The sequence below is a fragment of the Micromonospora sp. NPDC003944 genome (assembly GCF_053605225.1).
The window spans coordinates 1-57,671 of the sequence record NZ_JBSGIV010000025.1; the positions used below are offsets into that span (position 1 = coordinate 1).

A 57,671-nucleotide genomic window follows, 5' to 3' on the forward strand; every position below is an offset into this window, starting at 1 on the left:
GCGTGCCCCGCCGGGGGGGGGGGGGGGGGGGGGGGGGGGGCCGGGGGTTTTAGGGGGTGTAGTGCTGGTTGTGGGCTTGGCGGGAGCCGCAGACGTCGGCGCGGGAGCACATGGAGCGTGAGCCGTCCGCGTCCAGGCGTACGGTCACCGCGTCGCGGGGGACGCTGTGGCCGACGACCCGGCCGTCACCCTCCGGGGTGGAGACCCGGCTGCCGACCGCCGGGGCGGTTTCCTGGAAGCGCTGGTAGAGCGGGTGCTCGTACTTGAGGCAGCACATCAGTCGGCCGCACGCGCCGGAGATGCGTAGCGGATTGAGGGGCAGGTCCTGGTCCTTGGCCATCCGGATGGTCACCGGCTCGAAGTCGGTGAGGAACGTGGCGCAGCACAGGTCCCGACCGCAGGAGCCGATGCCGCCCTGCACCCGCGCCGAGTCGCGTGCGGAGAGTTGGCGCAGCTCCACCCGACAGTGCAGGGTCGCGCCCAGGTCACGGACCAGGGAACGGAAGTCCACCCGGTGCGGGGCGGTGAAGTAGACGGTGCTGCGCTCGCCGCCGTTCTCGGCGGAGCCGAGCACGTGGTCGACCGCCACCACCTTCATCGGCAGGCCGTGCGAGCGGATCAGTCGCTTGGCGGCCACCTTCGCCTCGGCCTTGCGCCGACGCAACGCCTCGTCCCGGCGTAGGTCGTCGTCGCCGGCAAGCCCGACCAGGCGGGGGAAGCCGTCAGTGTCCTCGGTCACCCACTGCGCGGCCCACACGCACTCCGCCACCTCGGGCCCGTCGTCGGTGGGCACCAGCACCCGGTCGCCCACCTGGGGACGCAACTCACCCGGGTCGAGGTAGTAGAGCCGCCCGTACCGGTTGAAGCTGACCGCGCAGAGCATGCCCATCCCCCCACCCTACGACGGGTCGCGGCGCAGGGCGCACCAGCCGGCCACGCCTCGGCCGCCATTCATGACCGTCGACTCGACCTATTGCCGTGCGGCCCGTCGTGCCGTTGCTCCTCGCCCGGACGGTTGAATCCGGGGCCGGGCAGGAGACAAGAGGTGCCTCGACGGCGTTGAGTGGAGGCAGACCTGCGGGGGGTGCAGGGGGAAGACCACGGCGTCGCCGTGGGCGCCGACTCAGGTCGGGCGCCCGTGAGCGACGCCGTGGCCTGTCCGGAGAGGCGCACCACCCTCGGAAGGCGGTGATCCGGTCACCAACCGACCCGGGTGGGCTGGTCGAAGTGGGGTCGCCCGTCCATTGGCGGACGCCACGCGGTCTCGGCCAGGCTCGGCGACCACTGACGCAGCAGCGTCTCCGCGCCGTCGTACGCCACACAGAGCACCGCAAGCACCCGTGCGCCGATCTCGGCAGCGTCCGCCACGCCGGGCCCGATTGGCCCGGGACGTGTCGACGCGCCGGGGCCGGTGGCGGCGACCACGGCGACCGCCTCGGCCGAGCGGAGCACGTCGGCCAGCGTGCGGGCCAGCGCGAGACGGCTGCCCTCCACCCAGTCGGCGAGGGCGTCGGCGTAACCGGCGGTGGACTCGAGTCGCCCGACGAGGCTGTCCGGCCCTTCGTCGAGGTGGCGCAGCAGCGCGGCCCGCTGTTGCCCGTACGCCGTGGCTGCCGGACCGGACCAGAGCACCTGGTCGGTGAGCGCGGCGGAGACGTCGTCGTACCCCCGGACGAGCCGGCGCACCGCGTGCCCGGCGCTGGCGAGCGGCACCGGGTGCAGGTCGAGGAAGCTGCGGACCGCGTCGCCCGGCAGCACCTGCATGCGGCGCAGCAGGGGCCAGACCCGGTGCCCCTCGGGGACGCCGGCCGCGATGAGCGTGTCCACCCGGCGGAGCAGGTCGAGGCCGGGCTCGGCGAGGCGGTCCAGTGCGTCCATCACGGTTCTCCGGTGAGCCGGCGGCGGGCCGCCCGGTCGACCTCGGCGTAGCGGTCGGCGGCCTCCCGCACCGCCGTCGCGGCGGCGGCGAGTCGACCGGCGGCGGCCCGGGCCTCCCGGGCCCGGTCGTCGGTGGCGGTGGTCCACTGCCGGTGCAGCGCCCGCCCGATCTCCCCCGGGCGGCCCGGCGCGTCGGCGCCGAACGCGGCCTGGGCGGGATCGCTGGCGGTGACGGTGTGCGAAACGACTGTGAGCGTGGCACTCGCCTCGTCCAGCCGGGCGGAGAGCGCGCGCAGTGTGTCCATCTCAGGCTCCCGCGAGCGGTCGGTAGGCGGCGAACGTCTCGTTGTGCAGCTTTTCCCGGGCCCACTCGGCTGCGTCGGCGGCGGCGGTGACCGCAGCCTGCACGGAACCGGCCACGTCGCGCGGGCTGCGGCTGTGCAGTGGCCCGAGGAACCGCACGTCGGTGATCCGCCCGCCGGCGGTGACCACCACCTCGACCAGGCCGTCCGGTGAGCGGACGGTCACCTCGACGGTCGACACCGCCTGGTCGAACTCGGCCTGGAGGGACTCGATCCGGCGGTAGCGTCGCACCGCCTCCTCGATCCAGGCTTCGTCGATCTCCCCGCGCGGCATCGGCCGACTCCTCCCGGGTGATTCATCACTCAGTGTGCTGTCACCGTCACCACGGCACACGGACCGTACCGCACCACAATCGGGCCTGTCGATGCCTGTGGACAACGGCCGGGAGGTGCGGGTCAGCCCTTCCAGAGGGCGAGCATCATCGCCTCGACCGCGATCCGGGGTTTGACGTTCGCCTCGATCGCCGCACGGCAGGCGAGCACGGCCTCCAACCGGCGCAGCGACCCCTCGGCGTCCCACTTCTGCGCGCCGGCACCGGCAAGCGTGGCCGTGTCGGTGTGCACCGGGGCGACGGGTGCGCGCAGCGCCATGGTGAGCGCGTCCCGGTAGAAGCCCGCCAGGTCGACAAGCGCCCGGTCCAGTGCGTCGCGCTGGGCCCGGGTGGCCCGCGACTTCTGCCGCTTCTCCAGCTCCTTGAGCTGCCCGGCGGCACCCCGGATGGCACCCGCCGCGCCCCGGCCGGTGCCGCCCGCGCCGAGCGCGGTCTCCAACGCTGCCCGCTCGGTGGTGTCGGCCTCGGTGACCGACGCCTCGGCCTCCGCCTCGGCCGCCTCGATCAGCGCGGACGCCGCGTCGAACGCCGCGCCGACACCTGTCAACCGGCGTGGCACCGCGAGCACCGCCTCGCGCCGCTTGCGGGCCTCCGGGTCGCGGGCCAGCCGACGGGCACGACCCACGTGGCCCTGCGCGGCCGCCGCCGCCCACTGCGCCACGTCGGGCGCGATGCCGTCCCGCCGGACCAGCACCTCGGCCACCGCGGCGGCCGGCGGCTGCCGCAGGGGTACGACCCGGCAGCGCGACCGGATGGTCACCGAGATGTCGTCCGGGTGGGTGGATGGCGCGCAGAGCAGGAAGACCGTCCGCGGCGGGGGCTCCTCGACCGCCTTGAGCAGCGCGTTGCCGGCGGCCTCGGTGAGCCGGTCGGCGTCCTCGATGACCACCACCTGCCAGCGCCCACCGGAGGGGGTGGTGGCCGCGCGGAGCACGAGCGCGCGCATCTCGTTGACGCCGATGGAGAGCCCCTCCGGCACCACCAGCCGGACGTCGGCGTGGGTGCCGCCCACCGTGGTGCGGCAGCCGGGGCACTCACCGCAGCCGGTGCCGTGCACGCACTGGAGCGCGGCGGCGAACGCCCGTGCGGCGACCGAACGGCCCGAGCCGGGCGGCCCCGTGAAGATCCACGCGTGGGTCATGCCGGCGGACGGATCCACCGCACCGGCCGCGGCGTCGTCGGTCACGGACTCGTCACCGCTGGCCGGGCCGGCGGCAACCAACGCGGGCGCGCCGGCCCGCAGCACGGCGGCGGCTGCGGCGGCTGCGCGGCGCAGCTCGACCACCGCATCGTCCTGACCGACCAGATCGGCGAAGACGTCCGGCATCAGGTCTTGTGCTCCATCGTCACCAGCTCCGCGTCGGATAACTCAGGCTGCACCGAGGTGTCCGGGCCCTGCGCCGGCCGCGGGTGCACGATGCCGCCCGGCTTGCCGAGCATCTCCTCGACCTGCCGACTCACCAGCGCGGTGATCTCGTCGACCGGCCGGGACGCGTCGAGCACCAGATAGCGCTTCGGATCGGCGGCGGCGAGGTCGAGGAACGCGTACCGGACCCGCTCGTGGAAGGCGATCGACTCGGCTTCCAGTCGGTCGGTGCCGGTGTTGCGCGAGGCCACCCGGGACAGGCCGGTCTTCGGCTCGACGTCCAGTAGCACCACCAGGTCGGGCTTGAGCCCGCCGGTGGCCCAGGAGGAGAGCCAGGAGACCTCGTCGACCGGGAGTGTCCGGCCGGCGCCCTGGTACGCCAGGGACGAGTCGACGTACCTGTCGCTGATCACCACGCCGCCACGGACCAGTGCGGGCCGGACGACGGTGGCCACGTGGTGGGCCCGGTCGGCGGCGTAGAGCAGCGCCTCGGCCCGGGGGGAGGGCGCGTCGTCGCCGGAGGTGTCCAGCACCAGCGACCGGATCCGCCGGCCGACGCCGGTGGCTCCGGGCTCGCGGGTGACCACGACGTCGCGTCCCTGGCCGCGCAGCCGCTCGGAGAGCGCGGTGAGCTGGGTGGACTTCCCCGCGCCCTCGCCGCCCTCGAAGACCACGAAGAGCCCGGCGGAGACGAACGGCTCGGCGGGCATCAGCGGGCGACCCCGGATGGAGCCCCAGAGGTCGGCGAGGACGGGGACGCCCTTCTTGTCATCCATCTGGCCGAACGCGCTGATCCCGGCGAAGATGCCGGCGGCACCGGCGGCGAGCAGCAGCAGTCGGGTGGAGGAGACGGAGATGCCGAGGTCGGCGATCTCCAGCTTGCGCGAGCCGCCGACGCCGACAAGCACGCTGCTCAGCCCGATGGCCAGGATCAGCACCAGTCGGGTGCCGATCTGCACCACCGCGAAGACCCGGCCGCGCACCTCGTCGGCCACCTCCCCGCCCAGCAGCGTGGTGCCGGCCAGGAAGGCCATGCCGGCGCCGGCACCGACAAGCACCGCGCCGACGATCGCCATGGACAGGTGGATGGCGAAGGCGAGGGTCATCACGGCGGCGCTCGCCAGCACGATGCTCATGCCGAACCAGCGACGCCGGGACATCTCCTTGACGACCATCGGACCGAGCCCGATGCCGAGCGCCAGACCGACGAAGATCGCGCCGAAGAGCAGCGAGAACGCGGCATCGCCGGCGCCAAGCGAGTTGGCGAAGAACTTGGCCGTGCCGACCACGATGCCGCCGCCGGCGAACGCGCCGAAGATGCCCAGCACCAGGCCGCGGACGAGCGGGGTCTGGCCGATGTACTTCCAGCCCTCGGAGAACTGCCGGAACATGCTCTGCTCGGAACGCTCCGCCTCGCCGCGCTGCGCCTCGCTGATCTCCTTGATCCCGAACGCCACCACCAACGCGGTGGCGAGCCGGGAGAAGGCGTTGAACCAGAGTGCGAGCTGGGCCGGCTCGGCCCACGACGGCAGATCGCCGCCCACCGCGCCTCTGACACCACGGTCGAGCACGGCGAGACCGATGGCCGCGGCCACCGGGGTGAGGCCGTACGTGGTGATCAACGTGAGCTGGTTGGCCGCCTCCAGGCGGGCCCGTGGGATCAGGTTCGGGACCGCGGCCTCCTTGGCCGGGATCCAGAGCAGGGTGAGCGACTCGATCAGGAAGGTGGCGATCAGCGCCCAGCCGACCACCAGGCCACCGGCGGCGCCGCTGAGGGCGTAGAGCGGAATGGAGGCGAAGAGCACGAAGCGCAGCAGGTCACAGATGACCATCGTCCAGCGCCTGTCGAACCGGTCGGCGAAGACGCCGGCCACCGGGCCGAGCACCAGCGCGGGCAGCAGTCGGATCGCGGTGACCCCGCCGAACGCGGCGCCCTGGGCGGTGCTGCCCTGCACCTGCGAGGCGGCGAAGAGGGCGGTGGCGAGCAGGCCGAGCCAGTCACCGAAGGAGGCGGCGCCGAGCACGATCCAGAGCCGGCGGAACGGCTGGATGCGCAGCACGGACCGGATGGCGGCGTAACCGGACGGATCCGCCTGACCACCGCTGGACGGGTTGGCGCCGTTGCCCGACTTGTCGCTCGAACGCGACACGCCGGGCGACTCGCCGCTGTTCTGGCTTTCGATGGCCGTACCTCCACGTGCCGGCCCATCGCTGGGCACCTCCGGTGCAACACTCTAGACCCGGTGGGGGCCACCCCCGGGCGACATTCTCCTGCTCGCTGAGCCTAGGCCGCCGGAGCCGCCGCCCGCAGCCCGGACGTACGCGAGGGTATTTCGCATTCTCCGTCGGACAGTTAGCGTGCACACGTGGCCATCGAAAGCGACAAACTTCGCGAGCGCCTGGATCGGGCGACTGCCCACCTCGACCCCCCGTACGCGGTGGTCGACCTCACCGCCTTCGACGCCAATACGGCCGCCCTGGCCGAACGCGCCGCTGGCAAGCCGGTTCGCCTCGCCAGCAAGTCGGTCCGCAGCTCCGCGCTGATCAGTCGAGCCCTCGGTCGACCCGGCTGGCAGGGCGTGATGGCGTTCACGGTGCCCGAGGCGATCTGGCTGGTCCGCGCCGGCGTCAGCGACGACGTGCTCGTCGCGTACCCGAGCGCCGACCGGGCCGCCCTCGCCGAGCTGGGCGCCGACCCGACTCTCGCCGCCGCGATCACCCTGATGATCGACAGCGCCGGCCAGCTCGACTTCGTCGACGCCGTCGCGGCCCCCGGGCAGCGCGCCGAGCTACGACTCTGCCTGGACCTGGACGCCTCCTGGCGACCGCTGCGGGGGCGGGTGCACGTCGGCGTCCGCCGCTCACCCGTGCACAGCGCGCGGGCAGCCGGCGCGCTCGCCGCCGCCGTCGCCGGGCGGCCCGGCTTCCGGTTGGTCGGGCTCATGTCGTACGAGGCCCAGATCGCCGGCCTGGGCGACGCGCCGCCGGGGCAGACGCTGCTTGCCGGCGCGATCAGGCTGGCCCAGCGCGGGTCGTACCGCGAGTTGCTGGCCCGCCGTGGTGCGGCGGTCGCCGCCGTACGCGAACACGCCGACCTGGAGTTCGTCAACGGCGGTGGCACCGGCAGTGTGGCCGCGACAAGCGCCGATCCCGCGGTCACCGAGATCACCGCGGGATCGGGCCTGTACGGGCCGACGCTGTTCGACGCGTACCGCGCCTGGCGGCCCACCCCGGCGGCGTTCTTCGCCTGCGCGGTGGTTCGCCGGCCGACGCCGGAGCTGGCGACGGTGCTCGGTGGCGGCTGGATCGCCTCCGGCCCGGCCGCCGACAGTCGACTGCCCCGGCCGTGGCTACCGGCGGGGCTGAAACTGGTCGGCACCGAGGGCGCCGGCGAGGTGCAGACCCCGCTGTCCGGAGCGGCGGCGACCGATCTGCGCGTCGGCGACCGGGTGTGGTTCCGGCACGCCAAGGCGGGTGAGCTGTGTGAACGGGTCAACGAGCTGCACCTGATCGAGGGGGACGCGGTCGTGGCGACAGTCCCCACCTACCGGGGTGAGGGGCGGGCCTTTCTCTGAGACCGAACATCCAGCCGAGGCCCGCGCCCCCTGCCGACTCAGACGGGCTGGACCGCCTCGGCCTGCTTACCGGCGGTGGAGTGGCCGTCGTCCGGGGCGTCGACCTGGCGGTGCAGGTACTCCCGGATCAGCGCCTTCGCCTCCAGCAGCACCCGTTCGTCACCGTCGGACTTCCGGCGGAACGCGAGCTTGATCAGCGCGTCCGCCGCCTCGACCGCGATCTCCAGTACGAAGCGCAGCTTGGGCACGTCGGTGAGCCCGAAACGCTCGGTGAGCACCCGGGCCAACTGGTCGGCGATCACGCCGTTGTTGTCCCGCTGCTCGTCGAGCAGGTGCAGGTCGACCACGTCGCCGAAGTGCAGGGTACGGAAGCCGGGGACGGTGCGGTGCATCGTGATGTACTCGTCGATGCCCGCGTCGACGCCGTCCCACCAGTGGGTCATCTCGTCGGACGCGAACCGCTCGTCGAGGCGCTGGAGGTAGGACTCCATGGTCCGCAGGGTCAACGCCTGCACGATCGCCCGCTTGTCCGGGAAGAACTGGTAGACCGACCCGATCGCCACCTCGGCCCGCTCGGCGAGCAGGGTGGTGGTCAGCCCCTCGTACCCCACCTCGTCGACGAGTTCGGCGCAGGCATCCAACATGCGCTGTACCCGCGCGACACTTCGACCTTGCACCGGTACGCGGCGCAGCGGCCCGGTCGTGGCGGCTGGTGTGGACACTCTGCGCCACCCCCCTTCGACGGATGAACATATCTCCACGTCACGAGTCCGTGACTACCGGTACAACGAGCGGATCGCAATTGCGGTATTTACCAGCTAGAACGTTCCTGATATGAAGTCAGTTCATATTCATGAATGAGGAGCGCGCATGGTCCGCACCGCACCGCTCAGGGCTGGCTGGTCCAACTGGGCCGGGAACCAGCGTGGCAGCGCCAGCGCGATCCTGCGCCCCGGCTCGCCGACCGACGTCGTAGAAGCCGTCCGATCCGCCGCATCCGACGGCGCCCGGCTCCGGGTGACGGGCAGCGGCCACTCGTTCACCGCCGTCGCGCTCGCCGACGACCGTCGGATGGATCTGTCCGACCTGGACACCACGGTAAGCGTCGACGTCGCACGCCGACTGGTCACCGTGCCGGCGGGAATGACCCTGCACACGCTCAACGGACTGCTCGCCCGGCACGGCCTCGCGCTGCCCAACCTGGGCGACATCGACGCGCAGACCGTCGCCGGAGCGATCTCCACCGGCACTCATGGCACCGGCGCCGGCTACGGGTGCCTCTCCACCTTCGTCGAGGCGGTCACCCTGGTCACCGGCACCGGGGAGGTGCTGCGCTGCTCCGCCGACGAGCACCCGGACGTCCTCGCCGCCGCCCGGGTGTCGCTCGGCGCGCTCGGCGTCCTGGTCGAGGTGACCCTGCGCTGCGTGGAGGCCTTCGTGCTACGCGCCCACGAACGCCCGGCCGATCTGGCCGACGTGCTCGGCGAGTTGCCCGCGCTGATCGGCCGACACGACCACGTCGAGTTCTACTGGTTCCCGTACACGTCCCGGGTCCAGGTCAAGGCCAACGACCGGGTACCCGCCAACGACCGGCCACTGCCCCGTTGGCGCGGCTGGTTGGACGACGACTTCCTCTCCAACCGGGTCTTCGCCGGGGCCTGCCGCCTCGGCCGGGCCGTGCCCGCGCTGGCCCCGGGGATCAGCGCGGTCTCCGCCCGCGCCCTCACCGAACGCCAGTACACCGGCCGCTCGGACCGGGTCTTCTGCACCCCGCGCCGGGTCCGCTTCGTGGAGATGGAGTACGGCCTGCCCCGCGAGGCGTTGCCCGAGGCGCTCGCCGCGCTCCGCCGGATCGTGGACGGCCTGCCGTTCAAGGTGCTCTTCCCGGTGGAGGTGCGATTCACCGCCGCCGACGACATCTGGCTGTCGCACGGCTACGGCCGGGACAACGCCTACATCGCCGTGCACCAGTACGTCGGCATGCCGTACGAGCCGTACTTCCGGGCCTTCGAGGAGGTGGCCGCAGGGCTGGGCGGTCGCCCACACTGGGGCAAGCTGCACTACCGCGACGCCGCCTCGCTGGCCACGGCGTACCCCCGCTTCGCGGACTTCCAGGCCGTCCGCGACCGCCTCGACCCCGACCGGGTCTTCACCAACCCCCACCTGACCCACGTCCTCGGGGCCTGACGGCTCCGCTAGAGCCTGAGGTCGTCCAGGTCGACGGCACCGGCCATGGCCTCGGCGCCCCTGTCGTTCAGGTGCATGCCGTCGCCGCTGTCCAGCGCCGGGTGGATGTAATCGAGGGCGGCCGGGTCGGCGACGGCCCCCGCCACGTCGAAGACGGCGTCGAAGGCGTCGGTCGTACGGATCCAGTCGTTCACCTCGCGTCGCGTGGCGAGGCCGGCGGGTGTGCTGATCTCCGGGCCGGCGCCCGCGAACGGGCCGATGGTGGCGGCAACGATCTTCAGCCCGGCGGTGTGGGCACGCCCGGCCAACGTCGTGAAGCCCTCGACGAGGGCGTCGGCGGTGACGGGCGGCTCGCCCAACATGACCGGAAGACCGAGGTCGTTGATACCGAAGTGGACCAGGACGTGGCTCACGGCCGGTATCGAGAGGACGTCCTTGTCGAAGCGGGTCAGCCCGCGTTCGCCGACGGTGTCACGCAGCAGACGGTTGCCGGCGATGCCCTGGTTGACCACCCACCCGCGCTTCAGCCGCCGGTTGAGGAAGTCGACGGACCGTCGGTTCGCGCCGACGGTGGTGCCGACCCCCTCGAACCAGGAGTCTCCGAAGGCCACGGCGACTGCGGTGCCCGGTGGGGTGAGCACGTCGACACCCGAGATGTAGAACCTGGCCTCGACCTGATGGGTCCCCACCAGCACCGGAGACCCGACCTGATCGCCGTCGGCGATGACGGCGACCTCCGCCGGCTTGTGGGAGTGGGTGGCCAGGCCGGTCGGCTCCGGGAGGTAGAGGCTCACCACCAGGCCCGCGCCGGCCGCGACGGGGATGTCGACCGGGTCCGCCACAACCTCGTCACCCGGCGGGACGACGCGATGCTCGGCGCCGCCGAAGGTGAGGGCGACCTGTCGATCGCCGACGGCGACCGTGGCGGCCCCGATGGTCAGCGGGGTGCGGCCGTAGCGGTTCGTCAGCCGTACCCGGAAAGCCTCCCCGCCGCCGGCCAGGTGCAGCACCTGACGAACGGTCTGGTCGGCGAAGCCACGAGGTTCACTGAACTGGAGCGGCTCGTACGGACTGAGCAACCCCGTCCGGAAAGCGGCTGCCCAGGTCATGACTGGTCCAGGTCGGTGGTGGTGCCCTCCTCCATGCTGATCACCGAGTCGATCAGGGAGAAGAACGTCTCGATGCCGGCCCGGTTCGCGCCCCGGCGGCGGGATTCGGCGTAGTCCTCGGACGAGCGCCAGAACACGATGTCCAACCATTCGTCGGACGTCAGCCGGATCAGTCGCGCGCCGAGGTAGCCGGCACGATCGGCCTCGAAGTCGCGCAGCATCGCCGGCCGCGCGGCCAGCAGGGCGTCGGCGCGCTCGGCGGGGACGCGGAAACGGGTGATCTCGACGGTGGTCATGTGCCTCAATCCGTTTGGGTGCTGCGCTCGGAGCCGTTGACGCTCAGATCTTGGACACTTTCCGTTCCGACTGAACGGAAAGTGTCCAAGATCTAGGAGCGCGTGACGATCGGGCGACCGGAAGCGCGGTCACTCCGTGCTGGTGGCGGCCTTGCGCGGGGCGGCTTTCTTCGCCGGAGCCTTCTTCGCCGCCGTCGCCTTGGCCGTCGTGGTCTTCTTCGCGGCCGTGGACTTGCTGGCGGCCGCCGTCTTCTTGGTAGCCGTGGCCTTCTTCGCGGGCGCCTTCTTCGCCGCCGCCTTCTTCCGCGGCGCCGGACCCTTCGCCCGCTTCTCGGCAAGCATCTCGGACGCTTCCTCGAGGCTCAACGCCTCCGGCGTCTGCCCACGCCGCAGCGACGCGTTGACCTCGCCGTCGGTGACGTACGGGCCGAACCGGCCGTCCTTGATCACCAACGGCTTCTCGGTCGCCGGGTCCACGCCCATCTCGCGCAGCGGTGGTGCCGCGGCTCGCCGTCCACGGGTCTTCGGGGCGGCCAGCAGCGCCAGCGCCTCGTCCAGACCGACGGTGAACATCTGGGCCTCGGACTCCAGCGAACGGAACTCCTCGCCCCGCTTCACGTACGGGCCGTAGCGGCCGTTGTTCGCGAAGACCTCGACGCCGTCCGGCGCGACACCGATCAGCCGGGGAAGGCTGAGCAGCTGGAGCGCCTCCTCCAGGCTCAGCGAGTCCGGGGTCTGCGTACGCAGCAGCGACGACTTCCGCTCGCCGCTGGACACGTACGGGCCGAACCGGCCGGACTTGAGCACGATCGGCTCGCCGGTGGCGGGGTCGTCGCCGAGCTTGCGCTCACCGCTGCCGCCGAGGAACAGCTCGTGCACCTTCTCCGGGGTCAGCTCGTCCGGCGCCAGGCCCTCGGGGATCGGCGCCCGGTCGCCCTGGGTGCCGCCGTCCTCGCCCTCGCCCGAAGCCGCGGCCGGTGCGGCCGGAGCCTCGCCCGGCACCGCGCGCTGGAGGTACGGCCCGTACCGGCCGACCCGGACGACGACCTCGCGACCGTCGTCGTCGGTGAAGAGCGGGATGGAGTTGACGCTGCGGGCGTCGATGTCGCTGAGGTTCTCGGTGACCAGCTTCTTGAGCCCGCCGGAACGGGCGATGTCCTGGTCGCCGGCACCGTTGGAGCTGCCGAAGTAGAACGCCGTGAGGAAGTCGACGGCCGCGTGGTCACCGCCGGCGATCTCGTCCAGCTCGTTCTCCATGCTGGCCGTGAAGTCGTAGTCGATCAGGCGGGGGTAGTGCCGCTCCATCAGCCCGATCACCGCGAAGGCCAGGAAGGTCGGGATCATCGCCTGGCCGCGCTTGGTGACGTACCCCCGGTCCTGGATCGTCTGCATGATCGACGCGTAGGTGGACGGGCGGCCGATGCCCAGCTCCTCCAGGGCCTTCACCAGCGACGCCTCGGTGTAGCGCGACGGCGGCTGGGTGTGGTGACCCTGCGCGGCAAGGTCGTCGGCGGTCAGCGGCTGGTCCTTGACCAGGGGCGGCAGCCGACGCTCGGCGTCCTCCGCCTCGGCGTTCTCGTCGTCGCTCGACTCGACGTACGCACGCAGGAAGCCCGGGTCGGTGATGGTCTTGCCGGTCGCGCCGAAGTCGGCTTCCTCCTGAGAGGTGGAGACCGCCCGGATGCGCACGGACACGCTGGAGCCGACCGCGTCGGTCATCTGCGAGGCGATGGTGCGGCGCCAGATCAGCTCGTAGAGCTTGAACTCCTCGGCGGACAGCTCCTTGGCGACCTCGCCCGGGGTGCGGAAGTTGTCCCCCGCCGGGCGGATCGCCTCGTGTGCCTCCTGCGCGTTCTTCACCTTGCCGGTGTACCGGCGCGGCTCCGGCGGGACGCTGCGCTCGCCGTACAGCTCGACGATCTGTCGGCGCGCCGCCGAGATGGCGGTCTCCGACAGGTTGACCGAGTCGGTACGCATATAGGTGATGTAGCCGTTCTCGTACAGGCGCTGCGCGGTGCGCATCGTCTGCTGCGAGGAGAGGCGCAGCTTGCGGGCCGCCTCCTGCTGGAGGGTCGAGGTGATGAACGGCGCGTACGGGCGACGACGGTAGGGCTTCTCCTCCACCCGGGTGACGGTGAACGGCCGCCCGTCCAGCCGGGCCGCGAGACCCCGCGCACCGCTCTCGTCGAGGTGCACGACGCCGGCGCCGGCCCGGACGCGACCGGTGGTCGGCTCGAAGTCCTTACCTGTCGCGATGCGGTCACCGTTCAACGCGATCAGGGTGGCGTTGAAGTTCCGCGGGCCCTCACCGGCGTTGGCCACCGCGAGGGTGGCCAGGATGTCCCAGTACTCGGCGGTGCGGAAGGCCATCCGCTGCCGTTCCCGCTCGACCACGATGCGGGTCGCCACGGACTGCACCCGGCCTGCCGAGAGCCGCGGCATGACCTTCTTCCACAGCACCGGGGAGACCTCGTAGCCGTAGAGACGGTCGAGGATGCGGCGCGCCTCCTGGGCGTCGACCAGATCGCGGTCGATCTCCCTGGGGTTGGCCACCGCTGCCTGGATCGCCGGCTTGGTGATCTCGTGGAAGACCATCCGCTTGACCGGCACCTTGGGCTTGAGCGTCTCGACCAGGTGCCAGGCGATGGCCTCGCCCTCGCGGTCCTCATCTGTCGCCAGGAGGATCTCGTCGACCTCCTTGGCCAGCTTCACCAGCTTGCTGATCTGCTGCTTACGGTCGGCGGAGACGACGTAGAGCGCGTGGAAGCCGTTGTCGACATCCACCCCGAGCCGGGCCCAGGACTCCTTCTTGTACTTGGCCGGCACGTCGGCGGCGTTGCGCGGGAGGTCGCGGACGTGACCGAAGCTGGCCTCCACGACGTACCCCGGGCCGAGGTAGCCCGAGATCGTCTTGGCCTTCGCCGGTGACTCGACGATGACCAGACGGGTGGTTCCAGCGTTGCTCGGCACGTCTCTCCCCGACCTCACTCCTGCTCGTGGCCTGCCGGCGCCCGGACAGCGACCGCTTTCGACCCCACCGCCGCACCGGCGGTCCGGATGTCCAACGTAACGCGCCGCCCGCGTTTCGGGTTTCGCGGGCCGCAAACCGCTTCGGCACTGCCGGACGGCGCCACCGTACACCGTGGGTAGGGCTCGAAGCGGGTCACTGTGACGATGGCGGACCCACGGCTGAGGCGCGACCCGCCCGTTTTCCGCCTGGATCGACCCGCCGGCTGTCCGGCACCGGACACCCGCCCGCCCCACCCCGGGCCGCCGCCCAACCGGGTCGATCAAGGAGTTGTGGTGGGCGTTCTGCCCCCGATCGAGCAGAACATCCCCCAGCACAACTCCATGATCGAGGCACCGAGGGGCGGGGTCAGGTCGGCCAGGCGTTCGTCGGCGCGGCGCGCGGCGGTGCGCCGACCAGCTCGGCGAGGCGGCCCAGCCGGCGGCGGCCGGTGATCCGGTACGCGGGACCGCCGTCAGCCGGGCCGAGCAGCGTCCCGGCCAGTCCGGCTGCGGCGAGCGCGACGCCTATCGGCTCCCAGCACTCCTGGTCGTCGGCGCCCAGCCGCAGCAGGAAGCAGTCGGGAGGCTCCGGCGTCCCGGCGGCGGCGAGCCACAGCCGCAGCCGCCGGCCGGTCAGGTGGAAGGCGGCCGGCGGGCGTTTCGTCGAACCGTGCAGCCAGGCGGCCGCGAGCGGCTTCAAGACCCGGGTGTACGACGTACGAACGGCGTGTCGCTCGTCCCCGGCCGGTTCCCAGCTCGCCGCCAGCCCGCGCGACGCCAGTTCGGCGACGAGCACGTGCACCCGCCAGGCCGCGTCGACCTGCACCGAGAGGCGGGCGGTGCCGCCCATCCGCACGACCTCGCCCGGCCCGGCGAGCAGGCCGGCCAGGTCGGCGACGCTCGGTTCGGCCGCGTCCGCGCCGAAGAAGACAAGTTGCCGGCCCGCGTCGTCACGCTGGGTCGGGCCGCTGCGGGGGGAGGCGTTCTGCGGCGCGCCGCCGCGGCGTCGCCCGGGAGTGGGCGTGTCGGATTCGGGCGCGGGGAACAGCGCCGGGGGTGGCTGTGCCTCCCCGGTGTCACCGAGCCCGCTCAGCGACACTCCGGCACCTCGTCGAATGCCTGTTTCAACTCCTCGGAGTTGAGCTTGCTGGTGTCCAGCGCGCTGGCGTCGTACTCCGTGTTCAGGGTCGCCACGGCGGCCCGCACACCGTCGTAGAAGACGGTCGGCTCGCCGGTGCCCAGGCCGTCGATGGTGTCCCGGGCGCGGCCGTACGCGTCCCGCATCTTCCCCAGTGAGCTGCGGAAACCCGCGGAGATGGCCTCGCCGTTGTCGGTCTCCGGGATGCCCGCCTTCTCGACCTTGCGGCGCGCGGCCTCACTGGCCTGCTCCGCCCCGTCGAAGAGCCGCACCAGGTTCTCCTTGGCCTGCGCCGGCGTGGTCTGCGCGGTCATCTGCTCGTCAGTGCTGCTGGTCAGCTTGTTGATCTCGGAACGCCACGGGGTGAGCGCGCCGCAGACCGAGGCCGCCCAGGCCCGCGGGCTCGGGCCCCCGCCGCAGCCGGCCAGGACGACGATCGTGGCCAGGACCACCGTGAGCTTTCCGGCGGCAGACGCCCGGCACGTACGCATGCGTTGCAGCGTACGGCCTTTGGCCAGGTGTGGCACCGGGCCGGACGGCCGGGGTCCCCGGTCGACGCGCTACGTCGACCGGGGACCCCGGGCCGTTCGTGGATCAGGCGTTGACCGTCTCCGGGCGGTGGTCGGCGCTGCCCGCGCCGGTGCTGCCGTCGACGTCCGAGTCGGACATCGCGATGCCCTTGCGCTTGCTGAACAGCACCGACGCCACGATGATCAGCGTCGCGACCAGCGCGATGCCGACCCGCAGGCCGACGTTGCGGTCGTCGCCGACGCTCCAGGCCACCACGGCGGGCGCGATCAGCAGCGAGACCAGGTTCATCACCTTGATCAGCGGGTTGATCGCCGGGCCGGCGGTGTCCTTGAACGGGTCGCCGACGGTGTCGCCGATGACCGTGGCGGAGTGCGACTCGGAACCCTTGCCGCCGTACGCGCCGTCCTCGACGAGCTTCTTGGCGTTGTCCCAGGCCCCACCGGAGTTGGACAGGAACACCGCCATCAGGGTGCCGGCCCCGATCGCACCGGCCAGGTACGCCGCGAGCGCGCCCGGCCCCAGGCCGAAACCGACAGCGATCGGCGCCAGGATGGCGAGCAGGCCGGGGGTCATCAGCTCGCGCTGCGCGTCCCGGGTGCAGATGTCGACGACCTTGCCGTACTCCGGGCGCTGGGTGCCGTCCATGATGCCGGGCAGGTCACGGAACTGCCGGCGGACCTCCATCACCACGGCACCGGCCGAGCGGGACACCGCGTTGATGGCCAGCCCGGAGAAGAGGAAGACCACCGCCGCACCGATGATCAGGCCGACCAGGTTGCGCGGGTTGGCCACGTTCAGCGAGTTGAGGATCTCGGTGCCGACATCCTGCACTCCCGCGCTGGCGTACGCCGTGCTGAGCGTGTCGGTGTACGAGCCGAACAGCGCGGTCGCGGCGAGCACCGCCGTGGCGATCGCGATGCCCTTGGTGATCGCCTTGGTGGTGTTACCGACCGCGTCCAGCTCGGTGAGCGTGCGCGCGCCCTGCTCGTCGATGTCGCCGGACATCTCGGCGATGCCCTGGGCGTTGTCGGAGATCGGCCCGAAGGTGTCCATCGCGACGATGACGCCGACAGTGGTGAGTAGGCCGGTGCCGGCAAGCGCCACCGCGAACAGCGACAGCGTGATGGAGCTGCCGCCGAGGAGGAAGGCGCCGAAGACGCCGGCACCGATCAGCAGCGCGGAGTAGACCGCCGACTCCAGCCCGATGCTGATGCCGGCCAGGATCACGGTCGCCGCACCGGTCTGCGAGCTCTTGCCGATGTCCTGCACCGGCCGCCGGTTGGTCTCGGTGAAGTAGCCGGTCAACGCCTGGATCGCGGCGGCCAACACGATGCCGATCACGACGGCGCCGATCGCCACGATCCGGGGGTCACGGTCGGTGAAGCCGAGGCCACCGTCCAGCTCGGCGAAGGTGGCCGGCAGGTACGCGTAGGCGGCGATCGCCACCAGCACCGCGGAGAGCACCGCCGAGAGGTAGAACGCCCGGTTGATCGCGGTCAGGCCGTTGCGGTCGGACGTGCGCAGCCGGGTGATGAAGACGCCGACGATCGCGATCAGCACACCGATGGTGGAGATGATCAGCGGGAAGACCAGGCCCTCCTGGCCGAACGCGGCCCGGCCGAGGATCAGCGCGGCGACAAGCGTGACCGCGTACGACTCGAACAGGTCGGCGGCCATACCGGCGCAGTCACCGACGTTGTCGCCCACGTTGTCGGCGATGGTGGCGGCGTTGCGCGGGTCGTCCTCGGGGATGCCCTGCTCGACCTTGCCGACCAGGTCGGCGCCGACGTCGGCGGCCTTGGTGAAGATGCCGCCGCCGACCCGCATGAACATCGCGAGCAGCGCGGCACCGAAGCCGAAGCCCTCCAGCACTGTGGGCGCGTCACCCCGGTAGAGGAGGACGACGAGCGCCGCACCGAAGAGGCCGAGGCCGACGGTGAAGAAGCCGACGACACCGCCCGTCCGGAAGGCGATCTTCATGGCCGCCTCGCGGCCGCCTGCTCGCTCCCTCGCGGCGGCGGCTACCCGCAGGTTGGCTCGGGTCGCCAGCCACATGCCGGCGCCGCCGATGAACGCGCTGAAGAGGGCGCCCACCACGAAGAAGAGTGAGCGGCCGATCTTCACCGCCAGCTCGCTGCCGTCGGTGTCGTGCACCGGAAGCAGGAAGAGCAGCACGACGGCGACGACAACGAAGATCGCCAGGGTGCGGAACTGTCGGAGCAGGTAGGCCGAGGCGCCCTCCTGGACCGCCCCCGAGATCTCCTGCATTTTCTCGGTGCCCTTACCAGCGGCCAGCACCGTTTTCGTCAGGGCGGCAGCGAAACCGAGCGCCACCAGCGCGACAACCGCGGCGATGGCGACATAGGTGACATTGCTTCCGGTAAGGGAAAGCCCGCCGCCGTCGGCGGCCAAGGTCCCGGACATCTGTGTCCTCCTGTTACCGAACAATCGCGCCGGTGAGTGGAGACGCACTGACCGACGCCTGGATGCGGACTCGCAAGCGCGCGCCAACCCACCAGCGGACCAGCGATGACCACCCATACCCGCTGGCTGCGGGATGGGTCACTTGCTGACAACCCGGGTACTGTAGCCCTCCGCAGTGTTGGAGGTCACACCAAGGTGGCACCGTGTCGCGATGATCTTCGTCGCTGTGTTATGAAACGAAATCTGATATAGGGCCCGATCCATGCAAAGAAGGCCGCATCCCCAGCAGGGGACGCGGCCTACGCAGCGGAAGTGGTCAGCGGCCGACCGGCCACACCATCCGCACCTCGGTGCCGATGCCCTCGTCGACCGGGCGCACCTGAAGGTCCTCGACGAAGCCGGCGAGCAGCGCGAAGCCGACGCCGGTGGTCAGCGCCTCATCGGTGAGCGCCTCGTTTGCCAGCTCGTCCGGCGGCAGGGCGGTCAGACCGATGCCCGCCTCGATCGGCGCCCGGTCCACCACCCGCACCGCGTACGAGCCACCGTCGGACATCTCGACAAGCACCGGGTCGGCCAGACCGTACTGCCTGTGCAGGGCCACCGCACGCGTGCACGCCTCACCGATGGCCAGGCGCACCTCGTCCAGCAGGTCCTCCCGGACCCCGGCCCGCCGGGCGACGGCGACGCCGACCAGGCGGGCGGTGCGCACGTGCACCGGGGCGGGCGAGAACGAGAGCTTGACTGTCGCCATCACGCGCCGGCGCCCGCCGAGTCGGCGCTGATCGCCGCGTCGACCGTCGGGTGCAGCGGGAACACCTGGTCCAGTGCGGTGATCCGGAAGATCTTGAGCAGCGGCTCCTTGTCGCAGACCAGGGCGAACGAACCACCGGCCGAGCGGAGCCGCTTGAGCGCGCCGACGAGCACGCCCAGCCCGGTGGAGTCGAGGAAGTCCACCCGACCGAGGTCGACCACCACGTGCCGAGCCCCACCGTCGATCAGTTCGAGGAGTCGTTCGCGGAGCCGGGGCGCGGTGTAGACGTCCACCTCACCACCGACCTCGAGCACCGTGTGCTCGCCCACGGTGCGGGTCGCCAGCGACAGCTCCATCGGTCCTCCTCGCCAGAGCCGTAAACTCTCGTGGGCATCTAACCACTACCGCCGGGGCGGCCTGCGGACACCAGCGGAGGCTTTCCCTTACCCCGGTGTCCGACTTTTCATCTCCGAACACCAGTGCGAGAGTGCAGGGCGTGACCTCCAACGACTTCAGCTCCGCGCGGCTCACCCCGCGCCACGACCTGGAGTCGTCGTCCGCGGCCACCGTATCCGCTGGTCCTGGGCCAGCACCCGCCGACCTGCTGCGCCGGCTCCGCGCCCGGGGCGCCGCCGACCCGGTCACCCACGTCGAGCGGGTGCCGGCCCGCGCCGGGGTGCCCGCGCCGTGGCCGTCGTGGGCACCGACGGAGTTGCGCGCGGCGTTCACCCGACGCGGCGTGGTCGCGCCCTGGCAGCACCAGGCCGAGGCGGCCACCCTGGCGTACGAGGGCCAGCACGTGATCGTCGCCACCGGCACCGCGTCCGGCAAGTCACTCGCGTACCAGCTGCCGGCCCTGGCCACCCTGCTCGCCGACCCCCGGGCCACGGTGCTCTACCTGGCACCGACCAAGGCACTCGCCGCCGACCAGCTGCGCGCCGTCGCCGCGCTGGAACTGGAGGGGGTACGTCCCGCCTGCTACGACGGGGACACTCCGCGCACCGAGCGGGAGTGGATCCGCCGGCACTCCCGGTTCGTGCTGACCAACCCCGACATGCTGCACCACGGCATCCTGCCCGGCCACGCCCAGTGGTCCGGCTTCCTGCGCCGCCTCACGTACGTGGTGATCGACGAGTGCCACACCTACCGGGGGGTGTTCGGCTCGCACGTCGCCCACGTGCTGCGTCGACTGCGCCGGCAGTGCGCCCGGTTCGGGGCCACCCCGGTGTTCGTGCTCGCCTCGGCGACCTCCGGCGACCCGGCCACCGCAGCCGGGCGGCTCACCGGCCTGCCGGTGACGGCGGTCACCGAGGACGCGTCGCCGCGCGGCGGGGTGACCTTCGCGCTCTGGGAGCCGCCGCTGCTGCCACCCGGCTCCGGCGCCGCTCCCCCCGACTCTTCCTCGGTGCCCGCCCAGGCGGCCGGCGACCACGACGACCTCCGGCAGGTCCGCCGGTCGGCGCTGCGCGAGACCGCGGACCTGCTCGCCGACACGGTCGCCGAGGGGGTACGCACCCTCGCGTTCGTCCGCTCCCGCAAGGGCGCCGAGGTCGTGGCCGCCAACGCGCGCCGGTCGCTGGACGACGCGGTGCCGGGGCTCGGCGACCGGGTGGCCGCCTACCGGGGCGGCTACCTGCGGGAGGAGCGACGCGAACTGGAGCGGGCCCTGCTGCACGGCGACCTGCTCGGCCTGGCCTCCACCAACGCGCTGGAGCTGGGCGTGGACCTGGTCGGGCTGGACGCGGTGCTGATCTGCGGCTACCCGGGCACCCGGGCGTCGCTGTGGCAGCAGGCGGGCCGCGCCGGGCGTTCCGGGCAGGAAGCCCTCGCAGTCCTGGTAGCCCGGGACGACCCGCTGGACACCTATCTGGTGCACCACCCGGAGGCGATCTTCGGTGCGCCGGTGGAGGCGACGGTGCTCGACCCGGCCAACCCGTACGTGCTGGCGCCGCAGCTCGCCTGCGCGGCCGTGGAGGCACCACTCACGCCCGCCGACCTGGCGCTCTTCGGCGAAGGGGCGAAGGAGGCGATCGACGAGCTGGTCGCGGCGGGGGCGCTGCGGCAACGGCCCACCGGCTGGTACTGGCGACACCGGGAGCGCCCCGAGGTGGACCTGCGCGGCGAGGGCGGCGCCCCGGTCGCCGTGGTGGAGTCGTCGACCGGCCGGCTGCTCGGCACGGTCGACGGCGGCTCCGCACACTTCCTGCTGCACCCCGGCGCGGTCTACCTGCACCAGGGCGTCTCGTACGTGGTCGACCAACTCGACCTCGCCGACGGGTGCGCGCTTGTGCATACCGAGGAGCCGGACTGGTCCACCCACGCCCGCGACGTCACCGACCTCTCCGTGGTCTCGGTGCGCTCCTACGTGGATGCCGGGCCGGTCGGCATGTTCCTCGGTGAGGTGGACGTGACAAGCCAGGTGGTGTCGTACCAACGGCGGCGGATCGCCACCGGCGAGGTGATCGACACCCGGCCGCTCGACCTGCCCACCCGCGAGCTGCGGACGGTGGCGGTCTGGTTCACCCTGTCACCGCAGTCGTTGGCTCTCGCCGGGGTCCAGTCGGCCGACGTGCCGGGTGCGCTGCACGCGGCCGAACACGCCGCGATCGGCCTGCTGCCGCTGATGGCCACCTGCGACCGATGGGACATCGGTGGGCTCTCCACGGCGCTGCACCCGGACACCGAGGCGCCGACGGTCTTCGTCTACGACGGGCATCCGGGTGGCGCCGGTTTCGCCGAACGGGCGTACGGAACGGCGGCGGCATGGCTGCGGGCCACCCGGGACGCGATCGCGGAGTGCGGCTGCGAGACGGGCTGCCCGTCCTGCGTCCAGTCACCGAAATGCGGGAACGGCAACAACCCACTGTCGAAGCCGGACGCCATCCGGGTGCTCGACGTGGTGCTGACGAACCTGCCGGACTGAGCGGCTTGCATGAACCGGCACGGCTCGGGGCACAATGATATGGGAGCGCTTCCATCGATGCCCATGTTGCCGACCGCCCCCGTGCCCGAGGAGAAGCCGTGGCCGACACGATCGCCGAAACCGTCGACCTGCTTTACACCATCGACCAGGACAATCTCACCCTCGACCAGCAGATCGCGCTGGGGTCGGCACTTGCCGCCCTGGCTCAGGCGGAACGGCTGGAACAGATCAACGAGCGACTGCGCGGCATCCACCAGGTTCTCAACACCTGGGCGCTGCGAGCCGCCACCTCCGCCGACAGTCGCTGACGTCTCCCGGGGTGATCCCTGCAAGGGCACCAGTGATCACTCCGCGCTGGGTAGTCGTCCGACGGGCCCGACGACTACCCAGCATCAACAGTCATGGACAGCAGGGGGCGCGACGATTGTCGGGCTGTGCGAGACTCCGGCGCACCAACCCGGAGGAGTTCGCATGCAGCTCGACAACTTGCAGGGCCAGCACCAGTTCCACATCCGCCAGCGACTGCGCATGATGGTCAACCAGTACGAGGTCCGGGCGGTGTCCCCGGACGGCACCGAGGGTGAGCTGCTGGCGTTCGCGCAGCAGAAGCGGCTCGCCTTCAAGGAGCAGGTGACCATCTACACAGACGACTCGAAGCAGCAGCCCCTGCTCGGCTTCAAGGCCCGCCAGCGCATCGACCTCGGCGCCACGTACGACGTCACCGACGCCGCCGGCAACCCGATCGGCCTGTTCCGCAAGGACTTCGCCCAGTCGCTGCTGCGATCCACCTGGCACGTCGAGCAGGCCGGCCTGCCGCAGGTCACCGGCCAGGAGCGGAGCATGCCGGTGGCACTGCTGCGTCGATTCGTCGACTCGTTGTCCTGGCTGCCGTACCACTTCGACTTCACCGCGGGCGGCCAGCCGGTCTTCACCGTGGTCAAGAAGTGGGGCCTGCGCGACAAGTACATCGTCGAGGTGCAGAACCCGCAGATCGACCGCCGCCTGGTCATCGCGATGGCCGTCGCCCTCGACGCGCTCCAGGCCCGCTGACGCACCCTGCTTCACCCCCGTGGCCGCCGGCCGGGGCGTGGGATCCTGCTGCTCGCGCCCCGGCCGGGGCGTCGGTTCCTGCTGCTCGCGCCCCGGCCGAGGCAGGCTGACTGCGCCGCTCGGCACGGGGTCGAGGGGCGGCTGAGGCCGGCCCGGCCCCTCCTCGCCCTAGGATTTCTGCCATGGCCTATGGGCTCGCCAACCTCTCCGCGCGACAGTTGACCCTGCTGGATCAATGGCTCCCCGGCGCCACGGTCGAGCGGGACCACAGCTGGGGTCTGGTGCAGACGACAGTGCTGGAGATGACGTTCGCCGGGGCACGTCTCATCATCAAAGCTGGCGGCAACGATGACCACTATGTCGAACGCGAGCTCAACGCCCACCTCAACTGGGTGAGCCCCTGGACCAGGCTGGGCCGGGCGCCGATCTTGGAGCATGGCGACGCGGCGGCGAAGATTCTGGTGACGAAATACCTGCCTGGTGAGCTGGTGCTCGGCAGCAACCACGCCGACGCTCCCGCGACCTACCGGCAGGCCGGCGAACTCCTGGCACTTCTGCACGCGCAGACCAGCTTCCCGGACGATGACTACGAGAGGCGGGAGAACGCGAAATCGCTCTCCTGGCTCAGCGGAGCGCACCGCATCGCGTCGCACACGGTGAACCGGCTGTGCGCCGAGATAACCAGTTGGCCCACACCGGCGGCGCTGCTCGTGCCGACCCACGGAGACTGGCAGCCCCGCAACTGGCTCGTCCACAACGGCACTGTCAGCATCATCGATTTCGGCCGCGCGGCGATGCGCCCCTCCTACACGAACTTCACCCGGATGTCGGCCCTGGACTTCCGCCGCGACTCTCGGCTTGAGAGCGCGTTCCTCGACGGCTACGGGGCCGACCCGCGCCAGACGTCCGCCTGGTTCCGCACCCGAGTCCGCGAGGCCGTCGGCACCGCGGCCTGGGCCTACCGAGTGGGCGACGAGGCATTCGAGGCCCAGGGTCACCGGATGATCGCCGAGGCTCTCGCTGCTCCGTAGCGCCCACCGGGCCGACCCCTTAGCCACGCACCGGCCCGGCGCGGGCTGTCGACGCGGCGGTCCGGGTCAGACCGGGCAGCGGCGAGACCGTCACCTCGGCGGTCACGAGCAGGTCCAGCCCGTCGAGGCGGCAACCGTTCAGCCGGGCACCGTTGCGGACGGCGATGTCCGCAGCGAACGCGCAAGCCACCGCCTCACCGTCGAGTGCCTTGACGGCCCCGGCCAACGCCCCCAGATCGGCGGCCACCGCCGCCCGCTGAGCCGCCATCGCAGCCCCGGCGACAGCAGCCCCGAACGTGCCCACAAGCACGAACACCAATCCCACTGCCAGCAGGATGACGGTCGCCCCACCTCGTTCAGCGTCCTGCCGGCGGCCGTCCGGGTAGGCGGCGTCAAATCCGTTGCCGTTGCGGGGCGACCTGACGACGTCGGCCTCCCAGGAGCCGCCCCGGGCTTCGTCGGCCGCCCAGGTAGCGCGGTCGCCGAGCGCTCGGGCTCCGTCGGCCGGCCAGGTGTCGCGGTCGCCGAGCGCTCGGGCTCCGTCGGCCTCCCGGGTGCTGCCGTTGCCGAGCACTGACACGTCGCGGGCCTCAGGTCCCGGCGTCACGGCAGCCCCTCCCCGGCGCGGGGTTCGAGTGCCGCGACGGCGGTGGCGGCCACTGTGATTCGCGGCAGTCGGCCGCCGAGCGTACGCACGGGCGCCCGTACCGTCGCCTGCACGCGGCCCTCACTGATCGACACCGACACGTCCGCGCCCGGCGGCACCGCGCCCTCGCCGTCGCTTTGGTCCACCTCGTCTCGAGCGGCGGCCAGCGCCGCCTCCCGGGCCGCGTGCAGACAACCCGCCCTGGTACTGACGGCGTTGACCGCGGTCAGGCCGGCAAGCAGGAGGAGAAGCAGCGCCGGCAGGCCGGCCGCCAACTCGGCGGTGAAGGACCCCCGGTCTGCGCCGACGCGGAATTCCCCCTCACCACAGAAGGCCCGGAGGGATGTCTGCTCGTCGCCGGATACCCCGCCGATGAGGCGGAACCTCCGGCTGCCGACGAACGTACGTCCGGCGACCGCAGGCCTCGGAGCGCGGTCGGCCTGCCGGCGCCCGATCACTTCAGTGCCCGGTCGATGACGGCGGTCAGGGCCGACTGGACGTTGCCGGAGGTCAGGACCTTCAACAGGATCCCGGCGAAGGCGACTGCGGCGAGCGTGCCCACGGCGTACTCGGCCGTGTTCATTCCGGCATCGCCGCGCAGGCGAGCGATGAGTTTGCGCATTACTGTTTCCCTTCTCGATGGGTCAGAGCACATCGCCGAGAACGGCGACGATCACCGGCACGAGGCCGGCGAGAATGAACGCCGGCAGGAAGCAGAGCCCCAGCGGCAGGACGATGAGCACACCCGCCCGGCGGGCCGACGCCTCAGCAGCGGTGGCCCGGTCGGCGCGCAGGTCGTCGGCGAGCCGGGTCAGCGCGCCGGCCAGGGCGGCACCGCTGTTGGCCGAACGCAACGCCGCCGCCGTCAGGCGCTCGGCGCCGGGCACCCCGTCCAGCCCGGACCAGGCCTCCGCTGGGCCACCACCGAGCAGCAGCGTGCGACCAACCCGGGCCAGGCGACTGGCGAGCGGCCCGTCCAGGGCCTCGGCGACGGCCAACACCGAGCGATCCACCGGAGCGCCCGCCCGCATCGCCGCAGCCAGGAGGTCCGCGGCGAGAGGCAGTTCGGCGGCCTCCTGCTGCCGCCGTCTGCGCGTAGCGGGCGGCTCGATCTTCCGCAGCAGGACATCGAGCAGCAATGCGGCGGGAAGAGCGCCGAGCAGACCGAGCCAGCCCTCGACGACGATGGCCACGGCGAGCCCAGCCAGGACCGCCACGAGCCGGATCATGTCCGGCCGCCGCCTGGTCGGACGGGGCTGGTTCGGTGAGCTGGGCTGGCTCGGTGAGCTGGGCCGACCGGCTGAGCCCGGTTGGCGCGCTGAGCTGGGCTGGCCTGGTGCCTCAGGTTGGCCCGCTGAGCTGGGTTGGACCGTTGCCGTGGGTTGGCCCGTCGGGTTGGGCTGACCCCCGGGGTTTCGGGCCCTCATCCGGGCCGGCCCGGTGTCGCGCCCAGCCGTTCCGCCCAGAGGAGGCCCACGACCTGTAGGGCGACCGCAGCAATCGCGCAGGCGCCACCGACCGTGTGGTGCAGGAGCACCGCCATGGGGTCGACGCCGATGCCGTACCCGAGCCCGATCCCGCCGATCGGCAGAGCCGCCAGGAGCCAGGCCGTGGCCCGGGCGCCTGCCGCCTGCGCCGCCGCCGCGGCGAAACCTCTGTCGGTCGCCCGGGCGTCCGCCTCGATCCGCTCGACGAGCTCCGCCAGCGGCGCGCCGGTCCGGTCGGCCAACCGCACCGCCGCCGAGGTCAGCTGACGTAGCCGATCCGCCCCGTCACCGTCGACGGCCGCGACCTCGATCGCGTGTGGAACGGGCAGGCCCGCGCGGAGGTCGGCCGCGAGGCCGCTGAGCTGGTCCAGTGCACGTCGTCGGTCCCGTTCGGCGCTCCGGTTCACCCGCCAACGAAACACGCCGCGCACGGCCAACGTGCCGTACCCCGCCATCGCCACCGCAGCCACCGGGCCGGCGACCACGGCACCCACACCGCCGCCGAGCAGACCGACCAGTGGCAACACCCGGGTCGTCGATCGCGAGATGCGCACCGACGGCGGCGGTGCACCCGGCGTTCCGTCGGTCCGGCCAACGCTTCGGTGGTCCGGGCAGTCGGTTACCGCCCAGCCGTCGGCCACCGCCACACCGGACACGGCACTGCGACCGCCCACGCCCAGGCCACCGTGCCCGTCAGCGGCCGCTGTGGCGCGGGCGTCGCTCCAGCCGTCCGCGTCCACACCGCTGGCGCCGCGCATGATCGCGGCCGCCGATGCGGCAGGGTGTCGTTCCGCATCGGGCAGGGCGGTGGCCTCCTCCGACGGCCCGGTGCCGGTCGGGCGGCGGGGATCCCGACGCATCGGCGGGCGGGTCGGGCCCTGCGGACGTGTGAAGCCGCCCGCCGTTCCCGGCCACCTCGGGCTGCGGGTGACATCCCGGCTGGACCAGCCGAGTGCCGTCCGCCGCCCACTCGAAGCCGCAGTGGCACCCAGCTCATCCGTGATACCGACCGGATGGCCCGGGGGCGGGACAGCGCCGGTTTCGTCGACCGGCCCGTTCGGTGTACGACCGAGTTCCCTGATCCACTGCACCAGGGCGTCGTCCGGATCGACCTCGCCGCGCCGCCGCCCCGGTGCCAGCACGCGACGCCGACGGGCCCGAATGCTCTGCACAGGCCACGCCACCAGGGCAGCGGCGAACAGGAGCAGCGCCGCCACCAGCATCGTCGCGCCGGTCATGCCGGGCCCGCCGATCCGGGCCACGGCTCGCTGAGAATGGGCGGCACCGCCACCCCCCGCTCCCGCAGCAGCGCCCCGAGAGCACGGGCAGCGAGCCCAAGCCCGCTGCCGCGCACCCAGGCGGGCACCACTGTCACGAGCCGCTCGGGCCCCTCGGGCAGCAGCAGGCAGACCGACTCCAGGACGCGACCCCGGTCACCACGGCGCACCTGGAACAGCACCTGCAACGCGGCGGCCACCTGGGCGTGCAGCGCGGCGCGCGGCAAACCACCCAGCAGGCCGAGCGCCTCCAACCGGGCCGGCACGTCCGACGGGGTGTTGGCGTGCAGCGTGCCGGCGCCCCCGTCGTGGCCGGTGTTGAGCGCGGCCAGCAAATCGACCACCTCACCGCCCCGGCACTCCCCGACCACCAGTCGGTCCGGGCGCATCCGCAACGCCTGTCGGACCAGGTCCGCCAGACTGACCACACCGGTGCCCTCGACATTGGCGGTACGCGCCTGAAGTCCCACCACGTGCGGATGCCCTGGACGCAGTTCGGCGGCGTCCTCGACCAGCACGATCCGTTCGGTGGCCGGCACCATCCCCAGCAGGGTGTTGAGCAGAGTCGTCTTGCCCGACCCGGTGCCCCCGGTCACCAGATACGCCAGCCGGGCTGCGACCACGGCGGCGAGCAGAGGCGCGAGCGGTCGCGGCACCGTCCCCTGACGCACCAACTCGTCGAGGGTGAACGGCCGGTGTCGGAAGGTCCGCAGGGACAGGTAGGGGCCTTCGGTCGCCACCGGCGGCAACACGGCGTGCAGCCGGGTGCCGTCGGGAAGCCGGGCGTCCGCGTACGGGGAACCGTCGTCGAGTCGCCTCCCAGCGCTTGCGATCAACCGCTGCGCCAGCCGGCGGACGTCCTCCACCGAGCCCACCGGGACGGCGACCTGGTGCAGCCCCGAGCCACGGTCGACCCAGACCCGTGTGCCGTTGACGAGGACGTCGGTGACCTCCGGGTCAGCGAGCAGCGGCGCCAACGGCCCGGCGCCGACGAGGTCGTCACGGACCCGGTCGGCGATCCGCAGCATGGCGGTGTCACCGAGCACTGCGGCGGTGGGCTCGGCGCGTACCGCGGAGACGATCGCCGCGGCGGTGACCGGGGTGGTGGCGGCGGCGATCCGCTGTCGTACGCGGGCGGCGAGCGTGCCGTCCTCCGACTCGGCGCTCATGCCGCACCCGTAGCCGGCACGCCGGTGAGGTCGGTGACGATCTGTTGGCAGAGCGCGGCCAGTGGGCCCTTACCGCCGGCGGCCGGCGCTTCGCCGCGCTCCAGCCCGCGGCAGAGCCCCGGCTCGGGGCGCAGCGTGCCGGCCAGGGGGAGGCCCAGCGCGCGTGCCACCTCGGTCGCCCGCAACCGCCCCGGAGCAGGCCCGCGCACCACCACCGAGAGCGCGGCGCAGTGCGGGGCGACAGCGGCCACCACCCGGGTCGCCGCCGCGGTGGCACGCAACTCCGCAGGCACGACGACGAGCGCCTGGTCGGCGGCTTGCAGAGCCACCACGGCCGCGTCGTCCAACTGCCGGGGCAGATCGATCACCACGAAGTCGCGACCACGCCGGGCCGCGTCGACTGTCGCCGCCATCGCCGTCGCCGGCAACGCCAGCATCTCGCCGCGATCCCATGAGAGCACCACGAGATCACCCCGGCTGGGCAGGGCCTGCACCAGCGCTGGGGCGTCCACCCGCCCGTCGGCGCTGGTCAGCGACGGCCAGCGCAGGCCTTCCAGTTGCTCCCAGCCCAGCACAAGGTCGAGACCACCACCGAGCGGGTCGGCGTCGACCAAAAGGGTGCGCAGCCGGGCGCGGGCGGCGGTCACCGCGAGACCACCGGCGAGCACGCTCGCGCCGGCCCCGCCCCGACCGCCAAGGACCGCGACGACCCGGGCGCCGGCTCCGGTCGGACGGTCCGGGTCGTGCTCGGCGAAGCGATCGACCAACCACGGCTCAGCGGCCGGCAGTGCGGCGACGTGCTCGGCCCCGATCAGCTCGGCGACCTGCCAGCCGGGGTCGAGCTGACCAGCCCGGCCGACCAACACCAGCCGCGGCCGCTGCGGCAACCGGGCCCGCAGACACGCCTGCGCCTGATCGGCGCCGAGCAGCACCAGCGGTGCGGGAAGCCAACGGGTGCGGGCAGCCGCAGGGTCGCGGGCAAGCTCGACCTCCGTGCCGCCGACGGCGGCGAGCCGGAGCACATCGTCGAGCAGATCGTCGTCGCCGGTGACGACCAGCGGGAGCCGGCGGATCGGCGGAACCGTGGTACGGGGTGGCATCGCGGCCTCCAGCGGTCGGGCTCGGGTATGCCGCCGACCCTGCTCGAAATCCGCCTCGCGAGCCGCTCCGATGTCCTCGTCTGTGGACAATCCGGTGGCCTGTGGAAAACTCCCGCCGACGCAGTTGATCTGCTACGCACGTGGGCAACGCCGCAGCTACCGCCGCTGCGGGCACACGACAGGGCCACCCCCTGACGGAGCGGCCACACAAGTCGACGGTCAGCCGACCCGGTCGGTCCAGGCGGTATCGAGGATCACCTTGTACGCGCTGATCCGTATGGGCGACAGGGTCAGCCGCTCATGGGCGAGCAGCTCGCCCGTCTTCGGATCGAAGATCAGCAGAGACTGCGCGTCGTGCTCGCGGTCGTCGAAGGTGATGGCGACTCCATGTCGGCCGGCGCGGTCCGTGACCTGCCCCCGCCAGCGGAAGCCGGGCACCTCGGCGAGGACCCGCAAGACCGCCGCCCGGGTCGCACGGGTCACGACGTACCGCCCGTAGAGGGTGCTCACCTCTTTACTCGCCACGCCCGCGCCGTATTGGACCTTCAGCAGCTCGCGCAGCTCGGACGGGACGTCCGACGGCTGGCTGAGTTCCCTCGGCGGTAGCGGAACGACGTTCGGTGCGGGCGTGCCGGTGGCTGCCGGTCGCGCGATGCTTTCGCGCTGCCAGTAGTCCCGAGACTCCTGGTCGGGGTACTGCGGCTCAAGTTCCGTGTCGATCTGGTTGCCGGTCCCGTCGGTGGCCTGCCAAATCTGCGTCTCGTGAGCGAAGGCCACGTGGTGGCGGCCGTCGTCGGACGTCACCACCGGGTCACCCCACACCTTCGCGTGGTGATACATGTACCGCCCACGCTGGTGGTCGTACCCCGCATCTTTGATCTTGTCGGCCAGCATGCGTAGCTGCGGGCCGGCGGCCGGCGGGTCCGCGTCGAACTGGTACGTGACCGGCACGAGCACCAACCCCGCCTCCGCGGCCGGTTCGCCAGGAGTGCCCGGTGCGGCCCCGCCGAACGGCTGGAACACCGCCACGGCGCCGACCGCGACCGCAAGGGTGCCGGCCGCCAGAACCAGCCGGCGGGTGGGGCCTACGCGACGACGCCCGGCCACCGTTCCGGTAGCGCTGGCGCGCTCGATCAGCTCGCGGGCCGGGACCGACGGTGGCCCGACCTCGACGCTCCGGGCTGGGTCGGCCGGGCCGAGAAGAGTACGGGTTCGCTCTGCTCCGAACATCACAGATCCTCTCGAATGGTCGCCAACAACGGGCTGCGCCGGGTCGGCACGGGGCGGTCCGACATCGCTTCGGCAAGACGGCGGCGGGCGCGATGCAGGCGCACCGCGGCGGTCGCCCCGGTGCAACCCAGGACACCGGCCGCCTCGGACACCGTCAGCTCCTCCCAGCCGACCAACCGGAGGATTTCCTGGTCGAGGTCGTTGAGGGTGGCCAGAGCGGCCCGGATGTCGGCGACTCCGACGGTTGTGTCGGCACCCGACGATCCGGCCAATCGCTCAAGGTCGACACCGGTGATCGAGAGGAGGTCCGGGACCCTGCGCCGTGACCGCCACTGGTTCGCCAGGAGGCGCCGGGCCACCCCGTAGAGCCAGGGCAGGCTGCGCTCCGGAACGTCGGCGCGGCGACGCCAGGCGACAACGAAGACCTCCTGGGCAAGCTCCACGGACAGGTCCCGGTCAGCGAGCCGGCGCAGGCCGTATCGGACCATGTGCTCGTACTCGGCGGCGTAGAGCCTGGTGAACCAGTCCTCGTCCCGCTTGTTCGGTGGACCCACCCGAACCCCCATTGCCTCGACGACACTCACAGTGGCTTGTGTCGCTGCGGGGAACAGGATTACCGCGTGGCCGAGGGCGACCGCAGCCAAACGGGAACGAACGCTGCGGTCAGTCGTCGATCGCCTGGTAGACGGTGGTCCAGAAGTCGTGCCACATCGGCAGCCGCTGGTCGCCCGCGTGTGCACGCTGCATGAGCAGGATCGTCGTCAGGTCTTCGGCGGGGTCGTTGTACCAGGCGGTGCCATAGAAGCCGGGCCATCCGTAGCTGCCGACCGAGGGACCGAGGTGGGTGCGGCGGGTCCGGACCGACATGCCCAGACCCCAGCTGATGGCGTCGAAGTATCCGGGCCAGAAACCAGAGACAGCTTTCTGCGCCGGGGTCAGGTGGTCGCTCGTCATCAGCGCCACCGCCGGCCGCGACAGCACCCGTTCGCCACGGTAAGCGCCGCCCGCGAGCAGCGCCGAGCCAAAGGCGAGGTAGTCGTTTGCCGTCGAGACGAGCCCGCCGCCACCGGACTCGAACATCCGCGGTCGGCTGAACCGCCCGTCGGGGGCATCCTCGACGATCGGCTCGCCGGTGGCGGCGTTGTCCTGCTCGTACGCGGTCGCCAACCGGTAGATGCTCTCGCCGCCCACGCTGAAGGCGGTGTCGGTCATTCCGAGCGGCTCGCAGACCCGATCGCGGACGGCGTCCCCGAAGGACTTGCTGGTGGCGCGCGCGATGAGCACGCCCAACACGTTGGCGGCGGTGTCGTACATCCAGTGCTCGCCTGGCTGGTGGACGAGGGGAAGCGCTCCGAGTTGGCGGATCCACTCGTCCGGCGACGGATATTCGAGTGCGTCAAGCGCGTCGGCGATCGGGACGGTTCCCGGCTCGGCGGGGACCATTCCGGTGCCGAGGGTGCCGGCCAGGATGTCCCGCAGCGTTATCGGGCGTGACGCCGGGACGGTGTCGTCAAGTGGACCGTGCGGGTCGACAAGAACTGTCATGCCCGCCAACTCCGGGAGGAGATCGTCGACCGGGTCGTCGAGGCGAAGCGTGCAGTCCTCGACGAGAGTCATCGCGCACACGGCCACGATCGGCTTCGTCATCGAGCCCAGCCGAAAGATCGTGTCGCCCGCCATCGGCGTCTGTGACCCGGGGCCCTCGAACGCGAGCTGGCCCGTCGCCTCGATGTGCACCTCGCCGTGGCGGGCGAGAACGGCCACCATGCCCGGGACGAAGCCGGACTCGACGTGGTGCTCGAGCAAGCCCTGCACCCGGGCCAGCCGCTTCGACGAGAGGCCCCCAGCAGCCACCTGTCCCTCCTCTGCCGTCCCGTTTGGCAAATTACACGGCACGCGGAATCCAGGGGGCCCACGGATTGGACGGCGGGGACTCCGAGCAGGTTTCTGGCCTGCCGGCAACGCCGACCCAAGGAGTCGTAGCCGCCACGGCTGTCGGGGGGACATGGCTCCACGACTCGCGGCACGCCTGCGCCACCTGGCTGGTCGCCGACGGCGTCTCGACCAACGCCATGCGGCCGGCAGTGACGGGCCACCGGCAGACATCCACGAAGCTCAACCAAACGACCATGCCGCCCGCGCCCCGGAGGCGGTCGGCGGCTCCCCGGCTTCTCTGCTCTACCTGCGACCGCGGAACGCCGTCTCTGGGCGGTCTGGACGGGCCGGAGGACGACTTGTGAGCTGTGGTGGAGCGTTTCCAGCAGAAAGGGACGACCCCCGTCGGGGGGAGACGGGGGTCGTCGAAGGTTCGGCTCCGGGGGGGTCGAGCCGAACCACTCAGCGGTCACGGGGGGTGCAACCGCTGAGGGTCTGCCTGTTTCGAAGATGTGAATGCTCGTCGTACGGACAAGTCTGCCTGAGCGCGCCCGTCACGTCGAGTGGTGCCGCCTCCACTCACTGCGAAATTCTCCTCGCAGAGTGTGAGCGTGATCACGCGGAGCGGAGGTGGTGGTGCCAGCCCGCAGGTCTGAGGGGTTGCATGACCCCGGGCACCCGCCGACGATAGACCATCCGGCTAGACTTTCGCGCCGTGGGCCGAAGTGCCGCTTTCTTCGATCTGGACAAGACCGTCATCGCCAAGTCGAGCGCCCTGGCGTTCGGTCGGCCGTTCTATCGGGACGGGCTGATCACCCGGCGTGACGTGGTCAAGTCGGCGTACGCGCAGCTGATGTTCCGGCTGGGCGGCACCGACGAGCAGACCATGGCCCGAACACGGGACTACCTGGCCGCGCTCTGCAAGGGCTGGCAGGTGGAACAGGTCCGCCAGATCGTCGCGGAGACGCTGCACGAGCTGATCAACCCCTACGTGTACGCCGAAGCCGCCGCCCTGATCGAGGAGCACCAGGCCGCCGGGCGGGACGTGGTGCTGGTGTCGGCGTCCGGCGAGGAGATGGTCCGACCGATCGGCGAGCTGCTCGGGGTGACCGACGTGATCGCCACCCGGATGACGGTGCGGGACGGCCGGTACAGCGGCGAGGTCGAGTTCTACGCGGCCGGCCCGAGCAAGGTCGAGGCGGTCACCGAGTTGGCTGCCGTCCGGGACTACGACCTGGCCGACTCGTACGCCTACTCCGACTCGTACAGCGATCGCCCGCTGCTGGAGTGCGTCGGCCACCCGAGTGTGGTCAACCCGGACCGGCAGTTGCGCAAGCTGGCCTCGGAGAACGCGTGGCCGGTGCTGGAGTTCCGGCACCCGATCCCGCTGGGCCGGCGGCTGCGGGAACGCCCCGCGGTCCCGGTGGCGGCGGCGGCCCTGGGGGTCGGGGTGGGTGTGGCCATCGGCATCGCCTGGTACGGCCGGCACCGCCGCACCCGAGCCGCCACCACCGCCTGACCCCCGCCCCACCCGTTACCTTTTTGATCGTCCCCAGCCGGGGACTCTCGGTCGCCCGGCCCGGTATGACTTCCTGCCCCTGTCGTTCGGATGATCCGGGGGGTGTTGTCGCCGGGTCGGGTGGCGTCGGCGGACCGCTGATAGGGACACGGCCACCCGTGTTGGGGTAGGTCTCTTCGTAACGTGGCTGCCGGCAGTCCGACGCCCTGACTGCGGCCGAGGCCACGATGCGATGCGTGGAGGCGGGTCTGGTGCGCGACGGGTATGGCGTCTTCCTGGGCTTGGACGTCGGTAAGGGTGATCACCACGCGGTCGGGTTGGCTCCGGACGGCAAGCGGCTGCACGACGCGCCGTTGCCGAATACCGAGGTCCGGCTGCGGCAGTTGTTCGACAAACTCGCCCGCCATGGCCGGGTTCTGGTGGTAGTCGACCAGCCGGCCTCGATCGGCGCCTTGCCGGTCGCGGTGGCTCGGGCATGTGGGCATCAGGTGGCCTACCTGCCCGGCCTGGCCATGCGACGCATCGCGGACCTGCACCCCGCCAACGCGAAGACCGATGCCCGTGATGCCTATGTCATCGCTGACGCGGCCCGCGCCCTGCCGCACACGCTGCGGCGGGTCGACACCGGCGACGAGGCTCTGGCCGAGCTGGAGGTCCTGGTCGGCTTCGACGACGACCTCGCCGGCGAAGCCACCCGGGTGTCCAACCGGATTCGGGGCCTGCTGACGCAGATCCATCCCGCCTTAGAACGGGTGCTGGGCCCGAAGGTGCACCACAGAGCTGTGTTGGAACTGCTGTCGCGCTGCGGCGGTCCGATCGGGCTGCGCAAGTCCGGCCGCCGCAAGTTGCTCTCCATCGCCGCGGTGCACGCGCCCCGCATGGGTGAACGCCTGGTGGAGCAGATCATCACCGCCCTCGACGAGCAGACCGTCACGGTCCCGGGCACTCAGGCTGCGGAGACGATCCTGCCTCGCCTCGCCGACAGCCTCCGCGATGTCCTGCGCCAACGCGACCAGGTCGCCACACAGGTTGAGAGGATGCTGGATGCTCACCCTCTTGCCCCGGTCCTGACCTCGATGCCCGGCGTCGGTGTCAGGACCGCAGCCCGGATCCTGCTCGAAGTCGGTGACGGCACCGCCTTCGCCACCCCCGGCCACCTCGCCGCCTACGCCGGCCTGGCACCCGTGACCCGACGATCCGGCAGCAGCATCCGCGGCGAATACCCACCCCGCGGCGGCAACAAGAACCTCAAACGCGCGTTCTACCTCGCCGCGTTCGCGTCCCTAGCCGACCCCGTCAGCAGGGCCTACTACGACCGCAAACGCGCCGAAGGCAAACGCCACAACGCCGCCCTCATCTGCCTCGCCCGACGCCGCTGCGACGTCCTGTTCGCCATGCTCCGCGACAAGATCCCCTACCAACCCCGCCCAGTCACGCCGATCTCCGCTTGACGAAACCCATAGGGACACCCCCCCCCCACGCGAACTCCACTCGCCCTCCGGGTCGATCATGGAGTTGTGGTGGCCGTATTCGACCCGTTGGCACCTTCTGTGAGGCACCACAACTCCTTGATCGACGCGCGAGGCGGGTCGGGGGCGGGGCGCGACGCGCGGGGCGGGGCGGTCCGGGGCGGGTTGCTGCGGGGCGGCGGGACTTGTCAGGTGGCGGCGAGGATCTCGTCTCCGATGGCGGTGAGCTGGTCCGCGCCGACCTCGACGGCGGCCATGTAGTGGCGTAGCCAGGAGCGCAGCCCATCCGGGGTGCCGGTGGCGAAGGCGCCGGCAGCGCCGACGTACTCGGGCTCCCGTTCGCGGTGCCCGACGTCGACGGCGAGCAGGCCACGTGGGTCGAGGCCGCTGGCGAGCAGCACCAACCGGGCGGCGCCCCGGGCCACCACGCCGGACGGCCCGGCGAACGGGCGCAGGTTCAGCAACTCCCCGTGTACGACAGCGGCGAGCACCAGCGGGGAGACCTTCGTGCCGCCGGCTAGGAGGCCGGCAAGCCCGTCCAGCCGGGTGGCGACCACCGGGTCGGCGACCGGGCGACCCAGCTCGGCTTCCGACACGAGGTCTCGGGCGGCGAGCACGTGCAGTTTCGCGAGCGCCTGGCGGGGTGCCTTGGGCCAGAGCTCGCTCAGGCCCGGCAGCGCTCCGGCGACCCGCAGCGCCCCCTGGAGCGCCGGGTCGGTGACCGTGCCGGCCCGGACCGCCTCCCGTTCGTGGACGGCCCCCTCGAGAGCCGCGCTTGCCACCGCGGAGCGCAGGCTGACCTCGGCGGCGACCTGTCCACCGTGCCGACGCAGCGCCCGGTGCCCGAGCGCCTGGTCGAACCTCTCTCGGGCCTGCTCGACGGCGGCGGTGATGTCGGCGAGCGCGAGCAGGGGCGCGAGCGGGTCGGTGGTCACCCCGCCACGCTAACGACCCGTCCCGGCGCGGCGGGCCGCACCCGCCGGCAACGCGACCGGGACCACCCGCCCGGTGCGACGCCTCACCCCGACTCAGCCCTTTCGCCTGGAACGCGCGCAACGCCCGGCCGCCCAGTCAGGCTGGGACCCGTTCTGGACATGGTCATCACGCGTTCCATGAAGTCGGGCTGTCCGCCCGGCCTGAACACCGCGTCTCTAAGGAACCCGTGTTGATCCAGCAGCCCGCCGGACACGGGACGCCGGCCCGGGACGGGCCGTCGGGCGCGCGACGGGGGCCGCTCGGCGCGACGGAGTGGGCAGCCGTGGCCGGTCGAGGGCCCCGCGACTACCCTCGTGCCATCGAGACGCAGGTCACCCCGAGGATGAGGAGTCACGGCATGAGCGAGGCATTGGCCAATCTGCTGAACGAGACGCGCCAGTTCCCCCCGCCGGCCGAACTCGCCGCGCACGCCAACGTCACCATCGACGCGTACGCCGAGGCTGAGGCCGACCGGCTGGCCTTCTGGGCGAAGCAGGCCGATCGGCTGGCCTGGTCGAAGAAGTGGGACGAGGTGCTCGACTGGTCGAACCCGCCGTTCGCGAAGTGGTTCGTGGGTGGGCAGCTCAACGTCGCGTACAACTGCCTGGACCGGCACGTCGAGGCGGGCCGGGGCGACAAGGTGGCGATCCACTGGGAGGGCGAGCCGGGCGACACCCGCACCATCACGTACGCCGACCTGCACGCGCTTACCTGCCAGGCGGCGAACGCGCTGACCGACCTGGGGGTGACCGCCGGCGACCGGGTGGCCATCTACCTGCCGATGATCCCGGAGGCGGCAGTGGCGATGCTTGCGTGCGCCCGGATCGGCGCCGCGCACAGCGTGGTCTTCGGTGGCTTCTCCGCGGACTCGCTGAGCAACCGGATCCAGGACGCCAGCGCCAAGGTGGTGATCACCGCGGACGGTGGCTACCGCCGTGGCAAGCCGTCGGCGTTGAAGCCCACTGTGGACGAGGCGGTGGCCAGCTCCCCGTCGGTGGAGCACGTGCTCGTGGTTCGCCGCACCGGCGAGGACGTGGCGTGGTCGGAGAAGGACCACTGGTGGCACGAGACGGTGGAGACCGCGTCGGCCGAGCACACCGCGCAGCCGTTCGATGCCGAGCACCCGCTCTTCATCCTCTACACCAGCGGCACCACGGCCCGACCGAAGGGCATCCTGCACACCACCGGCGGTTACCTCACCCAGGCGTCGTACACGACGCACGCGGTGTTCGACCTGAAGCCGGAGACCGACGTCTACTGGTGCACGGCCGACATCGGCTGGGTCACCGGGCACTCCTACATCGTCTACGGCCCGCTCTCCAACGGCGCCACCCAGGTGATGTACGAGGGCACCCCGGACACGCCGCACAAGGGCCGGTTCTGGGAGATCGTCGACAAGTACGGGGTGAGCATCCTGTACACCGCTCCCACCCTGATCCGGACGATGATGAAGTGGGGCGACGACATTCCGGCCGGCTTCGACCTGTCGTCGCTGCGCCTGCTCGGCAGCGTCGGTGAGCCGATCAACCCGGAGGCGTGGATCTGGTACCGGCAGCACATCGGCCGGGGCGAGCTGCCGGTGGTGGACACCTGGTGGCAGACCGAGACGGGCGCGATCATGATCTCGCCGTTGCCGGGGGTGACCGCGGCCAAGCCGGGTTCGGCGATGACGCCACTGCCGGGCGTCGTGGCCGACGTGGTGGACGACCAGGGCCAGTCGGTGCCGAACGGTGGAGGCGGCTATCTGGTGCTGCGTGAGCCGTGGCCGTCGATGCTGCGCACCATCTGGGGTGACGACGACCGTTTCATCGAGACCTACTGGTCGCGTTTCCAGGGCATGTACTTCGCCGGTGACGGCGCGAAGAAGGACGACGACGGGCACATCTGGCTGCTCGGCCGGGTGGACGACGTGATGCTGGTGTCCGGGCACAACATCTCGACGACCGAGGTGGAGTCGGCGCTGGTGTCGCACCCGTCGGTGGCCGAGGCGGCGGTCGTCGGCGCGACGGACCCGACCACCGGGCAGGCGATCGTCGCGTTCGCAATCCCCCGGGGCAGCACGGACATCAGCGGCGACGCGGGTGAGCAGCTCATCGCCGACCTGCGCAACCACGTGGCGAAGACGCTCGGTCCGATCGCCAAGCCGCGGCAGATCATGCTGGTGCCGGAGCTGCCCAAGACCCGCTCCGGCAAGATCATGCGCCGGTTGCTGCGGGACGTGGCGGAGAATCGGTCGCTCGGCGACGTGACCACGTTGCAGGACTCGTCGGTGATGGACCTGATCTCCTCGGGGATGAGCGGCGCGAAGTCGGACGAGGACTGACGGTAGGCGTACCCATTGGAGGGTGGCGGTCCACGCGGACCGCCACCCTCCGTCATGTCTTACGGGTGCGGTGCGCGGCGTCCCACTGGTGTCACATCGGTCGGTCGGAGGAGTCGGGAGAAGCTGAACGGGCACAGGCGGCGTCCACCACTGTCCTTTCGGCCGGTTGTGCTTTAGGTTCACGCAGGTTGGCAGAGTTCGACAGACATCGTTTCGATGGTCGGCCACGCCAACGTCCTCCTCTCCATGCCCGAGAAACGGAGCGGCATGAACCACAAACCGCAGTCCAGGGCGCGGCGACGGCTACTCGTCGCGCTGCCCGCCATCGCCCTCGCGGCCACATCACTGACCGTGAGTGGCAGTGCGGCAGCCCAGCCGTCGTCCGGCACCCCCCAGGCGGTGATCGGCGCCGACGAGCACTACATCAACTACGCCGAGCCCGAGGTACAGCCGGACACCACCGGCCGTGAGGTGAAGGGCAAGGGTGGCGTCTACACCCCTGCCGCCGAGTCCGCGCGCGCCTTCGACCGGAAGCACGCCCGGGGCAACCCGGTGACCGCTCGGCAGTTGGCCAAGGACGAGGCCAAGTCGCTGAAGACGGGCCAGAACCCCCGCAAGTTCAAGAAGGCGCCGACCACCCAGACGGCGAAGCTGCTGACGCTGCTTGTCGAGTTCAACGACAAGGCCAACGACGACTTCACGAACGTGATGGTCCCGAAGACGGTGTTCGAGGACCGCACCTGCGTGCCGGGCACGGTGCAGAACGGCCCGAAGCACAACAAGATCCCGGACCCGTCGCGGCTGCCCCACGAGGACAACAACTCGATGTGGGTGCCGGACTTCTCGCCGTCGCACTACAACAAGATGCTCTACAGCAAGAAGGGCATCACCGAGCGGGTCCGCACGGACCTGAAGGGCCCGGACGGCAAGAAGGGCATCGACCTGTCCGGTCGCACCATGCACAACATGTACCTGGAGATGTCCAAGAACGCGTACACGGTGGACGGGCAGGCCAGCCCGTGGATCACCGTGCCGCACTCGGAGGGCTGGTACGCGGCGAACCGCTGCTTCCAGGACGAGACCGGCGCGTGGGTTCCCGGCCGTGAGCAGTCGATGAACGGCCACCCGGACAACCCGGCCGGCGCGGGCCGCCTGGCGACCGACGCGATCGACGCGCTCGTCGCGAAGGACCCGAACTTCCCGTGGGCCGACTACGACATCGAGGACCAGGCCGACCGCGACGGTGACGGCAACGTCTTCGAGCCGGACGGCGTGATCGACCACCTCGTGCTTGTGCACGCCGGTCAGGGCAAGTCCCGTGGCGGCGGCGCCGAGGGTGTGTACGCCGTGTGGGCGCACTCCTCCACGGTCGCCGGTGGCTACACCATCCCGGGCACCAACCTCAAGGCGTCGAACTACATCGTGCAGCCGGAGGACGCCGGTGTCGGCGTCTTCGCCCACGAGTTCGGCCACGACCTGGGCCTGCCGGACCTCTACGACACGTCCGGCAACGCCGACTCCGACGTGGACTTCTGGGACCTGATGGCCTCGGGCTCGCACTCGGGTGAGATCTTCCAGGCGCTGCCGACGCACATGGGCATCTGGGACAAGTGGGTGCTCGGCTGGGCCGACCCGCTGACCATCCGCCCCGGGTCGAACCCGCGTGAGGTGAAGCTCGGCCAGACGTCGCGTACCCCGATCGACTCCGAGGACGGCATCAAGGTCGACCTGCCGGACAAGGTGACGACGCTAGCCACCCCGCACAGCGGCACCAAGATGTGGCACAGCAACAACGACCAGGAGTGGGCCGACGTCAAGCTGAGCCGCTCGGTCGACGTGCCGGCGGCCGCCGACTCGAAGTTCTGGATGTGGAACAACTACATCATCGAGGAGGACTGGGACTACGGCTTCGTCGAGCTCTCCACCGACGGCGGCACGACCTGGACCGAGCAGAAGGTGTACGACGAGGGCGGCACGGTGGTCACCACGCCGGACGGCTACCCGGACCCGAACGGCCGGATGAACGACTTCGGCGGCAAGAAGTACGGCCTGACCGGCAGCACCGACGGCTGGCGGCACGACTACGTCGACCTGTCGGCGTACGCCGGGACGACGGTCCAGGTGCGGCTGCGTCTGGCCACCGACGAGGCGTTCGAGGAGCGCAACTGGTTCGTCGACGACTTCTCGGTCACCGGCGGCGGCGCCACCACCTGGAGTGACGACGTGGAGGGCGGCGCCAACGGCTGGACGGCCACCGGCGGCACCTTCGTCGACACCACCGGCGGGGGCTGGAAGGTCTCCAGCGGCACCGAGGTGCACGCCCAGTACTACCTGGCGGAGTGGCGCAACTTCGACGGCTTCGACAAGGGCCTCAAGTACGCCTACGACACCATCTACTCGCACGAGGCGTGGAAGGTCGACCGGATCTCCTACAACGCCCCGGGCATGCTGGTCTGGTACCGGGACACCGCGCTCGGCGACGTCAACCACGTCACCGGGCAGATGACCGCGCTGCCCAGCTACGGCGCGAAGGGCGGGCTGCTCATCGTCGACTCGCACTTCGACCCGCTGCGCCGCACCGGCGAGGCGGCGGTGAAGGACCCGTCGGTGACGGACAACCTGCCCAGCCGCCCGCAGTCGTCGAACGCGGCGTTCACGCTGAACCGGACGTACCCGTTCACGGAGTGCCTGGAGGCCGCGGACGAGCCGTACAGCGCGTACTGCACGAAGTTCAAGGGGCTGCCGCCGGTGAAGGCGTTCACCGACGCCAAGGGCTGGTACCCGGGCATCGAGATGCGCGACGGCGCTGCCTACGCACGGGACAACGACGCGTCGGTGGTTCTGCCGTCGCGCAACAACGCCCCGTACACCACCCGGGTCACCCACCCGGACGGCAGCCCGGCGCCGGAGTTCTACGGCGTGACCCTTGGCGGTGGCGCGATCGTGCTGGGCACCGGCAACCCGGGCGACGCCGGCGTGAACTACGGCGTCTCGCTCACCATCAAGAAGGCGGCCGCCGACAACTCGTCCGCCCAGATCTACGTGACGCCGGCCAAGAAGTAACGGTTTCGCGGTTCGACAACTGAAACGGTGGGGCCGGTGGCGGAGACGCTGCCGGCCCCACTGTCGTACATCGATCAAACTGATCGAAATGGGTCGCTGTATACGGGAGGCGGCCAATCATCGCTGGTCAGCATGGCTGATGAAGCGCCGGTATGTGACGGTGAAAAGCATTCCCAACAAAATCTTGCAACAAATCGACGCGTTCGTCTTCCCACCCGTCCCGCCAGTAACTATGTTCACCAATGGTCCCACTCGTGGGATCGATCTCCCACCGGCCCGTACCCCCGTTGGGCCGGTTCCCTCACACCGGAGGTACCACGTGCGCAAAGTCGCAGTGGGTCTGCTCGGGCTCTCACTGACGGCGACAGGCCTGGCGTTCGGCCCGTCCGCCTCGGCCGCCCCGCAGCCCAAACTGCCGGCAGCAGCTCCGGCCGCTGCCGAACCACAGGCGCTGAAGGACGAACTCCCCGACAAGCTCGAGGACAAGCGCCGCGAGCTGCGTGAGCAGGGTCTCGCCGACGTGCTGAGCGGGCGCAGCAAGCCGATCGAGCGCAACGGCAGCACCGTCGTCAAGGTCGGCCAGGTCGGCAAGACGGCCACCAACGCCAAGGCGCGCTCCGTCGGCGCTCAGGCGACGAAGGACCAGTACGTCGAGCTCAAGCGTGAGCGGACCGACAAGATCTTCGTGATCCTGGCCGAGTTCGGGGACGAGCGGCACCCGTCCTACCCGGACAAGGACATGAACCCGGACATCGCCGGACCGTCGACGTTCCAGGGTCCACTGCACAACAAGATCCCCGAGCCCAACCGGGCCGTGGACAACTCCACCATCTGGCAGCCGGACTTCAGCCCGGAGCACTTCCGCCAGCTCTACTTCGGCACCAACCCGGGCGACGAGTCGCTCAAGCAGTACTACGAGGCGCAGTCCTCGGGTCGCTACACCGTCGAGGGTGAGGTGACCGACTGGGTCAAGGTCCGGTACAACGAGGCCCGCTACGGTCGCTCCGACGACCCGAAGGCCGACGACGACCCGACCGGCGACCCGGCTGTCTGCGCCGACAACGTCTGCCCGAACACCTGGAACCTGATCCGCGACGCCGCCAACCAGTGGGTGGCAGACCAGAAGGCCAAGGGGCGGACGGACGCGCAGATCGCGACCGAGATGAAGTCCTTCGACCAGTGGGACCGCTTCGACTACGACGGTGACGGCGACTTCAACGAGTCGGACGGCTACATCGACCACTTCCAGATCGTCCACTCCGGCGGCGACCAGGCCGACGGTGACCCGCAGCAGGGTGAGGACGCCATCTGGAGCCACCGCTGGTCGGCGTTCAACAGCTCGCCCGTGGGCCCGCCGAACTTCCCGATCGGTGGCACCCAGATCGGCAACACCGGCGTCTGGATCCGCGACTACACGATCCAGCCGGAGAACGGTGGCCGCAGCGTCTTCTACCACGAGTACGGCCACGACCTCGGCCTGCCGGACGACTACGGCCCCGCGGACAACAACAACGAGCACTGGACCCTGATGGCCCAGAGCCGGCTCGGCGCCAAGAACGACGTCGGCATCGGCGACCGGGGCGGCGACCTCGGCGCGTGGAACAAGCTCCAGCTCGGTTGGCTCGACTACGAGGTGATCGTGGCGGGGCAGAAGCGCTCGCTGGAGCTCGGCCCGCAGGAGTACAACTCCGAGAAGGCACAGGCCGCCGTTGTCGTACTTCCCCAGCGGGAGTACACGTTCAACTACGGCGCACCGTTCGAGGGCTCCAAGCAGTACTTCTCCGGTAACGAGGACGACCTCGACAGCAAGATGACGAGGACGTTCGACCTGACCGGCAAGTCCACGGCGGCGCTGTCGCTCAAGGGCAAGTACAGCATCGAGGAGACCTACGACTACCTCTACTTCGAGGCGTCGACGGACGGCGGTCAGACCTGGGCCGACCTGGACGGCACGGTCAACGGTCAGCCGATCGGCGTCGACGGCGCCGGCCGCCCGGCCCTCGACGGCAGCAGCAACGGCGCGTGGGCCGACATCAACATCCCGCTCACCTCGGTCGCCGGCAAGGTGGCGCAGGTCCGCCTGCACTACGTCACCGACGGTGGTGTCTCCGAGGGCGGCTTCTTCGGTGACGCGATCACCGTGACCGCCGACGGTCAGACCGTGTTCAGCGACGGCGCCGAGACCGACGCCGGTTGGACGCTTTCGAAGTTCGAGGTGGTCGGGGCGACCTACACCCGACTGTTCGACAACTTCTACATCGCCGGCAACCGGTCGTACGTCTCGTACGACAAGTACCTGAAGACCGGCCCGTACTTCTTCGGCTACGCGAACACCCGCCCGGACTGGGTGGACCACTACGCGTACCAGGAGGGCCTGCTCATCTCGTACTGGAACACCCGGTTCTCCGACAACAACACCGCCCCGGTGTCCGCGTCCAACCCGGGTGGTCACCCGGGTGAGGGTCGCAACCTGTACATCGACGCGCACCCGCGCCCGATCTACAACCTGACCGGCGCGCCGTGGCGGGCCCGCATCCAGGTGTACGACGCCCCGTTCAGCCTGAACAAGGCGGACTCGTTCACCCTGCACCTCAACAGCCAGCCGCAGTACATCCGTGGCCAGGCCGCTGAGCCGCTGTTCGACGACACCAAGAAGTACTTCTACGAGGAGCTGCCGAACCACGGCGTCAAGCTCCCCGCGACCGGTGTCAAGATCAAGGTTCTGGAGCAGGACGGCACCTCGATGAAGATCCGGATCAGCTGACCACTGATCCCGTACCAACAAGCGACGCCCGGGCAGGTCACCTGCCCGGGCGTCGCCCTTTGTGGGACACCCGCCCGGATGGCCACGATCGGCTGGTCGAGCCGACTCCCCCGGTCGCCGTCCGGGACAACCCGGGGCTTTCCCCTGTTCACCGCGACCACCAGGGTCGCCTGCGGCCACCGGGTCCTAGGCTGTCTGCCATGACCGACCAGCGCGGCGGGGCCGTCGACGAGTCCTGTGTCCTCACCGAGGGGCCGTGGACGCACCGCTTCGTCGGCGCCAACGGCAGCCGGTTCCACGTGGTCGAGGCCGGCACCGGGCCGATGGTGCTGTTCCTGCACGGCTTCCCGGAACACTGGTGGGCCTGGCACCAGATGCTGCCTGCGGTGGCCGACGCCGGCTTCCGGGCGGTCGCCGTCGACCTGCGCGGCTACGGCGCCAGCGACAAACCACCCCGGGGGTACGACGGCTACACCCTCGCCGCCGACATCGCCGGGCTGATCCGCGCGCTCGGTGAACGATCCGCGACGATCGTCGGCAGCGGCCTCGGTGGCATGGTGGCCTGGACGGTGGCGTCCTTCCACCCATCCCTCGTCCGCCGGCTCGTGGTGCTGGGGGCACCGCACCCGCTGCGACTGCGCGCCGCCATCTTCGCCGACCCGCGCGGGCAGTTCACCGCCTCCACCCCGGCGCTGAAGTTCCAGCTACCCCGCTACGAGCACGTGCTGACCCGCGACGGCGCAGCAGCCGTCGGCGAGATCATGCGCCGCTGGGGCGGCCCGCACTGGGTGGCCGGGTCGGACTTCGAGGCGTACGCCGAGCGGTGCCGGGAGGCGATGTGCATTCCGCAGGCCGCGTTCTGCGCGCTCGAGGGTTACCGCTGGGCGTTCCGCTCGCTGCTGCGACTGCACGGTTACCGGTTCGTCCGCCTGATGCAGAAGCCGCTGTCCACCCCGACCCTGCAACTGCACGGCGCCCTGGACGGCGCTTCCCTGCCCCGCACCGCGCTGGGCTCCGGTCGGTACGTCGTCGCCCCGTACGAGTGGCGACTGCTCGACGGGGTGGGGCACTTCCCGCACCTGGAGGCACCGGATCTGGTGCTCGGTGAGATCCTGCGGTGGGCGAAGACCTGACCGGTCAGACCCGCTGCTCGCGCAGGTCGGTGACCTCGGCGGCCGGTGCCCAACCCTGGTAGACGCCGAAGTCGAAGACCTCCAGCCGCATCGCCTCGGCCACCGGCCAACGACCGCCGGTGTATTCCACCCGCAGCCAGGCGTCATGCTCGCCGAGCACGATGAACGGCTGACCCTGCCAGGTGCAGGTCGTCCGCACGTACGCCAGATCCTCGATCTCGCTCGCCGGCAGCACCCGGACGTAGCGGCCCGCGCGGACCTCCTCGAAGCCCTCAGCCGGCTCGGGCTGGTAGAGGCGGATGTCGTCGCCGTCCGGGCTGGCCTGGTATTCCCGGCCCTGCCAGCGGGCCACGTAACCGTCGCGCATCACGCCTCCCCGACCCGTCGCCAGGTGACCGAGTCGGTGTCCAGTTCGGCGACCACCCGCTCGCTGCCGTCCGCGCCGATCCGCCAGAGTTGGGCACCGTGCGGCAGGCGGGCGCTGTCCACCTTGAACTCCGCCACCACGTCGCTGCTCTCGCCCGGGGCGAAGCCGTTGCCCCGGAACGGCGGGCGTTCGATGACCCAGCCCTCCATGGCCCGCATCGCCGGCTCGTTCTGCCCGCCGTACGGGATGCGGTAGAGGCTGGGCCGGTGCGCCGGCCAGCGCAGCACGTAGATCTCCTCGGCGTCCGGGGCGAACGGTGAGCCGGGGTAGCTGAGGCCGAGCGCCTCGTGCAGCTGAGTCGGTGTGGTCAGGTGGGACAGCTCACCGGCGCGGTGCACGAACCCGGACACCCGGTCGTAGCCGCGATCCAGGTAGTACGCGAGCTGGCTCGGCGCGATCGCCTTCTGCATGACCGTGGGTCGGGTCGGGTCGACCGCTGCGGGAGCGTACCGGGGACGGGCGGTGGGCTCGGCCACGGCCGGCGCCTCCTCCTGGTCCACCTCCAGGTCGTCCCCGAGCCCCACCTCGGCAGCCCAGTTGGCCAGCGCGACGATCTGCTCGCCGGGCAACTTGGCGCCGACCGGCGTGCCCGGGTTGACGGCGAACGACCAGTCCTCGTCGGGCCAGCGCCGGATCAGTTGGGCGAACTTCACCCGGACCGTGTCGACGTCACCCTCGACATGGTCGGCGAGGCGCTCGGACGACGTGTAGACCACCACGTACGTCTCGCCGTCGAGCTGCCCGGTGCGCCAGACGAAGCCGGGGTCTCCCGGGCGGCTTCCCCGTACCGAGTCCGGTGCCGCCGGCAGCAGCACCCGGGCCAGCAGGAGGGTGGACAGGAACGTGTCGGTGCTGCCGGAGCCGGCGGCGCTGAGCAGGTCCTCCTCGACCGTGTTGGCCGGCTCGAACTCGACCGGCACCGGCTGGTCGGCCGACGGCTCCGGACCGTCGCTCCCGAACAGGCTCTCGCCGCCGCCCTCGGTGTCGGCCCGGCCCGTACCGACCGGGCCGCCCGACGAACCACCGCTGTCGGCGCTGACCGGGGCGTCGACGCGCGACTCAGCTAGGCCAGCGCCGGTCTCTGCCGGCAGCACGGGAGTCGGGATGGACGGGCTCGGGGTGGGTTGACCGGGGTTGAACGACGTGGGCGCCGACGGGCTGGGACCGAAGGACGACGGACCGAACAGGCCCGGGTCGGAGGGCGCCGAGCCGAACGGCGGCGGGGCGGTCACGGCCGGGCTGGGGCTGGGGCTGGGGGACGATGAGCCGAACAGGCTCGGACCGGAAGGCGTCGAGCCGAACGGTGGCGGGCCGGTCTCGGCCGGGCTGGGCCGGCGGGCCGCCTCGGGCGGTGTGCTGCTCTCGACCGGGTCGGTGAGGTCGCGGGACTCGATGATGGTGCCCTCGATGACGATGGGCGTGAAGCCCCGGCGGGGCGCGGGCGGCCCGGAGACCGGCTCCGCGACGGACGCCGGCAGATCCTCCGCCGGCGCGAACCGGCCCGGCCGGTCCTGGGGGATCGCCTGCGTCTCCTCTGCCGACGGACCGGGCCGCCCCGCGGCACGGGTCGGTGGAGGCTCACCGGTCATCCGGAACGCGCGGGTGGGCTCCTCGGCGAGCGGGTTGTGCCGGCGCGGAGGCAGCGGCTGGGTGATCTCCTCGCCGGATGGCGGTGCGCCCATCCCGCGGGACGCGCCGAGACCGCCCTCCGGCCGGGACGCGCCGTGGCGGCCCTCGGGCCGACGCATCGGCTGGGTGGCTGCCGGATCCGCCGCCATCGGAAAGGCTCGCGTGGCGGTCTCGTCGGCTGGCGCGTCGGCCGGACGTCGGCGGGGGAAGGGCTGGCTGCCTCGGCCGAACCGGGTCGGCGGGGCCGCCCGGTCACCCGGACGGCCCCCGCTCGGGGCGGAGTCCCGGGCCGGGGTGGGGTCGAAGAAGGAACGCCGAGGTGCCGCCTGAGGGCCACCGTTGCCGTTACCCACGGCGGGGCCGTCGCCGTCGCCCGGCCGGGTCGCTGCCGGCCACCCCACGCTCGGCCCAGGCCGGTCGGTGGTGGGGCCGGCGGAACCCAACGGGGTGAAACGGGACGGCCGTCCGGCGCGGGGCGGGACTCCGCTGCCTGCCGTGGGTCGGGGCGGCTCGGCGGGGTGCCGCTGACCGGCGGCGGGCGGCTCCTCCTCGCCCGATCGGCGAGGCGGCTCGGCGGCGGGGACGGGTGGCCGGGGTGCCGGGCCCGGCACCGGGGGGCCACCCACCCGGGGCGCCCTTCGGGGCGGGATCGGCGCAGCCGGGCCGGAGTCGGGCCCGGACGAGAACGCCCCCGCCGCCGGCGACGACCCAGCGGCTGGTGCGGCGTCCCGGGGTGGCGTGCCGGGCCGGGTGCGGGCCAACGTCTCGGCCCGTTCCAGGCGAGCGCGTGCACCCATGGCCCGGCCGGGCAGTCGCACGTCGCCTCGGGACAGCTGCGACACGAACCAGGCCGGTAGGTAACCCTCGACCGGCAGACCCGGATTGACGGCGAGCCACCACTCATGGTTGGGCCAGCTGGCCGCGAGGTCGGCGAAGGGGATGCGGCGGTTGCTGCCGGCGTGGTCGCCGAGGCAGGCCCGCAGTGCGGTGGCGGAGGTGAAGGCCAGGACGTGGGTCCGGCCGCCGGTGGTCCAGGTGCCCCAACCGGCGGGTGGCTGGCCGGGCTGCGTCGGCGCGGAGACCGGCAGCAGCACATCGGTGCGGGACAGGAGCCGGAAGTAGAGCTCCTGGTCGTTGGCGCGCAGCGCATCGCGCATCGCCACCTCGGCCTCCGTGGCCGGCTCCCATTCGGTCACGGCCACCTCTCCTTCCGAGAACAGGCCACAGGTATCGCGTACAACCTACAAGGTGGTACCAAGATCACAATGGCTGGCCGGCGGCGGCCCGCCGAGGCGCGCAGGAGGCGATAACATCCCGTTCCGGAGCCGACACGATACGGAGGGTGTCGATGTCCCGATCGTTCCCGCGCCCGGTCCTCGCAGGTCTGGCCGTCAGCCTGCTGACCGTACCGGCCCTTCCGACCGTCGCCGCCACCGCCGGGCTCCGGGCGGCCCCGACGTGCGCCACCCCACTCGCCCCCGTCCGGCCGGTCGCGGCCACGCCCTGGCCACAGCAGCGGTACGACCCGGCGCGGCTCGCGCCGCTTGCCACCGGCCTCGGAGTGACGGTCGCGGTGGTCGACTCCGGCGTGGACCGGGTGCACCCGCAGCTGGTCGGGCGGGTGCTGACCGGCGCCGACCTGCTCGACCCCGGCGGGGACGGTGGTCGGGACTGCGCCGGGCACGGCACCGGTGTGGCGAGTATCATCGCGGCGGCACCCCGCCCCGACGTCGCCTTCCGTGGCCTGGCACCGGGCGCCCGCATCCTGCCGGTGCGGGTGAGTGAGCAGCAGGTGGTCCAGGGGCGGGAGTCGGGGCGTACGGTCAGCGCCGACGAGTTCGCCCGGGCCATCCGGTGGGCCGTCGACAACGACGCCGACGTGGTGAACCTGTCCGTGGTGCTGTACGCGGACGACCCGGAGGTCCGCTCGGCCGTGCGGTACGCGGTCGACCGGGACGTGGTGCTGGTGGCCGCCGCCGGCAACCTGCACGACAGCGGGAACCCCCGACCGTTCCCGGCCGGCTACGACGGGGTGCTCGGCGTGGGTGCGATCGGCGCGGACGGTGGGCGGGCGACGTTCTCGCAGACCGGCTCGTACGTCGATCTGGTGGCGCCGGGCAGCGACGTGCTGACCGCCGCACCCGGTGCCGGCCACCATCGGGTCGAAGGCACCAGTTACGCGGCGCCGTTCGTGGCCGCCACCGCCGCGTTGTTGCGGGAGTATCGGCCCGAACTGACCGCCGCCCAGGTGGCCGAGCGGATCATCGTCACCGCCGATCCAGCACCCGGCGTGGGCCGGGGCGGCGGGTACGGCGCCGGGGTGTTGAACCCCTACCGGGCGGTCACCGAGACCAGTGGCGGGCGTGCGGCCGGCGCTCGGCCGGTCGCCGGGCTCGCCGACGATCGGGCCGACCCGGCGCAGCTCGCCCGGGAGGCCCGCCGGGCCGCCGCCCGGGACCGGGCTCTGCTTGTCGGCGCGGCGGTCGGCATGACGGCGGTCACCGTGGCGTTGCTCGCCCTGGTGGTGCCCCGGGGCGTCCGTCGCCGTTGGCGCCCGGCCGGCCCGACCTGAGCCCGCCCGCACGCGGCCGTGACCTCCGGCCCGGTGCGGGCGGGGCGCTGACCCGGACACGGTCAGCGCTCCCGGCCCACATCGCTCACTGGAACAGCCCGGTGTTCTTCTTCTCGGTGTCCAGGTAGTCGGTGGCGGAGTCGTTCACCGCCAACCTGATGTCACGCAGCATGCCCTGCAGGTCCTGCGAGGCCGAGCGCCACCGCGCCTGCCGCTGCTCGTAGGCCTGCCGCGCCTCGCCCGTCCAGCTCGCCACAAGCGGAGCGGCGTCGCGTTCGAGTTGGCCGAGCTGCGAGTCGAGGGTGTTCAACGCCTTCTGGATGTCAGCGCCGGCCTGCTGCAGCGCGGCGAAGTTGACGACCAGCACACCATGGTCCATCGGATTCCCTCCCCAGCGGGATCAGAGCGGCAACTGGATGCCGCCGCGGTTGGTGCCGGCCACCCGGCTGGCCACCTCGTCGTCGGACGCGTCGTACTGCCGACCGGCGGTGCGGATCGCGCCTGCCGTTTCGCGCAGCGCGCGGTGCAGGGCCGCCTGGTCCTGTGACCACTGCTGCTTGACCTGCTCGAAGGACCGGCCACCAGCGCCACGCCATGCCTGCTGCAACACCTCCAGCTCGGCCAGCAGGCCGGTCAGCATGGACTGCAACGACTGGTCCACCTGCTCGAACTTCGCTGCGGTCTGCTGCATCACCGCTGCTTCTGCCTTGGTTTGGGACACCCGGACGTCACCTCGTCTCTCGGATCGCACCTGGCCGTCGACACGCCCACGCTCGGCGGCGCGTCGTCGCTTGGCCCGGTCGTCGAGCACTGAGACACGGGTCAGCGAAGGACTTCGTGGCTGACGGTAGCGACCTCGTAGCGGTTCTGCTACCCCACGGGCTTCCCCTGTGGACAACCGGGAGGGCCATCGGTCGCTTACGATGTGCCGCAACCACGTCGCGGCGCGTGACGGGCCGCCGGAGGGCGGACCGGCCGCCCGACCCGGTCCCCACTGGTCGAGGAGGCACGGTGCCGGCGATCACCACCGGAGGGCCGCACCCACCGGCGCCGGTCGGGTCCGAGGCAGGCACCTCCGCATCGGCGACCGGGCCGGGTCGACCCACCGACCGTGGCCCGGGGTCGTCCGCTCAGCGCGTTCCCCGTCAGCGGTCCCGGGTGCAGCGCTGGGTGGCACCCGCCCGCCGCGCCTTCGGCGGAGCGCGAGCCGGGCAACTCGTCACCGTGCAGGTCGCTGCGGCGCTCGTCCTCGTCGCCGTCGGCCGGTCCGCACCGCTCGTCGCGGTGGCCGTACTGCTGGCCGTGCTGCTGGTGGCGGCCGCCTGGGTGCCGGTTCGGGGCCGCTGGCTCTTCGAGTGGCTGGCCACCGCGACCGGGCACCTCACCCGCCGCCGGGCCCTGACCGGGCCGGCCGGAGCGGCCGAACTGCTCGACCTTGTCGCCCCGGGCACCGTCGTCCGCTCGACCGAGCTGACCGGGGGGCCCGCGGCCGTTCTCGAGGACACCACGGGCATGGTCGCGCTGCTGGAGCTCGGCGACCCCGGCGACCTGCTCGGCGACGCGTCCCAGGCGATCCCCACCCCGGCCGCGTTGTTCCCCCCGGCCGGTCCGGATCTGCCTCCGCTCGTGCTGCAACTGCTGCTCGCCGGCGCACCGGCGCCCGTGCCGAGCGCCGGCGGCACGGTCGGCACGTCGTACCGGCAGCTCACCGACGGACGCCTCGCCGGGCGCGAACGGGCGGTGGTGGCGGTCCGGGTCCTGCGGGTGAACGGCTGGTCCGAGGAGGACCTGCGCCGCGTCCTGGCCGGCACGGTCCGTCGGATCGTCCGCCGGCTCGGGCCGTTGGCCGCGCGACCGCTCGGGGTGCCCGCCGCGCTACGCGTCCTGGGCGAGTTGGCCCACCAGGACGGCGAACAGGTTCGGGAGACCTGGCCGGCGATCCGGTCCGGCACCCTGGTGCAGGCCACCTTCCGACTTGTCCGGTGGCCCGACGCGGGTGCCACGTCGGCACGCCGACTGGTGCCTCGCCTGCTCACGCTGCCGGCGACGGCCACCACGGTGTCGATCTGCTCAGGCCCGTCGCCGACAACTGCGGTGTCGTCGGGTCCGTCGCCGACCACCGGCGTGCCGACGGAGCTGACCGTACGCTTGGCGGCCGGGACGCCGACCGAGCTGGCGGCTGCCGCCGAGGCGCTGGTCCGCCTGGTGACCGACCTGGGCGGCGAGTTGCGCCGGCTCGACGGCGCCCACCTGGGCGGGCTGGCCGCCACGTTGCCGTTGGCGCTGACAGCGCCCGGCGCGCAGCCCCGCCCACCGACCCCCGGGGCGCAACCCGGCGCTGCCGTGGACGGCTGGGAGCTGTCCCTGGGCGACGCGGGCCTGATGGTCGGCACCAACCGGCACGGTCGCGCCGTCACCGTCCGGCTGTTCCGCCCGGAGGGCACCCGTGTGCTGCTTGTCGGTGGGGTGCGCGCGGCCCAGTTGGTGGCCCTGCGCGCGCTGGCGCTCGGCGCCCTGGTGGTGGTGCAGACCGCGCGGCCCCGCGCCTGGGAGCCGTTCGTCCGGGGGGTCGGCGCGCCGGGCGGCACGATCCCGTTGCTCCCGCCCGGTCGGGCCGTCGCCGACGGGGTGGGCACCGCGCTGCGTCCGCTGCTGCTGGTCGTCGACGCCGGGCCGGTGGCGGCCGCGCCGGGCCCGCCCTGGAGGGCCACCCTCGTGGTACGAGACGTGCTGACTCCGGCCGACGTGGACGCGTTGAGCCGCGCCGACCTGGCGTTACTGCAGCCGCTGACCGCCGCCGAGTCCACCCTGGCCGGAGCCGCGCTGGGGCTCGGCGGTTCGGCGGAGTGGCTGACCCGGATCCGGGAGGACATGGTGGCAGTGGTCAACCGCCGGGCGCTGCGGTGGGCGCTGCTCTCCCCCACTCCGATCGAGGCGCAACTGATCGGGTCGCCTACGCGCGCCTGAGTCGTCAGGTTGGCCTGTTGCCGGGTTACGCCGGTGCGTGGTCCGTGGCACGATCCCCGCCATGGGTTTTCTGAAAGGTCTGCTGATTCGGCTGGCCAGCACAGCTCTGGCTTTCTGGCTGGCCACGCTCCTCATCCCGGGCATCTCCCTGGATTCGAACTCGGCCACCGAGACGGTGACCACGCTGCTTCTGGTGGCGGTGATCTTCGGCGTGGTCAACGCGGTTCTCCAGCCGATCATCAAGACCGTCGGCTGCGGCTTCTACCTGCTGACCCTGGGTCTCATCGCCCTGGTGGTGAACGGTCTGCTGTTCCTGCTCACCAGTTGGATCGCCGACCAGGCCGGGCTGCCGTTCTCGGTGGACGGTTTCTGGCCGGCCGCCGTGCTCGGCGCCCTCTTCGTGAGCATCGTGACCTGGATCCTCGGCGCTGTCCTCGACCGGGACTGACCGGCGACCAGCAGGCACCGACCCGGTCCAGCCCGGGCGCTCCGACCTCGGCCGGAGCCCCGGGCTGGGCCGGTGACCAGAGTTCGGGAATCGGCAGGCCTGAGCGCCCGTCCCCCCGGTTAACGTCGCGTCATGTTCTCGCTGACGAACGATGACGGCCACCTGCTCAGCACCGATCCGGCGCGGATCGACCTGGACCTCGTACACCACTGGTTGTCCACCGACGCGTACTGGGCGCTCGGACGGGACCGGGAGACCACCGAGCAGGCCTTCGCGGGCTCGCTGCCGTTCGGCATCTACCGCCCCGAGGACGGCCGCCAGGTGGCGGTGGCCCGGGTCGTCACGGACCGCGCCACCTTCGCCTGGCTCTGCGACGTGTACGTGGACCGCGCCGCCCGTGGCCGGGGGCTGGGCGGGTGGCTGGCCGGCGCGGTCCGCGACCACCTGGCCGAGTTGGGCGTACGCCGGATCCTGCTCTGCACCAACGACGCCCACGAGGTGTACGCGCGGGTGGGCTTCAGCTCGCTGGACGCGCCGCAGCGGTGGATGCAGCTGGACCGGCGGCCTCCGGTGACCCCGATCACCGGAAAGGAACAAAGCAGCGCTACGCCCCTTACGGTGGAGGCGTGACGCCACTTCGCCTGGGATACCTCTACGGCTTCGGCGCGTACCTGCTCTGGGGTTTCTTTCCGCTCTACCTGAAGCTGCTGCGACCCGCCGGCCCGCTGGAGATCCTGGCCCACCGGATCGTCTGGTCGGTGGTCTTCGTGGCCCTGCTGCTGGCGGCGCTGCGCAACATCGGCTTCCTGCGGTCGCTGCTGCGCCGCCCCTGGGCGGTGGCCGGGATCGTCGCCGCCGCCGCGCTGATCGCGGTCAACTGGGGCACCTACATCTACGGGGTCAACTCCGGCCGGGTGGTGGAGACCGCGCTCGGCTACTTCATCAACCCGCTGGTCGTGGTGCTGCTCGGGGTGACGGTGCTGCGGGAGCGGCTGCGCCCGGCGCAGTGGGTGGCGCTGGGGATCGGCGCGTCGGCGGTGTTGGTGCTCACCGTGGACTACGGCCGGCTGCCCTGGCTGGCGTTGACCCTGGCGTTCAGCTTCGCCGGCTACGGCCTGGTCAAGAAGCGGCTCGGACTGCCGGCGGCCGAGGGGCTCTTCGTCGAGTCGGCGGTGCTGGCGTTGCCGGCTCTCGGTTACCTCGCCTGGCTGACGGCGAAAGCCGACCTGACCTTCGGGCACGTCTCGGCCGGGCACACCGCGCTGCTCGTGCTGGCCGGTGCGGCCACGGCGATTCCGCTGCTGCTGTTCGCCGGGGCGGCCAACCGACTGCCGCTGAGCGGCCTCGGCATGATCCAATATCTGGCGCCGATCCTTCAGCTCGGCTGCGGTGTGCTGATCTTCCACGAGCCGATGCCGCCGGCGCGACTGGCCGGCTTCGCTCTGGTCTGGCTGGCGCTTGTCGTCTTCACCGCCGACGCCGTCCGCACCTCCCGCCACACCCGCCGCCAACCCGCACCTGCGGTCGATCATGGAGTTGTGGTGCCCGCCCAGCATTAGTTCGGGCGATTTGTCACCCAGCACAACTCCATGATCGACGCCGACGGGCCGGCCGGCCGGGGCGGGTTACGGGACCGCGTAGGTTAGTAGGGGGGTGCCGTCGGCTTTTTGGAGTTCCACGCTTACCAGCTCGGCGTCGGTGAAGCGTGTGGCGCCGGTGAAGCTGAGGTCGTCACCGGGAGCCGCCAGCCAGGAGCCGATCTGCTCGGTGGCACCGTTCGGGCCGCGCGCCACAAGCCGGAACGGGTACGCCTTGCCGTAACTCGTCCGCGCGTCGTACCCGCAGCGCATGGTCACCTCGGTGCCCCACTTGGTGCCGGTGAGCCCGAGGTCGGCGTGGACCGGCCCGGCGGTGGCCACCGGTCGCATGGCGACCATCGACACCCGCGGAGCCGGCGTGCCCTGCGCGACGGGGGGCCCGGAGGGGCTGACCGGTCGGGGCAGCGCCACAGCGGTGCCCACACCCACGAGCAGCGCCAACCCCGCGGCGGCAAGTGTGGTCAGTGCGTACCGTCGCCGATCCGCGGCGCGTTCCCGGCGACGGCGCTTGCGGGCCTCGTCGAGCAGCGCGGGCACCCGGGGTGGGGCCGGCGGCGGCATGATCTGCTCCAGCCCCGCCGGGTCGAGACGCCCGAGCAGACCGGGCAGCACCGCGATCTCGGCCACCGCCTCCCGGCACGAGGCGCAGCCGCCGAGGTGCCGCTCGTACGCTGCCCGCTCGGCGGGTGCCAGGGCACCCAGCACGTACGCGCCATCGTCGTACGCGAACTCGCACCGGGTCATCCCGTCACCCCCATCTCGGCCAGGACCAACCGTAGAGACCGCAGCGCGTAGTGGGTGCGGGACTTCACGGTCCCTGGCGGTACGCCCAGGCGGGACGCCGCCTCGGCCACCGACCGCCCCTGGTAGAAGCACTCGACCAGCACCTCCCGGTGGGTCGGGCTGAGTCGGTTCAGCGCCTCGGCGACGGTCCACGCCTCCACCGCGCGCTCGGCCTCGTCGATCACCTCGGGCGGCTCCGGCAGGTCGTCGGTGAACACCTCGCCGACCCGGGTGGACCGCCGCCGCCAGGCGTCGATGGCCAGGTTGCGGGCGGTGGTGAACAGCCAGGACCGCACCGATCCGCGCCGCGGGTCGAGTGACTCCGGATGTCGCCAGGCCCGCAGCAGCGTCTCCTGCACCAGGTCCTCGGCCCGTTGCCGGTCCCCGTTGACCAGCCGCAGGGCGTGGGCGTACAGCGCCTCCGCGTGCTCGTCGTGCAGCGCGCGCAGCAGTTGGGCGTCGTGGTCGCTGATGGCGGTCTCCTCGCTTCCGGCGCGCGTCCGGCGGTGCGTCCGCTCGGGAATACGTGCCGTCACGCCGAACGGTTCAGACCGAGGTCAGACGGCTGCCGCCCGGAGAGGTGTTCATGCCCGGTTCACATCGTGGCCGACGAGCGCTCACCACGTCCTCCTAGCGTCCGGCGGGTACGCCGCCTGTCGTGCCACCGACTTCCCTGGAGGCCTCTCCCATGAGCGACCGTCCCCGGCTGCTCCCCCTGTTGAACGGCGCCCGCCATGGCACCCGCGACGCCATGACCTGTCTCTACCGGTGCGGAAACGCCTGTGACCACCCGGTACCGAACACCTCCGACAACGCGTACTTCGGTGATGTGGTGAACGCCGAGGTGTCGCGGCGTGGCGTGGTCCGGGCCGGCGCGGTCGGCGCGCTGGTGCTCGGCTTCGGCGGCACGGCGGCCGGTGCGCTCGCCGGTGCGGCCCCGGCCATGGCGGCCCCCGCCACCCCGGACGTCCCGGAGGCCTTCGGTTTCGGCCGTCCCAGCACCGGAGTCGGCAGTGGTGCACTGACCTTCAAGCCGATCCCACCGAACAAGCTGGACACCCTGGTCGTGCCGAACGGCTACGACCACGCCGTGGTGATCAAGTGGGGTGACCCGGTGCTGCCGGGCGCTCCGGAGTTCGACCTGCACCACCAGACCGCCGCCGCGCAGTCCAAGCAGTTCGGTTACAACAACGACTTCGTGGGCGTGCTGCCGCTGGACAAGCAGGGCAAGCGGGCGCTGCTCGTGGTCAACCAC

Annotated in this window: 50 protein-coding genes (1 of these 50 running past the window's edge); 18 read left to right on the plus strand and 32 right to left on the minus strand. The window is 71.7% G+C overall.

The window, feature by feature from the left end; translation table 11 throughout:
• Window positions 1-49 precede the first annotated feature (49 nt).
• The 6 genes from ACWER9_RS14720 to tmk all read right to left on the minus strand — a co-directional run bounded on the left by ACWER9_RS14720 (window position 50) and on the right by tmk (window position 5,998).
• Complete coding sequence (locus tag ACWER9_RS14720) at window positions 50-889, minus strand: PSP1 domain-containing protein (RefSeq protein WP_452302331.1); 840 nt, start codon at window positions 887-889, stop codon at window positions 50-52.
• 308 nt (window positions 890-1,197) lie between these two features.
• A complete protein-coding gene (locus ACWER9_RS14725) occupies window positions 1,198-1,878 on the minus strand; it encodes a hypothetical protein (protein ID WP_452302332.1) in 681 nt (226 codons plus the stop codon).
• On the minus strand, window positions 1,878-2,183 hold the full coding sequence (locus ACWER9_RS14730; RefSeq protein ID WP_357358000.1) for a type VII secretion target: 306 nt from the start codon (window positions 2,181-2,183) through the stop codon (window positions 1,878-1,880). Before ACWER9_RS14730 ends, ACWER9_RS14725 begins: the two co-directional genes overlap by 1 nt.
• A 1-nt stretch (window position 2,184) precedes the next feature.
• The gene (locus tag ACWER9_RS14735; RefSeq protein WP_053659404.1) at window positions 2,185-2,514 is read right to left on the minus strand and encodes a YbaB/EbfC family nucleoid-associated protein; all 330 of its coding nucleotides are present in this window, start codon (window positions 2,512-2,514) and stop codon (window positions 2,185-2,187) included.
• A gap of 122 nt (window positions 2,515-2,636) precedes the next feature.
• Window positions 2,637-3,899 carry a DNA polymerase III subunit delta' gene (locus ACWER9_RS14740; protein WP_452302333.1) on the minus strand — a complete coding sequence of 421 codons (1,263 nt, stop codon included), beginning with the start codon at window positions 3,897-3,899 and terminating at the stop codon, window positions 2,637-2,639.
• Window positions 3,899-5,998: a dTMP kinase gene (gene tmk, locus ACWER9_RS14745; protein ID WP_452302386.1), complete on the minus strand. Its 2,100-nt coding sequence runs from the start codon at window positions 5,996-5,998 to the stop codon at window positions 3,899-3,901. The genes ACWER9_RS14740 and tmk overlap by 1 nt, the downstream gene beginning before the upstream one ends.
• A 306-nt stretch (window positions 5,999-6,304) precedes the next feature.
• Between tmk and ACWER9_RS14750 the strand changes: the two genes are divergently transcribed.
• Window positions 6,305-7,513 carry an amino acid deaminase/aldolase gene (locus ACWER9_RS14750; RefSeq protein ID WP_452302334.1) on the plus strand — a complete coding sequence of 403 codons (1,209 nt, stop codon included), beginning with the start codon at window positions 6,305-6,307 and terminating at the stop codon, window positions 7,511-7,513.
• 38 nt (window positions 7,514-7,551) lie between these two features.
• Here the strand turns inward: ACWER9_RS14750 and ACWER9_RS14755 are convergent, their stop codons facing one another.
• Window positions 7,552-8,157, minus strand: coding sequence for a TetR family transcriptional regulator (locus ACWER9_RS14755; protein ID WP_452302335.1), 606 nt, complete (start codon window positions 8,155-8,157; stop codon window positions 7,552-7,554).
• A gap of 226 nt (window positions 8,158-8,383) precedes the next feature.
• Between ACWER9_RS14755 and ACWER9_RS14760 the strand changes: the two genes are divergently transcribed.
• Complete coding sequence (locus ACWER9_RS14760) at window positions 8,384-9,700, plus strand: D-arabinono-1,4-lactone oxidase (protein WP_452302336.1); 1,317 nt, start codon at window positions 8,384-8,386, stop codon at window positions 9,698-9,700.
• An 8-nt stretch (window positions 9,701-9,708) separates the two neighbouring features.
• On the opposite strand, the gene ACWER9_RS14765 is transcribed toward ACWER9_RS14760, so the two are convergent.
• The 8 genes from ACWER9_RS14765 to ACWER9_RS14800 form a co-directional block, all read right to left on the minus strand.
• On the minus strand, window positions 9,709-10,809 hold the full coding sequence (locus ACWER9_RS14765) for a GDSL-type esterase/lipase family protein (RefSeq protein ID WP_452302337.1): 1,101 nt from the start codon (window positions 10,807-10,809) through the stop codon (window positions 9,709-9,711).
• Window positions 10,806-11,105 (minus strand): antibiotic biosynthesis monooxygenase family protein, encoded by a 300-nt coding sequence (locus ACWER9_RS14770; protein ID WP_452302338.1) that lies wholly within the window; start codon window positions 11,103-11,105, stop codon window positions 10,806-10,808. Before ACWER9_RS14770 ends, ACWER9_RS14765 begins: the two co-directional genes overlap by 4 nt.
• Window positions 11,106-11,234: 129 nt before the next feature.
• Window positions 11,235-14,075: a type I DNA topoisomerase gene (gene topA, locus ACWER9_RS14775; protein ID WP_452302339.1), complete on the minus strand. Its 2,841-nt coding sequence runs from the start codon at window positions 14,073-14,075 to the stop codon at window positions 11,235-11,237.
• A gap of 406 nt (window positions 14,076-14,481) precedes the next feature.
• The gene (locus ACWER9_RS14780) at window positions 14,482-15,213 is read right to left on the minus strand and encodes a hypothetical protein (protein ID WP_452302340.1); all 732 of its coding nucleotides are present in this window, start codon (window positions 15,211-15,213) and stop codon (window positions 14,482-14,484) included.
• Window positions 15,204-15,743, minus strand: a complete 540-nt coding sequence (locus tag ACWER9_RS14785) for a hypothetical protein (protein WP_452302341.1) — start codon at window positions 15,741-15,743, stop codon at window positions 15,204-15,206. Before ACWER9_RS14785 ends, ACWER9_RS14780 begins: the two co-directional genes overlap by 10 nt.
• Before the next feature lie 103 nt (window positions 15,744-15,846).
• Entirely contained in the window at window positions 15,847-18,207 is a 2,361-nt protein-coding gene (locus ACWER9_RS14790) for a sodium-translocating pyrophosphatase (protein ID WP_452302342.1), read from the minus strand.
• A gap of 316 nt (window positions 18,208-18,523) precedes the next feature.
• Complete coding sequence (locus ACWER9_RS14795) at window positions 18,524-18,961, minus strand: ATP-binding protein (protein WP_238684776.1); 438 nt, start codon at window positions 18,959-18,961, stop codon at window positions 18,524-18,526.
• Window positions 18,958-19,314 (minus strand): STAS domain-containing protein, encoded by a 357-nt coding sequence (locus ACWER9_RS14800; RefSeq protein WP_179781807.1) that lies wholly within the window; start codon window positions 19,312-19,314, stop codon window positions 18,958-18,960. Before ACWER9_RS14800 ends, ACWER9_RS14795 begins: the two co-directional genes overlap by 4 nt.
• A gap of 131 nt (window positions 19,315-19,445) precedes the next feature.
• Here ACWER9_RS14800 and ACWER9_RS14805 point away from each other — a divergent pair, with 131 nt between their 5' ends.
• From ACWER9_RS14805 to ACWER9_RS14820, 4 genes are all read left to right on the plus strand, one after another.
• Complete coding sequence (locus ACWER9_RS14805) at window positions 19,446-21,881, plus strand: DEAD/DEAH box helicase (RefSeq protein WP_452302343.1); 2,436 nt, start codon at window positions 19,446-19,448, stop codon at window positions 21,879-21,881.
• Between the two features lie 98 nt (window positions 21,882-21,979).
• A complete protein-coding gene (locus ACWER9_RS14810) occupies window positions 21,980-22,189 on the plus strand; it encodes a hypothetical protein (RefSeq protein ID WP_091395467.1) in 210 nt (69 codons plus the stop codon).
• Window positions 22,190-22,352: 163 nt separating this feature from the next.
• Window positions 22,353-22,931: an LURP-one-related/scramblase family protein gene (locus ACWER9_RS14815; RefSeq protein WP_196920693.1), complete on the plus strand. Its 579-nt coding sequence runs from the start codon at window positions 22,353-22,355 to the stop codon at window positions 22,929-22,931.
• A 182-nt stretch (window positions 22,932-23,113) separates the two neighbouring features.
• Complete coding sequence (locus ACWER9_RS14820) at window positions 23,114-23,962, plus strand: phosphotransferase (RefSeq protein WP_452302344.1); 849 nt, start codon at window positions 23,114-23,116, stop codon at window positions 23,960-23,962.
• A gap of 19 nt (window positions 23,963-23,981) precedes the next feature.
• On the opposite strand, the gene ACWER9_RS14825 is transcribed toward ACWER9_RS14820, so the two are convergent.
• The 10 genes from ACWER9_RS14825 to ACWER9_RS14870 form a co-directional block, all read right to left on the minus strand.
• A complete protein-coding gene (locus ACWER9_RS14825; protein ID WP_452302387.1) occupies window positions 23,982-24,536 on the minus strand; it encodes an Rv3654c family TadE-like protein in 555 nt (184 codons plus the stop codon).
• A 29-nt stretch (window positions 24,537-24,565) separates the two neighbouring features.
• The gene (locus ACWER9_RS14830) at window positions 24,566-24,883 is read right to left on the minus strand and encodes a TadE family type IV pilus minor pilin (protein WP_452302388.1); all 318 of its coding nucleotides are present in this window, start codon (window positions 24,881-24,883) and stop codon (window positions 24,566-24,568) included.
• 179 nt (window positions 24,884-25,062) lie between these two features.
• Window positions 25,063-25,230: a DUF4244 domain-containing protein gene (locus ACWER9_RS14835; protein WP_081883916.1), complete on the minus strand. Its 168-nt coding sequence runs from the start codon at window positions 25,228-25,230 to the stop codon at window positions 25,063-25,065.
• Window positions 25,231-25,252: 22 nt separating this feature from the next.
• Window positions 25,253-25,837 (minus strand): type II secretion system F family protein, encoded by a 585-nt coding sequence (locus tag ACWER9_RS14840; protein WP_452302345.1) that lies wholly within the window; start codon window positions 25,835-25,837, stop codon window positions 25,253-25,255.
• 194 nt (window positions 25,838-26,031) lie between these two features.
• Window positions 26,032-27,357 carry a type II secretion system F family protein gene (locus ACWER9_RS14845; protein ID WP_452302346.1) on the minus strand — a complete coding sequence of 442 codons (1,326 nt, stop codon included), beginning with the start codon at window positions 27,355-27,357 and terminating at the stop codon, window positions 26,032-26,034.
• Entirely contained in the window at window positions 27,330-28,541 is a 1,212-nt protein-coding gene (locus tag ACWER9_RS14850) for a TadA family conjugal transfer-associated ATPase (protein WP_452302347.1), read from the minus strand. Before ACWER9_RS14850 ends, ACWER9_RS14845 begins: the two co-directional genes overlap by 28 nt.
• Window positions 28,538-29,641 carry a septum site-determining protein Ssd gene (ssd, locus tag ACWER9_RS14855; protein ID WP_452302348.1) on the minus strand — a complete coding sequence of 368 codons (1,104 nt, stop codon included), beginning with the start codon at window positions 29,639-29,641 and terminating at the stop codon, window positions 28,538-28,540. The genes ACWER9_RS14850 and ssd overlap by 4 nt, the downstream gene beginning before the upstream one ends.
• A gap of 219 nt (window positions 29,642-29,860) precedes the next feature.
• Entirely contained in the window at window positions 29,861-30,871 is a 1,011-nt protein-coding gene (locus ACWER9_RS14860; protein WP_452302349.1) for a CU044_5270 family protein, read from the minus strand.
• Window positions 30,871-31,425, minus strand: a complete 555-nt coding sequence (locus tag ACWER9_RS14865; protein WP_452302350.1) for an RNA polymerase sigma factor — start codon at window positions 31,423-31,425, stop codon at window positions 30,871-30,873. Before ACWER9_RS14865 ends, ACWER9_RS14860 begins: the two co-directional genes overlap by 1 nt.
• A gap of 109 nt (window positions 31,426-31,534) precedes the next feature.
• Window positions 31,535-32,725 carry a serine hydrolase domain-containing protein gene (locus ACWER9_RS14870; protein WP_452302351.1) on the minus strand — a complete coding sequence of 397 codons (1,191 nt, stop codon included), beginning with the start codon at window positions 32,723-32,725 and terminating at the stop codon, window positions 31,535-31,537.
• A 736-nt stretch (window positions 32,726-33,461) separates the two neighbouring features.
• Here ACWER9_RS14870 and ACWER9_RS14875 point away from each other — a divergent pair.
• Entirely contained in the window at window positions 33,462-34,265 is an 804-nt protein-coding gene (locus ACWER9_RS14875; RefSeq protein WP_357355513.1) for an HAD family hydrolase, read from the plus strand.
• 227 nt (window positions 34,266-34,492) lie between these two features.
• Window positions 34,493-35,716: an IS110 family transposase gene (locus ACWER9_RS14880; RefSeq protein ID WP_452302352.1), complete on the plus strand. Its 1,224-nt coding sequence runs from the start codon at window positions 34,493-34,495 to the stop codon at window positions 35,714-35,716.
• A gap of 206 nt (window positions 35,717-35,922) precedes the next feature.
• Here the strand turns inward: ACWER9_RS14880 and ACWER9_RS14885 are convergent, their stop codons facing one another.
• Window positions 35,923-36,669, minus strand: a complete 747-nt coding sequence (locus ACWER9_RS14885; protein ID WP_452302353.1) for an oxidoreductase — start codon at window positions 36,667-36,669, stop codon at window positions 35,923-35,925.
• Between the two features lie 398 nt (window positions 36,670-37,067).
• Here ACWER9_RS14885 and acs point away from each other — a divergent pair, with 398 nt between their 5' ends.
• The 4 genes from acs to ACWER9_RS14905 all read left to right on the plus strand — a co-directional run bounded on the left by acs (window position 37,068) and on the right by ACWER9_RS14905 (window position 45,992).
• The gene (acs, locus tag ACWER9_RS14890; protein ID WP_452302354.1) at window positions 37,068-39,032 is read left to right on the plus strand and encodes an acetate--CoA ligase; all 1,965 of its coding nucleotides are present in this window, start codon (window positions 37,068-37,070) and stop codon (window positions 39,030-39,032) included.
• Between the two features lie 267 nt (window positions 39,033-39,299).
• On the plus strand, window positions 39,300-42,095 hold the full coding sequence (locus ACWER9_RS14895; protein ID WP_452302355.1) for an immune inhibitor A domain-containing protein: 2,796 nt from the start codon (window positions 39,300-39,302) through the stop codon (window positions 42,093-42,095).
• A gap of 334 nt (window positions 42,096-42,429) precedes the next feature.
• On the plus strand, window positions 42,430-44,859 hold the full coding sequence (locus ACWER9_RS14900) for an immune inhibitor A domain-containing protein (RefSeq protein ID WP_452302389.1): 2,430 nt from the start codon (window positions 42,430-42,432) through the stop codon (window positions 44,857-44,859).
• Window positions 44,860-45,059: 200 nt separating this feature from the next.
• Entirely contained in the window at window positions 45,060-45,992 is a 933-nt protein-coding gene (locus tag ACWER9_RS14905) for an alpha/beta fold hydrolase (RefSeq protein ID WP_452302356.1), read from the plus strand.
• A 4-nt stretch (window positions 45,993-45,996) separates the two neighbouring features.
• Here ACWER9_RS14905 and ACWER9_RS14910 read toward each other — a convergent pair whose 3' ends face one another.
• Window positions 45,997-46,362, minus strand: a complete 366-nt coding sequence (locus ACWER9_RS14910; RefSeq protein ID WP_452302357.1) for a hypothetical protein — start codon at window positions 46,360-46,362, stop codon at window positions 45,997-45,999.
• Window positions 46,359-49,244 (minus strand): SseB family protein, encoded by a 2,886-nt coding sequence (locus ACWER9_RS14915; RefSeq protein ID WP_452302358.1) that lies wholly within the window; start codon window positions 49,242-49,244, stop codon window positions 46,359-46,361. Before ACWER9_RS14915 ends, ACWER9_RS14910 begins: the two co-directional genes overlap by 4 nt.
• Window positions 49,245-49,396: 152 nt before the next feature.
• On the opposite strand from ACWER9_RS14915, the gene mycP reads away from it, so the two are divergent.
• A complete protein-coding gene (mycP, locus tag ACWER9_RS14920) occupies window positions 49,397-50,620 on the plus strand; it encodes a type VII secretion-associated serine protease mycosin (RefSeq protein WP_452302359.1) in 1,224 nt (407 codons plus the stop codon).
• 85 nt (window positions 50,621-50,705) lie between these two features.
• Here the strand turns inward: mycP and ACWER9_RS14925 are convergent, their stop codons facing one another.
• Together ACWER9_RS14925 and ACWER9_RS14930 are read right to left on the minus strand one after the other, a co-directional pair.
• The gene (locus tag ACWER9_RS14925) at window positions 50,706-50,999 is read right to left on the minus strand and encodes a WXG100 family type VII secretion target (protein ID WP_357355528.1); all 294 of its coding nucleotides are present in this window, start codon (window positions 50,997-50,999) and stop codon (window positions 50,706-50,708) included.
• A 21-nt stretch (window positions 51,000-51,020) separates the two neighbouring features.
• Window positions 51,021-51,341: a WXG100 family type VII secretion target gene (locus tag ACWER9_RS14930; protein ID WP_357355530.1), complete on the minus strand. Its 321-nt coding sequence runs from the start codon at window positions 51,339-51,341 to the stop codon at window positions 51,021-51,023.
• 290 nt (window positions 51,342-51,631) lie between these two features.
• On the opposite strand from ACWER9_RS14930, the gene eccE reads away from it, so the two are divergent.
• The 4 genes from eccE to rarD all read left to right on the plus strand — a co-directional run bounded on the left by eccE (window position 51,632) and on the right by rarD (window position 55,594).
• Complete coding sequence (gene eccE, locus ACWER9_RS14935) at window positions 51,632-53,587, plus strand: type VII secretion protein EccE (protein ID WP_452302360.1); 1,956 nt, start codon at window positions 51,632-51,634, stop codon at window positions 53,585-53,587.
• A gap of 61 nt (window positions 53,588-53,648) precedes the next feature.
• Window positions 53,649-54,035, plus strand: a complete 387-nt coding sequence (locus ACWER9_RS14940) for a phage holin family protein (RefSeq protein ID WP_091395522.1) — start codon at window positions 53,649-53,651, stop codon at window positions 54,033-54,035.
• Between the two features lie 132 nt (window positions 54,036-54,167).
• Window positions 54,168-54,665 carry a GNAT family N-acetyltransferase gene (locus ACWER9_RS14945; RefSeq protein ID WP_452302361.1) on the plus strand — a complete coding sequence of 166 codons (498 nt, stop codon included), beginning with the start codon at window positions 54,168-54,170 and terminating at the stop codon, window positions 54,663-54,665.
• Window positions 54,662-55,594 carry an EamA family transporter RarD gene (gene rarD / locus ACWER9_RS14950; protein WP_452302362.1) on the plus strand — a complete coding sequence of 311 codons (933 nt, stop codon included), beginning with the start codon at window positions 54,662-54,664 and terminating at the stop codon, window positions 55,592-55,594. Before ACWER9_RS14945 ends, rarD begins: the two co-directional genes overlap by 4 nt.
• Window positions 55,595-55,660: 66 nt before the next feature.
• Here the strand turns inward: rarD and ACWER9_RS14955 are convergent, their stop codons facing one another.
• Together ACWER9_RS14955 and ACWER9_RS14960 are read right to left on the minus strand one after the other, a co-directional pair.
• The gene (locus ACWER9_RS14955) at window positions 55,661-56,377 is read right to left on the minus strand and encodes an anti-sigma factor family protein (RefSeq protein WP_452302363.1); all 717 of its coding nucleotides are present in this window, start codon (window positions 56,375-56,377) and stop codon (window positions 55,661-55,663) included.
• Complete coding sequence (locus ACWER9_RS14960) at window positions 56,374-56,889, minus strand: sigma-70 family RNA polymerase sigma factor (protein ID WP_051708644.1); 516 nt, start codon at window positions 56,887-56,889, stop codon at window positions 56,374-56,376. Before ACWER9_RS14960 ends, ACWER9_RS14955 begins: the two co-directional genes overlap by 4 nt.
• A 215-nt stretch (window positions 56,890-57,104) precedes the next feature.
• On the opposite strand from ACWER9_RS14960, the gene ACWER9_RS14965 reads away from it, so the two are divergent.
• Window positions 57,105-57,671, plus strand: the 5' end (the start) of a protein-coding gene (locus ACWER9_RS14965) for a PhoX family protein (protein WP_452302364.1). Its footprint extends 1,560 nt past the window's final position; the window shows 567 of its 2,127 coding nt (coding positions 1-567); it begins with the start codon at window positions 57,105-57,107; its stop codon lies off the right edge, out of view.

Excerpts from the sequence above, each read along its gene's own strand:
- ACWER9_RS14720 (WP_452302331.1), bottom strand. The coding sequence starts at position 889 with ATGGGCATGCTCTGCGCGGTCAGCTTCAACCGGTACGGGCGGCTCTAC.
- ACWER9_RS14725 (WP_452302332.1), bottom strand. The coding sequence starts at position 1,878 with ATGGACGCACTGGACCGCCTCGCCGAGCCCGGCCTCGACCTGCTCCGC.
- ACWER9_RS14730 (WP_357358000.1), bottom strand. The coding sequence starts at position 2,183 with ATGGACACACTGCGCGCGCTCTCCGCCCGGCTGGACGAGGCGAGTGCC.
- ACWER9_RS14735 (WP_053659404.1), bottom strand. The coding sequence starts at position 2,514 with ATGCCGCGCGGGGAGATCGACGAAGCCTGGATCGAGGAGGCGGTGCGA.
- ACWER9_RS14740 (WP_452302333.1), bottom strand. The coding sequence starts at position 3,899 with ATGCCGGACGTCTTCGCCGATCTGGTCGGTCAGGACGATGCGGTGGTC.
- ACWER9_RS14755 (WP_452302335.1), bottom strand. The coding sequence starts at position 8,157 with ATGTTGGATGCCTGCGCCGAACTCGTCGACGAGGTGGGGTACGAGGGG.
- ACWER9_RS14760 (WP_452302336.1), top strand. The coding sequence starts at position 8,384 with ATGGTCCGCACCGCACCGCTCAGGGCTGGCTGGTCCAACTGGGCCGGG.
- ACWER9_RS14765 (WP_452302337.1), bottom strand. The coding sequence starts at position 10,809 with ATGACCTGGGCAGCCGCTTTCCGGACGGGGTTGCTCAGTCCGTACGAG.
- ACWER9_RS14770 (WP_452302338.1), bottom strand. The coding sequence starts at position 11,105 with ATGACCACCGTCGAGATCACCCGTTTCCGCGTCCCCGCCGAGCGCGCC.
- ACWER9_RS14785 (WP_452302341.1), bottom strand. The coding sequence starts at position 15,743 with ATGCGTACGTGCCGGGCGTCTGCCGCCGGAAAGCTCACGGTGGTCCTG.
- ACWER9_RS14790 (WP_452302342.1), bottom strand. The coding sequence starts at position 18,207 with ATGTCCGGGACCTTGGCCGCCGACGGCGGCGGGCTTTCCCTTACCGGA.
- ACWER9_RS14800 (WP_179781807.1), bottom strand. The coding sequence starts at position 19,314 with ATGGAGCTGTCGCTGGCGACCCGCACCGTGGGCGAGCACACGGTGCTC.
- ACWER9_RS14815 (WP_196920693.1), top strand. The coding sequence starts at position 22,353 with ATGCAGCTCGACAACTTGCAGGGCCAGCACCAGTTCCACATCCGCCAG.
- ACWER9_RS14820 (WP_452302344.1), top strand. The coding sequence starts at position 23,114 with ATGGCCTATGGGCTCGCCAACCTCTCCGCGCGACAGTTGACCCTGCTG.
- ACWER9_RS14835 (WP_081883916.1), bottom strand. The coding sequence starts at position 25,230 with ATGCGCAAACTCATCGCTCGCCTGCGCGGCGATGCCGGAATGAACACG.
- ACWER9_RS14840 (WP_452302345.1), bottom strand. The coding sequence starts at position 25,837 with ATGATCCGGCTCGTGGCGGTCCTGGCTGGGCTCGCCGTGGCCATCGTC.
- ACWER9_RS14850 (WP_452302347.1), bottom strand. The coding sequence starts at position 28,541 with ATGAGCGCCGAGTCGGAGGACGGCACGCTCGCCGCCCGCGTACGACAG.
- ssd (WP_452302348.1), bottom strand. The coding sequence starts at position 29,641 with ATGCCACCCCGTACCACGGTTCCGCCGATCCGCCGGCTCCCGCTGGTC.
- ACWER9_RS14860 (WP_452302349.1), bottom strand. The coding sequence starts at position 30,871 with ATGTTCGGAGCAGAGCGAACCCGTACTCTTCTCGGCCCGGCCGACCCA.
- ACWER9_RS14880 (WP_452302352.1), top strand. The coding sequence starts at position 34,493 with ATGCGATGCGTGGAGGCGGGTCTGGTGCGCGACGGGTATGGCGTCTTC.
- acs (WP_452302354.1), top strand. The coding sequence starts at position 37,068 with ATGAGCGAGGCATTGGCCAATCTGCTGAACGAGACGCGCCAGTTCCCC.
- ACWER9_RS14895 (WP_452302355.1), top strand. The coding sequence starts at position 39,300 with ATGAACCACAAACCGCAGTCCAGGGCGCGGCGACGGCTACTCGTCGCG.
- ACWER9_RS14905 (WP_452302356.1), top strand. The coding sequence starts at position 45,060 with ATGACCGACCAGCGCGGCGGGGCCGTCGACGAGTCCTGTGTCCTCACC.
- mycP (WP_452302359.1), top strand. The coding sequence starts at position 49,397 with ATGTCCCGATCGTTCCCGCGCCCGGTCCTCGCAGGTCTGGCCGTCAGC.
- ACWER9_RS14925 (WP_357355528.1), bottom strand. The coding sequence starts at position 50,999 with ATGGACCATGGTGTGCTGGTCGTCAACTTCGCCGCGCTGCAGCAGGCC.
- ACWER9_RS14940 (WP_091395522.1), top strand. The coding sequence starts at position 53,649 with ATGGGTTTTCTGAAAGGTCTGCTGATTCGGCTGGCCAGCACAGCTCTG.
- ACWER9_RS14945 (WP_452302361.1), top strand. The coding sequence starts at position 54,168 with ATGTTCTCGCTGACGAACGATGACGGCCACCTGCTCAGCACCGATCCG.
- ACWER9_RS14955 (WP_452302363.1), bottom strand. The coding sequence starts at position 56,377 with ATGACCCGGTGCGAGTTCGCGTACGACGATGGCGCGTACGTGCTGGGT.